Origin of the sequence: Streptomyces sp. NPDC021356, from assembly GCF_040641015.1 — a bacterium.
In the GTDB taxonomy this organism is placed as follows: domain Bacteria; phylum Actinomycetota; class Actinomycetes; order Streptomycetales; family Streptomycetaceae; genus Streptomyces.
On the sequence record NZ_JBFACU010000047.1, the window covers coordinates 1 to 49,197 of the forward strand.

The 49,197-nt window shown below is 68.8% G+C and carries 45 protein-coding genes and 10 pseudogenes; 25 read left to right on the top strand and 30 right to left on the bottom strand.

What is annotated here, in order from left to right:
* The 5 genes and pseudogenes from AB0G56_RS37430 to AB0G56_RS37450 form a co-directional block, all read right to left on the bottom strand.
* A partial coding sequence (locus AB0G56_RS37430) for a transposase (protein ID WP_360979229.1) occupies positions 1-335 on the bottom strand: 335 nt, incomplete at its 3' end.
* Positions 336-679: 344 nt separating this feature from the next.
* Positions 680-952 (bottom strand): annotated as a pseudogene (locus tag AB0G56_RS37435) (HNH endonuclease family protein); the annotation flags it as partial.
* 398 nt (positions 953-1,350) lie between these two features.
* Positions 1,351-1,497 (bottom strand): annotated as a pseudogene (locus AB0G56_RS37440) (MFS transporter); the annotation flags it as partial.
* Between the two features lie 35 nt (positions 1,498-1,532).
* A complete protein-coding gene (locus tag AB0G56_RS37445) occupies positions 1,533-2,036 on the bottom strand; it encodes a transcriptional regulator (RefSeq protein WP_360979348.1) in 504 nt (167 codons plus the stop codon).
* 229 nt (positions 2,037-2,265) lie between these two features.
* Positions 2,266-2,898, bottom strand: coding sequence for a helix-turn-helix domain-containing protein (locus AB0G56_RS37450; RefSeq protein WP_360979232.1), 633 nt, complete (start codon positions 2,896-2,898; stop codon positions 2,266-2,268).
* 143 nt (positions 2,899-3,041) lie between these two features.
* On the opposite strand from AB0G56_RS37450, the gene AB0G56_RS37455 reads away from it, so the two are divergent.
* Positions 3,042-3,776, top strand: a complete 735-nt coding sequence (locus AB0G56_RS37455; RefSeq protein ID WP_360979235.1) for an SDR family NAD(P)-dependent oxidoreductase — start codon at positions 3,042-3,044, stop codon at positions 3,774-3,776.
* Between the two features lie 524 nt (positions 3,777-4,300).
* Here AB0G56_RS37455 and AB0G56_RS37460 read toward each other — a convergent pair.
* A complete protein-coding gene (locus AB0G56_RS37460) occupies positions 4,301-5,167 on the bottom strand; it encodes a methyltransferase domain-containing protein (protein WP_360979238.1) in 867 nt (288 codons plus the stop codon).
* 127 nt (positions 5,168-5,294) lie between these two features.
* On the opposite strand from AB0G56_RS37460, the gene AB0G56_RS37465 reads away from it, so the two are divergent.
* Positions 5,295-5,879 (top strand): TetR/AcrR family transcriptional regulator, encoded by a 585-nt coding sequence (locus AB0G56_RS37465; RefSeq protein WP_360979240.1) that lies wholly within the window; start codon positions 5,295-5,297, stop codon positions 5,877-5,879.
* On the opposite strand, the gene AB0G56_RS37470 is transcribed toward AB0G56_RS37465, so the two are convergent.
* Positions 5,865-6,236, bottom strand: a complete 372-nt coding sequence (locus AB0G56_RS37470; protein WP_360979243.1) for a hypothetical protein — start codon at positions 6,234-6,236, stop codon at positions 5,865-5,867. The genes AB0G56_RS37465 and AB0G56_RS37470 overlap by 15 nt on opposite strands.
* Positions 6,237-6,558: 322 nt before the next feature.
* Positions 6,559-6,903: pseudogene (locus AB0G56_RS37475) on the bottom strand (IS630 family transposase); the annotation flags it as partial.
* Between the two features lie 161 nt (positions 6,904-7,064).
* Between AB0G56_RS37475 and AB0G56_RS37480 the strand changes: the two are divergent.
* Positions 7,065-7,208: a hypothetical protein gene (locus AB0G56_RS37480; protein WP_360979246.1), complete on the top strand. Its 144-nt coding sequence runs from the start codon at positions 7,065-7,067 to the stop codon at positions 7,206-7,208.
* Between the two features lie 165 nt (positions 7,209-7,373).
* Here AB0G56_RS37480 and AB0G56_RS37485 read toward each other — a convergent pair whose 3' ends face one another.
* Entirely contained in the window at positions 7,374-7,817 is a 444-nt protein-coding gene (locus AB0G56_RS37485; RefSeq protein WP_360979249.1) for a hypothetical protein, read from the bottom strand.
* A 284-nt stretch (positions 7,818-8,101) separates the two neighbouring features.
* On the opposite strand from AB0G56_RS37485, the gene AB0G56_RS37490 reads away from it, so the two are divergent.
* Entirely contained in the window at positions 8,102-11,977 is a 3,876-nt protein-coding gene (locus tag AB0G56_RS37490) for a DNA-binding protein (protein WP_360979252.1), read from the top strand.
* Between the two features lie 131 nt (positions 11,978-12,108).
* Here the strand turns inward: AB0G56_RS37490 and AB0G56_RS37495 are convergent, their stop codons facing one another.
* Positions 12,109-12,687, bottom strand: a complete 579-nt coding sequence (locus AB0G56_RS37495) for a phosphatase PAP2 family protein (RefSeq protein ID WP_360979255.1) — start codon at positions 12,685-12,687, stop codon at positions 12,109-12,111.
* A gap of 31 nt (positions 12,688-12,718) precedes the next feature.
* Complete coding sequence (locus AB0G56_RS37500) at positions 12,719-13,768, bottom strand: YihY/virulence factor BrkB family protein (protein WP_360979258.1); 1,050 nt, start codon at positions 13,766-13,768, stop codon at positions 12,719-12,721.
* A 191-nt stretch (positions 13,769-13,959) separates the two neighbouring features.
* Between AB0G56_RS37500 and AB0G56_RS37505 the strand changes: the two genes are divergently transcribed.
* Positions 13,960-14,304, top strand: coding sequence for a group II intron maturase-specific domain-containing protein (locus AB0G56_RS37505; RefSeq protein WP_360979351.1), 345 nt, complete (start codon positions 13,960-13,962; stop codon positions 14,302-14,304).
* 142 nt (positions 14,305-14,446) lie between these two features.
* Positions 14,447-14,704, top strand: coding sequence for a hypothetical protein (locus AB0G56_RS37510; protein ID WP_360979261.1), 258 nt, complete (start codon positions 14,447-14,449; stop codon positions 14,702-14,704).
* A 259-nt stretch (positions 14,705-14,963) separates the two neighbouring features.
* Here AB0G56_RS37510 and AB0G56_RS37515 read toward each other — a convergent pair whose 3' ends face one another.
* Entirely contained in the window at positions 14,964-15,899 is a 936-nt protein-coding gene (locus AB0G56_RS37515; RefSeq protein WP_360979264.1) for a helix-turn-helix domain-containing protein, read from the bottom strand.
* A gap of 120 nt (positions 15,900-16,019) precedes the next feature.
* Between AB0G56_RS37515 and AB0G56_RS37520 the strand changes: the two are divergent.
* Positions 16,020-16,244: pseudogene (locus AB0G56_RS37520) on the top strand (NAD(P)H-binding protein); the annotation flags it as partial.
* A 65-nt stretch (positions 16,245-16,309) separates the two neighbouring features.
* Here AB0G56_RS37520 and AB0G56_RS37525 read toward each other — a convergent pair.
* A pseudogene (locus AB0G56_RS37525) lies at positions 16,310-16,420 on the bottom strand (hypothetical protein); the annotation flags it as partial.
* A gap of 1,051 nt (positions 16,421-17,471) precedes the next feature.
* On the opposite strand from AB0G56_RS37525, the gene AB0G56_RS37530 reads away from it, so the two are divergent.
* Positions 17,472-19,712 (top strand): protein kinase, encoded by a 2,241-nt coding sequence (locus tag AB0G56_RS37530; protein WP_360979267.1) that lies wholly within the window; start codon positions 17,472-17,474, stop codon positions 19,710-19,712.
* Between the two features lie 134 nt (positions 19,713-19,846).
* Here the strand turns inward: AB0G56_RS37530 and AB0G56_RS37535 are convergent, their stop codons facing one another.
* The 4 genes and pseudogenes from AB0G56_RS37535 to AB0G56_RS37550 form a co-directional block, all read right to left on the bottom strand.
* The gene (locus AB0G56_RS37535) at positions 19,847-20,047 is read right to left on the bottom strand and encodes a transposase (RefSeq protein WP_360979270.1); all 201 of its coding nucleotides are present in this window, start codon (positions 20,045-20,047) and stop codon (positions 19,847-19,849) included.
* A gap of 22 nt (positions 20,048-20,069) precedes the next feature.
* Positions 20,070-20,207, bottom strand: a pseudogene (locus AB0G56_RS37540) (transposase family protein); the annotation flags it as partial.
* Between the two features lie 22 nt (positions 20,208-20,229).
* A pseudogene (locus AB0G56_RS37545) lies at positions 20,230-20,993 on the bottom strand (transposase); the annotation flags it as partial.
* Between the two features lie 28 nt (positions 20,994-21,021).
* Positions 21,022-22,530, bottom strand: a complete 1,509-nt coding sequence (locus AB0G56_RS37550; protein ID WP_360979273.1) for an MFS transporter — start codon at positions 22,528-22,530, stop codon at positions 21,022-21,024.
* Positions 22,531-22,569: 39 nt separating this feature from the next.
* Here AB0G56_RS37550 and AB0G56_RS37555 point away from each other — a divergent pair, with 39 nt between their 5' ends.
* On the top strand, positions 22,570-22,956 hold the full coding sequence (locus AB0G56_RS37555) for a helix-turn-helix domain-containing protein (RefSeq protein ID WP_360979276.1): 387 nt from the start codon (positions 22,570-22,572) through the stop codon (positions 22,954-22,956).
* Between the two features lie 140 nt (positions 22,957-23,096).
* Here AB0G56_RS37555 and AB0G56_RS37560 read toward each other — a convergent pair.
* The 7 genes and pseudogenes from AB0G56_RS37560 to eda form a co-directional block, all read right to left on the bottom strand.
* A pseudogene (locus tag AB0G56_RS37560) lies at positions 23,097-23,759 on the bottom strand (winged helix-turn-helix domain-containing protein); the annotation flags it as partial.
* 32 nt (positions 23,760-23,791) lie between these two features.
* Positions 23,792-24,583, bottom strand: coding sequence for an SDR family oxidoreductase (locus AB0G56_RS37565; protein ID WP_360979279.1), 792 nt, complete (start codon positions 24,581-24,583; stop codon positions 23,792-23,794).
* A gap of 92 nt (positions 24,584-24,675) precedes the next feature.
* Positions 24,676-25,488 (bottom strand): sugar phosphate isomerase/epimerase family protein, encoded by an 813-nt coding sequence (locus AB0G56_RS37570; protein WP_360979282.1) that lies wholly within the window; start codon positions 25,486-25,488, stop codon positions 24,676-24,678.
* A gap of 56 nt (positions 25,489-25,544) precedes the next feature.
* Positions 25,545-26,966, bottom strand: coding sequence for an MFS transporter (locus tag AB0G56_RS37575; protein ID WP_360979285.1), 1,422 nt, complete (start codon positions 26,964-26,966; stop codon positions 25,545-25,547).
* Between the two features lie 90 nt (positions 26,967-27,056).
* Positions 27,057-27,854, bottom strand: a complete 798-nt coding sequence (locus tag AB0G56_RS37580) for an IclR family transcriptional regulator (protein ID WP_360979288.1) — start codon at positions 27,852-27,854, stop codon at positions 27,057-27,059.
* 141 nt (positions 27,855-27,995) lie between these two features.
* Positions 27,996-28,619 carry an AAA family ATPase gene (locus AB0G56_RS37585; protein ID WP_360979291.1) on the bottom strand — a complete coding sequence of 208 codons (624 nt, stop codon included), beginning with the start codon at positions 28,617-28,619 and terminating at the stop codon, positions 27,996-27,998.
* Positions 28,616-29,263: a bifunctional 4-hydroxy-2-oxoglutarate aldolase/2-dehydro-3-deoxy-phosphogluconate aldolase gene (gene eda, locus AB0G56_RS37590; RefSeq protein WP_360979294.1), complete on the bottom strand. Its 648-nt coding sequence runs from the start codon at positions 29,261-29,263 to the stop codon at positions 28,616-28,618. Before eda ends, AB0G56_RS37585 begins: the two co-directional genes overlap by 4 nt.
* 184 nt (positions 29,264-29,447) lie before the next feature.
* Between eda and AB0G56_RS37595 the strand changes: the two genes are divergently transcribed.
* The 9 genes and pseudogenes from AB0G56_RS37595 to AB0G56_RS37635 all read left to right on the top strand — a co-directional run bounded on the left by AB0G56_RS37595 (position 29,448) and on the right by AB0G56_RS37635 (position 35,442).
* Positions 29,448-30,437 carry a Gfo/Idh/MocA family oxidoreductase gene (locus AB0G56_RS37595; RefSeq protein WP_360979297.1) on the top strand — a complete coding sequence of 330 codons (990 nt, stop codon included), beginning with the start codon at positions 29,448-29,450 and terminating at the stop codon, positions 30,435-30,437.
* Positions 30,430-31,425, top strand: coding sequence for a LacI family DNA-binding transcriptional regulator (locus AB0G56_RS37600; protein WP_360979300.1), 996 nt, complete (start codon positions 30,430-30,432; stop codon positions 31,423-31,425). Before AB0G56_RS37595 ends, AB0G56_RS37600 begins: the two co-directional genes overlap by 8 nt.
* Entirely contained in the window at positions 31,422-31,985 is a 564-nt protein-coding gene (locus tag AB0G56_RS37605) for a VOC family protein (protein ID WP_280885553.1), read from the top strand. Before AB0G56_RS37600 ends, AB0G56_RS37605 begins: the two co-directional genes overlap by 4 nt.
* The gene (locus AB0G56_RS37610) at positions 31,982-32,902 is read left to right on the top strand and encodes a sugar phosphate isomerase/epimerase (RefSeq protein ID WP_360979303.1); all 921 of its coding nucleotides are present in this window, start codon (positions 31,982-31,984) and stop codon (positions 32,900-32,902) included. Before AB0G56_RS37605 ends, AB0G56_RS37610 begins: the two co-directional genes overlap by 4 nt.
* Positions 32,899-33,879 carry a Gfo/Idh/MocA family oxidoreductase gene (locus AB0G56_RS37615; RefSeq protein ID WP_360979306.1) on the top strand — a complete coding sequence of 327 codons (981 nt, stop codon included), beginning with the start codon at positions 32,899-32,901 and terminating at the stop codon, positions 33,877-33,879. The genes AB0G56_RS37610 and AB0G56_RS37615 overlap by 4 nt, the downstream gene beginning before the upstream one ends.
* Complete coding sequence (locus tag AB0G56_RS37620; RefSeq protein ID WP_360979309.1) at positions 33,855-34,622, top strand: SDR family oxidoreductase; 768 nt, start codon at positions 33,855-33,857, stop codon at positions 34,620-34,622. Before AB0G56_RS37615 ends, AB0G56_RS37620 begins: the two co-directional genes overlap by 25 nt.
* Before the next feature lie 141 nt (positions 34,623-34,763).
* The gene (locus tag AB0G56_RS37625; RefSeq protein WP_360979354.1) at positions 34,764-34,964 is read left to right on the top strand and encodes a hypothetical protein; all 201 of its coding nucleotides are present in this window, start codon (positions 34,764-34,766) and stop codon (positions 34,962-34,964) included.
* Positions 34,948-35,096, top strand: a pseudogene (locus AB0G56_RS37630) (Ku protein); the annotation flags it as partial. The gene AB0G56_RS37625 and the pseudogene AB0G56_RS37630, both read left to right, overlap by 17 nt.
* A gap of 175 nt (positions 35,097-35,271) precedes the next feature.
* Entirely contained in the window at positions 35,272-35,442 is a 171-nt protein-coding gene (locus tag AB0G56_RS37635; RefSeq protein WP_360979312.1) for a hypothetical protein, read from the top strand.
* Positions 35,443-36,228: 786 nt separating this feature from the next.
* Here the strand turns inward: AB0G56_RS37635 and AB0G56_RS37640 are convergent.
* Both AB0G56_RS37640 and AB0G56_RS37645 read right to left on the bottom strand, forming a co-directional pair.
* Positions 36,229-36,759, bottom strand: coding sequence for a hypothetical protein (locus tag AB0G56_RS37640; protein ID WP_360979315.1), 531 nt, complete (start codon positions 36,757-36,759; stop codon positions 36,229-36,231).
* A 203-nt stretch (positions 36,760-36,962) separates the two neighbouring features.
* Positions 36,963-37,292: a hypothetical protein gene (locus tag AB0G56_RS37645; RefSeq protein ID WP_360979318.1), complete on the bottom strand. Its 330-nt coding sequence runs from the start codon at positions 37,290-37,292 to the stop codon at positions 36,963-36,965.
* Positions 37,293-37,425: 133 nt separating this feature from the next.
* Here AB0G56_RS37645 and AB0G56_RS37650 point away from each other — a divergent pair, with 133 nt between their 5' ends.
* Positions 37,426-38,631 (top strand): histidine kinase, encoded by a 1,206-nt coding sequence (locus tag AB0G56_RS37650; RefSeq protein WP_360979321.1) that lies wholly within the window; start codon positions 37,426-37,428, stop codon positions 38,629-38,631.
* Entirely contained in the window at positions 38,628-39,320 is a 693-nt protein-coding gene (locus AB0G56_RS37655) for a response regulator transcription factor (RefSeq protein ID WP_360979325.1), read from the top strand. The genes AB0G56_RS37650 and AB0G56_RS37655 overlap by 4 nt, the downstream gene beginning before the upstream one ends.
* Positions 39,321-39,415: 95 nt before the next feature.
* On the opposite strand, the pseudogene AB0G56_RS37660 reads toward AB0G56_RS37655, so the two are convergent.
* Positions 39,416-40,269, bottom strand: a pseudogene (locus AB0G56_RS37660) (IS5 family transposase).
* A 72-nt stretch (positions 40,270-40,341) separates the two neighbouring features.
* Between AB0G56_RS37660 and AB0G56_RS37665 the strand changes: the two are divergent.
* Positions 40,342-40,845, top strand: coding sequence for an SDR family NAD(P)-dependent oxidoreductase (locus tag AB0G56_RS37665; protein WP_360979358.1), 504 nt, complete (start codon positions 40,342-40,344; stop codon positions 40,843-40,845).
* 756 nt (positions 40,846-41,601) lie between these two features.
* Positions 41,602-42,609, top strand: coding sequence for a glycosyltransferase family 2 protein (locus tag AB0G56_RS37670; protein ID WP_360979328.1), 1,008 nt, complete (start codon positions 41,602-41,604; stop codon positions 42,607-42,609).
* A gap of 764 nt (positions 42,610-43,373) precedes the next feature.
* Here the strand turns inward: AB0G56_RS37670 and AB0G56_RS37675 are convergent.
* Together AB0G56_RS37675 and AB0G56_RS37680 are read right to left on the bottom strand one after the other, a co-directional pair.
* Positions 43,374-44,474, bottom strand: a complete 1,101-nt coding sequence (locus tag AB0G56_RS37675) for an NAD(P)/FAD-dependent oxidoreductase (protein WP_360979331.1) — start codon at positions 44,472-44,474, stop codon at positions 43,374-43,376.
* Between the two features lie 85 nt (positions 44,475-44,559).
* On the bottom strand, positions 44,560-45,000 hold the full coding sequence (locus AB0G56_RS37680; protein ID WP_360979334.1) for a MarR family transcriptional regulator: 441 nt from the start codon (positions 44,998-45,000) through the stop codon (positions 44,560-44,562).
* Between the two features lie 1,091 nt (positions 45,001-46,091).
* On the opposite strand from AB0G56_RS37680, the gene AB0G56_RS37685 reads away from it, so the two are divergent.
* Entirely contained in the window at positions 46,092-46,652 is a 561-nt protein-coding gene (locus tag AB0G56_RS37685) for a hypothetical protein (RefSeq protein ID WP_360979337.1), read from the top strand.
* A 1,076-nt stretch (positions 46,653-47,728) separates the two neighbouring features.
* The gene (locus AB0G56_RS37690; RefSeq protein WP_360979340.1) at positions 47,729-48,304 is read left to right on the top strand and encodes an SGNH/GDSL hydrolase family protein; all 576 of its coding nucleotides are present in this window, start codon (positions 47,729-47,731) and stop codon (positions 48,302-48,304) included.
* 138 nt (positions 48,305-48,442) lie between these two features.
* Here the strand turns inward: AB0G56_RS37690 and AB0G56_RS37695 are convergent, their stop codons facing one another.
* Complete coding sequence (locus AB0G56_RS37695; RefSeq protein WP_360979343.1) at positions 48,443-48,880, bottom strand: hypothetical protein; 438 nt, start codon at positions 48,878-48,880, stop codon at positions 48,443-48,445.
* A 70-nt stretch (positions 48,881-48,950) separates the two neighbouring features.
* Between AB0G56_RS37695 and AB0G56_RS37700 the strand changes: the two genes are divergently transcribed.
* The coding region (locus tag AB0G56_RS37700; protein ID WP_360979346.1) for a hypothetical protein at positions 48,951-49,197 on the top strand (247 nt) is incomplete at its 3' end.

Here is a 49,197-nt window from a genome sequence, read left to right on the forward strand (position 1 = left end):
GGTACCGACGCAGCTGCCTTCACCGACTGGGCATCGATGATGCCGGCCGTCGGCTCCGCATCCCGGCCCGCGACCACGCGGACCCGGTCGCGCAGCCGGTCATGGAACTCGGCGGTCAGGCCCTTGTCCCGCCAGCGCCGGAAGAAGGCGTGGACGTGGTCCCACGCAGGGAAGTCCGCCGGCATCGCCCGCCAGGTGATGCCGCCTGCGACCAGATAGCGCACCGCGTCGACCATCTGCCGGTGGCAATAGCTCTCCGGCTGCCCGCCGCGGCCCTCGAGCCACCCGGGAACCGGCATCGCGTCACGTACGACGGCCCACTCCGCGTCGCTCATGTCCGACGGGTACTTCGGTCGCCTGTGCGGCCGGTCCGCGGCGTTCCCGAACCGGTGAGCGAGACAATCACACGACAGGGATGCCGAGTTGGACGCCATCGGCGTCGGCACGGAAGACTGCAGCACCAGGGGCCTCCTGTTGCTCGTTTGGATTCGACACCCACGAGCTGTGCGGGAGGCCCCGCCTTCATGCCCCATCGGCCACGAGATCACCCGACCGAGTTGACGACCTCGAACTCAAGCTCACCAGCATCGATAGAGCAACGGCTTCATAGACCAGCGGGCGGTCGATTGCGGCCCGGCGGTCGGCGGGAGGGGGGTACCGGGCGAGGGTGACGGTGGGTGTCGGGGCACTGTTCGAGGACCTCGGCCAGCGCTGTCTGTTCGGGGGTGTCGATGGTCAGGCCCCAGCGGGTTTTGTCGGCGATCCAGTCGGTGACGTAGGTGCAGCGGTAGCCGGTGGCCGGGGGCAGCCACGTGGAGGGACCCTGGTCGGCCTTGGACCGGTTGGAGGTGGCCGAGACGGCGATCAGGTCACGGGGATCGCCGAGGTCGTTGGCGTAGGCCTCGCGCTCCGCGGGCGTCCATGTGCTGGCGCCGGGGTCCCAACTTTCTGCAGGTTGTAGAGACCGTCCAGGGGCGTCTATACCAGTCCAGTGCGGGCATGCAATTGCAGGTCAGAGCCACTTGGTCCGGGAGCGTATGCCCAGTTGGTGATGGCTGTGTGATATGCGGGTGATATGGCGAGGCTCCCCTCGGGGTTTGTCCTGGCGGCATCTCTGCGCGGATCCGTGAGACGGTGAAGCCGCACCGGAGCACTCCGGTGCGGCTTCACCGTGAGGCCGAATGCTTCGGCGCGCAGGACGCGTTCAGCTCCTCACTCAGTCAGGTTCCTGCGTCACTTGTGAGGACGACGGATTTGCGATCGCAGCCGCTGGGGACGTCCGTGTTAGCGCGAGTGCGAAGACGAGGCCCCGCCGAGTGTTTGGCGGGGCCTGCTCGTCATTGAGCCCTTTCCATCCAGCAGGTCACTCCGCGCGGTGCCGGGCCCCGGCCGCTCCGCGTCCCTCGACCCGAGGTGCCGTATCCGTACCGTCAGCAGGAGCGGCAGTGACAGTGCGAAGAACGCGCCGGCGACGGCGAAGGCGGCCGCAGGGCCGCCATGGCAGGCTCCAGTAGGTCGGGGAAACGGCCGGGTCAGGGCCGGAAGGGAAAGCCGTATAGGTGCACGGACACGTGCTCGCGGTCCTCGGTGTCACCGGCCGCCTTGGCGGCCTTGCCGCGCTCCCGCCAGCGCCGGGCCAGCTCCTCAAGTTCCTCGCCCATCTCGGAGAGTTCGGCGGGGGTGAGGTTGAGTAGCCACTCGGAGCTGAAGGCCGCGTTGGTCCACGCTTTGCCCCAGGCGGCCTTCTGGTCGAGATATGTGCGGTACTGGGCGACGCGGGTGTCAAAGATGCCGCGGGTCACCGCGCCGACTGCGGCGGCCCCCACGGGCGTGTCCGCGAAGTCCGAGTCGCGAAAGCCCCACCCCTCCTCGGATGCCACCTGCCACCACCGCTCGCGGCCGTCAGTGCCCTGACCGCTGGCCTGGGTCAGCAGCGCCTCGCGGTCCGTTCCCACATCTAGTGACACGGGGATGACGCGGGCCGGGTCGATGCCGGCTGCCGCGGAGTAGACGGCCAGCTTGCCGACCGCGACCAGGACGGCGGCCGCCGCGCCGGCTCCCTGGAAGAGGTCCGGTTCACGGACATCGCGCACCTCGAGTTCGACCTGTAGCAGGCGCGCCCCGAACAGCCCGCGAGCCCGGATGTGACTGAGCCCTTCAGTTGGCCACTGAGCGTTTCGGTTGGCCGCTCTGGTACTTAACGCCGAGCCGCTGCGGCGCTTCTGGTCGCGGTGTCGAGTGCTTCCATGGCGGCGTCCGCACCTGCTACGGCGTGCCGGCGAGCCTGCCCATCACTTCGTACATCTGCTGCGGGGCCAGCGGGGCGACGGAAAGCGGTTCCTGCGCTGGTTCCGTGCTCAGTCCGGTGAGTAGGAAGGCGACTTGGCGGCGCCAGGCATCGGGCGCGGTGTCCGCGACCGCGCGAGCGAGGAGAGCGTTGGTGCCGAAGAAGAGCAGGAGGTCCTCGGCCGTGAAGTCCGGGCGGACAGCGCCGGCCAGCTGGGCTCGCTCGATGATCCGTGTGGCGGCGTCCTTCGTCCGGCCGCAGATGGCCATCAGGCACTCGGCAGCGGGAAAGCGTCCGCTGATGACGTCGGCGACCGCGGGATCGGTGGCCTGTAGTTCACAGACCCTCTCGATGTAGTACGCGAACCCCTCCCCGGCCTTCTCGAAGGAGAGGGCTTGTTCGGCGGCTTCGCCGAGGCGGTCTGCGGCCAGCCCTGCCACGACTTCGTCGATGAGCGCCTCGCGGGTGCCGAAGAGGTTGTAGAGCGTGCCGTGGCTGACTCCGGCCCGGCGGGCGATTTCCTTGAGGGGCACCTTGAGGCCGCGCTCCTGGAAGAGTTCGGCGGCGGCTGCCCGCAGTTTCTCCGCGTTCCGTTGCGCGTCGGCCCGCATCAGGTCGTTCCTCCCGGTTCCGGCGCTGCATCCATCCTGGCCACACCCAAAGTCTAACTTGACCCCCGGGTCAAGTCGCGTGCTACCGTCGGCGAATAAGTTGACCCAAGGGTCAAGAAAGCTGTCTTGCAAGGGGTAGTCCTATGTCCAAAGTGATCGCCGTCTTCGGCGCCGGTACGGGTCTGGGGGTGTCCGTCGCCCGCCGCTTCGGACGCGAAGGCTTCCGGGTCGCCCTGGTGGCCCGCCGCAAGGACCGGCTGGACGCCCTCGTCGAGGTGCTCGCCGGTGAAGGTATCGAAGCGGTCGCGTTCCCCGCCGATCTTTCCCGGCCTGCCGGGGTGCCCGCCCTCGTCGAGGCGATCCACGACCGCTTCGGCCGGATCGACGTGGTCGAGTACGGGCCGATCAGCGGCGACCAGGGCTTCACCCCCGCAGCCGAGCTGAACGCGGCCACCCTGGAGGCCCTGACCCCGCTGCTGCTGCTCACCCCGGTCGAGGTGGTCCGGGCCGTACTGCCGGAGTGGACCGAGCGCGGCGAGGGCACCTTCCTGCTGGCTCAGGGCTACTCGGCGGCACAGCCCATGCCCCACCTCAGCGGCCTGGGCCCGGTGATGGCCGCCACTCGCAATTACCTGTACTCCCTCAACGCCGAGCTGACGGACACGGGTATCTACGTCGGCGCTCTGACCATCGCGTCCCTGATCGCCCGCAGTGAGGTGTCCGCAGCGGCCCAGGCCGCCTTCGAGTCGGCCGACGGCCCGCACTTCCCGATCGCCGACCCGGACGACCTCGCAGAGCACTACTGGGACATGCACACCAAGCGCGACCGCGTCGAGCAGTTCTACCCCGAGTCGCTGACTCCGCGGCCCCCCGCGTAGTACCCGCGACGCTGAGCAGGGCGCCCCCGGCCGAGGTCCTGCCAGGGCGGTAGGTACCCGAAGCCGATTCCGCAGCCCCAGAACAACGACCGGACCAGGCGGCCAATGCGACTCGGCCGCCTGGTCCGGTCGATTTCGAGGAACACGACCTCACCACGCCAAAGCGACCCATACTTCGAGGCCGGCCACGAAGTTCAGAGTGGCCAACTGGAGCGCTCAGTCACACCGGACCGCATCGGTCCAGGCTCGCTCGCGTATCCGCAGCGGTTGAGTGGTCGGCGGTTACCTGCCCATCAGCTCGTTGAGCAGGAAGACAACGACGACGCCGATGCCGATCGCTGCTCCGAGCGCCGCTGAGATCGACGCCAAGCAGGAGACGTGAATGACGTGCCGCACCCGCAGGACGTGCGCGAGGTCGTCATCATCGGCTCCGGCCCCGCCGGATAAACCTCCGCCCTCTACACCGGCCGCGCCCAGCTAAAACTACTGCTGCTCGGCAGTTCGGAACCGAGATTGTCCGGATTTTAGAACCTGTCCGATGGGTTGGTCGGGCGGTCCGCTGTGACCAGCCACGACGTACTGCGCAACCGCACTGTGCCGTCCGCTGCCACGTGGTTTCGCAGATGGGCAGTCAGGGTGCGGTGGGCGCGGGCTCGCGCAGTCGCGTCGGCCTGTTTCATGAGGTGGCGCCCGGGGCCCGTTGCCAGCAGGAACTCCGCCGCGTCCTCGGCTCCGTGTCCCCATACCCCTTCGGCTTGCGTCCGGTTGATGGCGATGTTGGTGAATCCGGCCGCGGTGAGGACGTCACGGATGCGGTCTGGAGCGGCAAGGGAGAACATGCCGGGCAGCCCCGGCCTTCCGAAGTCGCCGACCGGCAGGAAGTCGCGGAGCGACTCCATCGCCGCCACCCAGCCGTTGAGCCTGGCATCGGCTGGGCAGACGAACGCCAGGCGTCCGCCGGGCCGCAGCGCCCGGCCGACGTTGCCGAAGGCCGCTACGGGGTCGGCGAAGAACATCACCCCGTAGCGGCTGATCGCCGCGTCGAACGCGCCCGTCTCGAAGGGGTGCACCTGCGCGTCGCCCTGGGTGAAGGAGGCGTTGGTGATGCCCTCCTGCTCGGCGCGGGACCGCGCCTCGGTCAGCATCGGAGCGGAGAGGTCGAGGCCCAGCGCCTGCCCTCGGGGTGCGCGGTGGGCGGCGAGCCGCGTGGTCTGCCCGGAGCCGCAGCCCAGGTCGAGGATCCGGTGGTCCGGGGTGATTCCGGCGGCGTCTAGCAGCGGCTCGTTGAAGCCTTCGTTCACGGCGTTCCAGCGGTCCTGGTTGTGGGCCCAGTGGGCACCTTCGAGGCCGTTCCACGCCTTTGCCTGGTTGGTGTTGACGACGTCCGGCACGGGTGCCTCCTGCGGTGGATGACAGAGAATGGGCGTGCGCCCAAACAGTATGGGCATGTGCCCAAACTGGCAATCCCCGCTATCATCCGGGAGTTACGGCCCTCGAGGCAGAACGGGAGAGCGAGCCATGTCACCGCGCGGAGTGGCGACGCCGGACGTACGCGAGCGGCTGTTCGCGGCCGCCGAGCGCGTCGTGGACAGGGACGGGCCCGGCGCACTCACCAGCCGGTCGGTCACCGCCGAGGCGGGCTGCAGCAAGGGGCTGTTGCACGCGCACTTCGCAGGGTTCGACGAGTTCGTGGCCGAGCTCTGCCTCGACCGGTTCGCGCGGGCGGCGGCGAAGGCGCAAGGGCTGTCCGACGCCGCCGGGCAGGGTACGGTGGCGCGGAATCTCGACGCCGTCGTCCTCGCTCTGTTCGACTCCGGCGGCCCTGCCTTGTCGGGTCTCGCCGTGAGCCGCACCGCGGCCGCGCAGCACATCCGCACCGCCCTGGAAGGTGGGGCGCCGGGCTTTACCGCGATCCAGGAGGCCATCACCGGCTATCTGGAGGACGAACAGAAGCTCGGCCGGGTGGCGGAGACGATCGATCCGGACACCGTGGCCCTCGCCATCGTCGGCACCGCCCACCATCTCCTGATGACCAGCTGGCCGGGCACACCGGACCCGCGGCCCGCTATGACGCGCCTGGTGGCGGCGTTAATGGAGGGCTAGGAACTCTCCGGCGAGGTAGAGGACCGGAGCCATAGACGTACGGCAGCAACGGTCACGGTGCAGTCCTTGAGCGGGGCCCGGCGCCCGGCTGTGGCTCGCTGCCGGGGCGGAGGCGTGTCTGCGGGTGCGGCGTAGGACGGCCCAGGTGCCCCAGCCGGCTTCAGACCCGGTCGCGTGCCAGGTGCCGGGCAGGGCTGCAGCGACGGCAGTGGCGGGGAGGTACAGCGGGCCGTCGCCGCCGAGCTGGTTGACCCACAGCAGTACTCCGTCGTGCGCCAGGACGCGGGCGGTCTCGCTGGGGAACAGCAGCATGTCGATCGCGGCGATGACGGAGACGGAGGAGTCGGGCAGCGGCACAGTGCTTGCGTCGGTCTGGACGCGCGCACCGGTGAGCGGCCGTGGGCCTGCTGCAGCATGCGCAGCGACAGGTCCACACTGATCACCTGCGGGAAGACGGTGCTCAGCAGGGGGGTGAACAGCCCGGTGCCAGAGCCGAGTTCGAGCAGGGGCCCGCGGGCAGTGGTCCGCCTCGGGCGAGGGCGTCGCGCAGGCGGTCGTCGCGGCCAGTGGCGCGGGTGGCGTCCCAGTCGGCGGCCAGCTGGTCGAACTATGCGGCGATCAACTGAGCGGTCTCGGCCGTCCAGGGCCGCCGGCCGGCAGCCAGGTCACGGGCGAAGGCCCTATAAGTGGCGTAGTTGTCGCAGATCAGGTGGACGTCGAGGTGGTCGGGGACCTCCTTGTCCAGCTTGGCCGGGAACTTCTTGAACTCCACCGCGCGCTGCCGGCGGTGGAGCGAGCTGATGACCTCGCCGGTGGCCGCGTTCAGGGCGGCGAACAGGGTCGTCACGCCGCCGCGCAGGTAGTCGTGCGTGCGGGGTTCGGGCATGCCCGGCATCATCGGCAGCGCCGTCGCCGACCGGTCCAGTGCCTGGATCTGCGACTTCTCGTCCCCGCACAGGACGATGGCCCGCTCGGGCCGGTCCAGGTACGGGCCGACGACGGCGCGGCCCTTCTCGATGATCCAGGAGGAGGCCACCGTGACCGCTCAATCCGAGCACTCCGGCGTCAGCCAGTTCAGCCCGCCCATGCGCACGCTGGCCGAGCTGCACGAGGCTGTCGACGTGGGGCTTCCCCGGCGACCGGCAGGAGTTCGAGAAGGAGCTCGACGCGATCGAGCTGGACGACGTGACCGCGGTCCGAGAGATCACTCGGGCCTATCGGCACCGTGTCCTCATCCAGTACGACTCCGGCGCCATGGCAGCCCTCGCCCGGCCCGCCGACGACGTCGAGGCCGAACTGTGGTGCACGCTCGCCGAGACCGCCCGGTGACCCACGCCCTCTTCAGCGTCCCCGCCGAGAAGATCCGCTGGCCGGTCCCCTTGCGCCGGCCAGCGATCCAGACAGAACGACCAGGGCCCGGGACTGAGGACGACTGCCCGAGACTGCCCGCCCCTGCAAGTCAGTCGTAGTCGTGGACCACGGCTGCTTGTCGTTTCAGTACGCCACCTTGCAGGTGTCGGATCCCCAGTCGTCGACGCAGACGCGGAAGATCAGGTCCTTGATGGGCAGGTGCCAGTTCTTGATGTAGGAGCTCCAGCTCGCATAGCCGCCGTGGCATCCGAGGTTGTTGTAGTGCTTGGTGTTCAGCCAGACGTACCCTTGCGGGTAGGTCCCGTCCACGACTCCAGCCTGGATGTAGACGGGGTGGCCGTCACACTTGTTGTCCTTGACCGACATGTTGACGGGATTGTAGGAGTTGCTGCTCGTACGCTTGTAGGTAGCGCTGCCGCAGGCTCCCTTGAAGCAGGCGTCCACGCGTTTTGTGGCTCCGGACTGCTGCACGGGGGTTTCGGCGGCCGCGGCGGCGGGTCCCGAGACAATCGCGGCCCCGCACATCACGGCGGCGATGGTGAGCGCGAAGCGACTGCGGATGCTCATGGTGAGTGTGTTCCTTCCACTGGGTTGCGGTGGCCGAAGCCTCGGCGCTGAAAGTGCGCCGATCCCGGCCCGGCTTGTGCCTGACACCCAGTTCAGCGGCCTGTGCATTGAATGGGCAGCCGGTTCTGCCAGCCTGATCAATGGCCGAGCCGCAGGTCACTTTGCGGTTGGGGCGCTGACCAAAGAGCGTGCCTGTGGTTTGCCCTTCCGCCACAGGCGCGCGTAGTTTCGCGAGCCGCAGCATCGCATCCATGGGGGAGGCGGGACGGGGGAGGGAGCAGCTGATGGCAGGACGTCCAGAACGCGCGTTGGATCCGAGCGCGGGGCCGGTTGCCCGGTTCGCGTTCGAGTTACGCAAACTCCGTGCAGAGGCAGGAAGCCCGACGTACCGGGTGATGGCCCAGCGCACCGGACAGGGGGCGAGCACGCTGTCGCAGGCAGCTGGGGGCGAACGGCTTTCTACGCTGCCGGTGGTTCTCGCCTACGTCCGCGCTTGCGGTGGAGACCCGCAGGAGTGGGAGGAACGGTGGCATCAGGCGGGCGCCGAGGTAGCGGCCGAACCCCGGGCCGATGACCAAGACGCCGAGCCGCCCTACCGAGGCCTGGCCCGTTTCGAACCCGCCGACGCCGATCTGTTCTTCGGCCGCGACGAACTCACCGAGCGCTTGTTCCAGCAGGCCTGCTCTTCCCGCTTCTCCGCGGTCTTCGGTCCGTCGGGCAGCGGCAAGTCCTCCCTGCTGCGGGCCGGTCTCATCCCGCGCCTGCAAGACCCCGACGACGGGCTGCGGCCTGCGGCCCTGCGGGTGCTCACTCCCGGCGAGCACCCGATGCGCACGCACGCCCAGCGCCTGCTGCCCGCCGCCGGGGACGGCGATACCTGGCTGATCGTGGACCAGTTCGAAGAGCTCTACACCCTGTGCACCGACGCCGTCGAACGCGACGAGTTCATCGACCGCCTCCTGACCGCCACCGCCCCAGCCAGCCGGCTACGGGTCGTGATCGCGGTGCGCGCCGACTTCCTCGGCCGGTGTGCCGAACACCCCCGGCTGACCGCCATGCTGCAGGACGGCAGCGTCCTGGTGGGTCCCATGAGCCGCGACGAACTGCGTGAGGCAGTCGTCAAACCTGCCCAGGCCGGTGGGCTGATCGTGGAGCGTTCTTTGACCGCCCGGATTCTCGATGAGGTCGAGGGGGAGCCCGGCGCCCTGCCGCTGATGTCGCACGCCCTCCTCGAGACCTGGCACCGTCGTAAGGGCCGCGCGCTCACGGAGGCCGCCTACGAGGCAGCAGGCGGCCTGTCAGGTGCGATCGCCCGTACGGCCGAGGGCGTCTACGCAGGCATGAGCCCTGCCCAGGCCGAACTCACCCGGGCCGTGCTGCTTCGCCTGGTCACGCCCGGTAACGGCACGCCGGACACTCGCCGCCCCGTTCGTCGCGAGGAGTTCGACTTCGCCTCTGCGGCTGAGATTGCCCCAGTTCTCGACAACCTGACCCGCGCACGCCTGCTGACCTTGGACGATGACACCGTCGACCTCGCGCATGAGGCGCTCATCACGGCGTGGCCTAGGCTGCACGGCTGGATCGACAGCGAACGGTCCAGGCTCCGCCTGCACCGCCGCCTGACCGAAGACGCACAGATATGGAGCAACCTGGACCGAGACCCAGGAGCGTTGTACCGGGGTACGCGGCTGGCCGCCGCGGAGGAAGCCTTCCCCGAGCCTGGCGGCCGAGCCGACTTCACCGCCTTGGAGAGGTCCTTTCTGGCCGCCGGGCTGGAAGCCCGTGAACGTGAGCAGCGTGCCACGCTCCGTTCGGCTCGGAGGCTGCGCCGGCTGCTGGCTTCCGTCTCGGTCCTGGCCGTCTTGGCCGTGCTGGCCGCCCTGTTCGGCTGGCAGCAGAGCAGGGCGGCAGACGCCGAACGGGTACGGACCGAGGCCAGACGTCTTGCCGCGGTGGCTGACACGTTGCGGCTGTCCGACCCGGCCACGGCGATGAAACTCAGCGTGGCCGCCTGGGAGATCGCCGATCTCCCGGAGACCCGCTCGGCGTTGCTGGCAGTCGCAGCCCAGCTTCCGCGGGACGCCTTCCGCGTTCCCGGCCCCGCCTCGGCACCAGTCGATCTCAGCGAGGACGGGCGCACGCTGGTGACGCTGCGAAACGGTCGGGCCGAAGGGTGGGACGTGCGCACCCATTACCGGCAGAGCCGCTTCAGGATCCGTGCGCAGGACAATCCGGCGTTCGCTCTGTCGCCGGACGGAAAAAGGCTGGCAGTATCGACCACATCGGGTATCCAGCTGTACAGCACCGCGACGGGACTGCCGGACGGTCCGGTGTTGCGCACATCTGGACCGGCAGCGGAGGTCGCCTTCGGCGCGAGCGGCAGAACGCTGTTGGTCACCGCAAGGTCGAAGTGCAAGCAGACCGGTTCACTCGCATCCGGTGGCACACCGCTCCGCCCGGCTCGGCTGTGGGACCCGTACCGGCGGACGGTGCTGTTCGACACCTGCCCGGGTGCCGCATGGACCGACGACCCGAATCTCGCGGAAGTCTTCCAAGGGACCAGCGACCCCCGCACCTTCGTCCAGGTCAACTCCCGCAGCATCCTCGCTGTCAGCCCCGACGACCGCTTGGTGGCGGTCTGCCGCCCGGACGGCGGAGTCCAGGTCCGGCAGGTCACCGGCCGGCGACTGCGGCTGCCCGGACGATGGGAGAAAACATCCTCGGACCACGGGTGTCCCACAGCCGCCTTCACCTCGGTCGGCCACGCCCTGCTGCTCACCACCGATGACGGACTGGCCATGTGGGACGTAGCCTCCGGCCGGGCAACAGGCACCTTCGCCCACGAGGGGGTTCGGCAGATCGATTTCAGCACCGACGGCCGGCTCTTCGCCACCACCGACGACCGTGATGTCCTGGTGTGGCGGACGGATCACCCTACGGCGCCGGTGCTGGGTGTCACACTGCCGCACCAGTCATCACCGGGTACGGTGCGGTTCGACCGGGCCGACGGAGTCATCCGCTACACCAGCGGTTCCACCGCCACCACGGTCTGGTCGGTGTCCCTGGGCCATGCCGACCACAGCGGCTGGCACGCCGACTCCACAACGGCCGCTTCCTTCAGTCCTGACGGCACACGGCTGGCCACAGCGCGACAGGCCGGCGGCACGCACCGCCTGACACTGCTGGACGTACCCACGGGCCACAGCATGGTCGTCCCCCTGCCGACCGCACCCTGCCCTCCGGACCCCGATTTCGCCCAGGTCAACGACAGCGGGGCAAACTGCGGGGACGTTCTCGCCTTCGCTCCGGACAACCGGACTTTCGCGTATTCGGGCGGAGGCGGAGACACGGAGGCGGCCACGACGCTAGCCGTACTGGACAGCCGCGCCATGAACCGGCACCGCGTCCTGCGCCTGCCTGGCAGCGGCGAGGACGCGGACAGCGTCGACGGTCTCGCAATAACCCCCGACGGACACACCGTGCTCGCCTCCCTGTCCTACGATCACACGGAGTTGTGGGATTGGCGCCGCGCGGTCAGGATCGACAGGCTCCCAGGAGTCGCCGGCAGCCTGTCACTCAGTCCCGACGGCCGGCTGCTGGCCACCTCGGAGGGCGATGTGGAGCGCCTGCCGTCCAAACGTCACACCAGCCACACGCTCACCTCGGATCAAACCACCGTCGTGGCCCAGGACCCGACCGGGAGCCACCTTGCGGCCGGTGACGAGGCGGGAGAAGTCACGCTGTGGGACGGAACCGCGGCACACCGCCTGGGCGACCTCACAGCCGCCCTTGATCCGGCGGCCGAGCCCGCCGACGCGAACGGAAAAGGATCGACAGCAGCAGTGTCCGCACTCGTCTTCTCACACGACGGCACCATCCTGGCCGTGGGTGCGGAAGACGGAACCGTCCGGCTGTGGGACGTGACCTCCCGCAAACCCGTCGGAGGAACCCTGCACGTGAACGCTGGGGCCATCAAGGCCCTCGCCTTCTCCACAGACGGCCGGTCACTGCGCGTGGCGAGTGGGCACGTGCCCTTGGTGTCCTATGAGCTGGCACCCAGCCGGACGGTCACCTACTTGTGCAGGCAGGTGGGAGCCGGACTCTCCCGAACGGAGTGGTCGGCCTACATCAACGGCGTCGCATACCGTCGCAGCTGCTGAACACAGCAGGAAGCGTGGACCTTCCGAGCAAAGCTCGTCGGTGCATGGGGTGCCGGCTGCTCCGATGCCTTGCCGCTCCCTGGCATTCACGGACTCCACGCTACGAGGGGAGGGACATGCGGCCGCTCCCCTCAGCCTGGGAGCCAGTGGCGCAGGAGCAGGCGTGGGGCGTGGTGGGTGAGCCAGGCGCTGGCCAGGCCGACGGCGGCGCCGGCAGCGACGTCGCTGGGATAGTGAGCACCGCTTTGCACGCGCTCCAGTGCCACCATGGCGGCAGGTACCGCACACGCTGCTCCGGCGGCCGGCCACGGGGGTGCGACAGCGGCGGTGAACGCCACCGCGGCGGCGGTGTGCCCGGAGGGGAATGAGGAGGAGTCGGGGCGGTCGTCGACCTCGTCGTGGGGGAACCACTCCTTCGGCGGCCGGGGCCGGTCGGCCACCTGCTTGCACACGCCATTCGAGACCAGCTGCGCCACGGCCAGAGCGGCAAGGCCGCAGGCCGCCGCCCTCCGGCCGCGCCCCCCGCCCAGCCACGCCATCGCGGCGGCGGCGCCGCACCACAGCTTCGTGCTCTCCGCGGTCTCCTCCACCGCCGACAGCACCTTTCCGACGCCCGGCGGGATACGCGACGCCGCCCGCCTGGTCAGCGACCGGTCAGCGTCACGCAACCCCGCCAAAAAGCCATGAAGAGCAGATATCCCGCAGGTCATCGACCTCTTCCCCACATCATCGCGTAACCGGTCAGCCCTCACCCAGGCGGCGCCGGTCTTCCTCGTCCCACTTCCGGGTGGCACGGGGCTGGGTGTAGGGCTCGGCGTCCGGTGGCAGGCCGCCCGCGATGGCCCTCTGGCGTACGGTCTCGGCGTCGAACTCCAGGCCCAGCAGGATGGCCAGGTTGGTGATCCACAGCCAGACGAGGAACACGATGACACCGGCCATGGTGCCGTACGTCTTGTTGTAGGAGGCGAAGTCCGCCACGTAGAAGGCGAACCCAGCCGAAGCGATCATCCAGATGACGAGACCGAGGAAACTGCCCGGGGTGATCCAGCGGAACCCCTTCACCTTCGCGTTAGGGCTCGCCCAGTACAGGATCGCGATCATGACGGTGACCAGGACCACGAGGACGGGCCACTTGGCGATCGACCACACGGTCAGCGCGGTGTCCCCGATGCCCAGCGTCGTACCGACCTGACGGGCCGGGCCGCCGGTGAACACCACGATCAGCGCACTGACCACGGTCAGCACCATCAGGACGACCGTCACGCCCAGCCGTACGGGAAGGATCTTCCAGACCGGGCGGCCCTCGGGCATGTCGTAGACGGCGTTCGCCGCGCGGATGAACGCGGCCACGTAACCGGAAGCTGACCACACTGCCAGCACGATGCCGACAACGGCCATGAGGGAGCCGACGCCGGCGTTGCTCTGCAGCTGCTCCACGGCCCGGGTGATGATGTCCCGGGCCGAGCCGGGAGCGAGCTTCTTGATGTTGGCCAGCAGTGCTCCGGTCGCCGACTTGCCGGTGAGGCCCAGCAGCGACACGAGCACGAGCAGCGCCGGGAACAGCGACAGCACCCCGTAGTACGTCAGGGCTGCCGCGCGGTCAGTCAGCTCGTCGTTCTTGAACTCGTGCAGGGCGCCCTTGAGCACGCCTGCCCAGGCCCGCTTGGGCAGCTCGGTCGGTGTGTCCGGTGCCCGGCGCTCCACCTCGGGTCCAGGCCCGGCCTCCTCAGGTGCCAGCGCCTCGTCGCCGCCGTGGTGTGCGTTCCGCCCTGGAAGATGCAGCCTCGCCATACGCGTCGGGTAACCCCTCCGGGCCCGGTCTACGCCACCCAAGGTGTCGAATGAGCGCAGCGGCGGGCGTTCAGAGCGTCACGGAGGGCCAGCGGGGCTCGAGCTCGGGGAACTCCAGGACACCGATACGGGGACGCCGCGAGAGGGCATCCCGTCCCCGCTGCTAGCGGATATCGCCGATCAAGGCGAAGATCCGTTCGCTGACCCACAGAACCTCGCAGGAGGACCTGGCGGTGGTGCTGATCAACTTGCACAGAGCCATGCAGGGTTGGGCCCACTACTTCCGGCACGCCGTCGCGAAGCACGTATTCACCAAGGTGGACGACATCGTCTGGTGGCGACTCGTCCGCCTGCTGCGTGAACGGCACCACTGGAACTGGAGGGACTTCCGCCGACGATTCACCACCTCCAGCGGGCGGTGGCTTCCGATCGCGGCGGACGAGATCAAGCCGCGGAAGATCAGCGCGATCCCGGTCACTCGGTATCGCTACCGCGGCAACAAGATCCCCAGCCCCTGGGTCCCCGAGGCCACCTGACGGCGCAGACCGTGGAGAGCCCGTTGGGTCGAGAGACGCACGGCGGGTTCGGCGAGAGGTCCCGGGAAACGGACCGGGAGCAATCCCGGCACCGCACCCCGGGGCCTGCTCAGCGACGAGGCCGGGCAGTCGATGACTCAGGGTGCAGTCCCGTTGTGAGTGCGGGTGCGGCACTGCCTACTTCGAACTCGACGCCGACGCGGTGGAGCCCGCGCCGACAGGCCCAGGCAACGTCGTGGCTGCCGGCGTACAGCTGTTCACCGAAGCCGGTGAGTGCCCTGGCGAGGTCGTGGTCTTCGCGCAAGGCGGCTACCTCTCATGGCTGGAGATCTGCTCTTGGAGCGACGACGTCGAGGTGAATCTCGCTGCGGCGCGGCGCTGGTTGCGGCCACCGTCCTGAACTCGAGCCGGTAGCATCACAACAGCTCCTTCAGCGAGAGCACGATCTCTTCCACGGCCCCGAACAGTCGGCCCAAAGGCCATGTCCACAGGTCATTCCAGGCGACTTGGCGTACCACCCGGAGACGACGATCCGTCTCTCAGCGCGGCCTCGTCACAGAAGCTGAGCCAGAATCCGATTTCGGGCGGCGTTTGTTCACCACTGCGGACGGCACCTGCCTTGGCGCAGGTCGCTCGGCCGCCAGGGTCTTGGTACTCCTTCAGGGACGGAAGGTGCGGCGGTAGGTGTCGGGTGGGACGCCGACGCTGCGGTGGAAGTGGCGGCGCAGGGTGGTGGCCGTGCCCATGCCGGTCGCCGCGGCGATGGTGTCCACGGTGGCGTCGGTGGCCTCCAGCAGTTCTTGGGCGTGGCGAATGCGCTGGGTGTGGAGCCATTGCAGTGGCGTGGTGCCGGTGAGGTGCTTGAAGTGGCGGCCGAGGTGACGTGAGCTCATGCGAGCCTGGCGGGCCAGGTCCTCCACGGTCAGCGGCTGGCCCAGCCGCTCCAGCACCCAGGGGAAGAGCTCGCCCAGGGGGTGGTTGCCCGGGGCGGGGAGGGGGGTGGCGATGAACTGGGCCTGGCCGCCGTCGCGGTGGGGTGGGGCGACCAGGCGTCGGGCGATCTTGTTGGCGTTGGCCGATCCGTGGTCGAGGCGGACCAGGTGCAGGCACAGGTCCATGGCGGCGGCTTTGCCCGCGGAGGTGAGGACGTCCCCGTTGTCGACGTAGAGGACGTCCGCATCGACTGTGGCCGCCGGGTGGCGCCGGGCTAGTTCCCCCGTGTGGGCCCAGTGTGTGGTGGCGCGCCTGCCGTCGAGCAGCCCAGCCGCGCCCAGGATGAAGGCGCCCGTGCACAGTGAGGCCACGCGGGCACCGGCCGCGTGGGCCGCACGCACCGCCTCGACCAGCTCGGCGGGCGGGTCGCGGTCGGTGTCGGCCCAGCCGGGGACGATCACCGTGTCTGCCTGCGCGAGGTGATCGAGTCCGTGGTCGGGGTCCATACGGAAGCGGCCGACGTGTACCGGCCCGCTCCCGCAGAGGGAGAAGTCGTACCACGGATCCACGATGTGGGTCAGGTCGGCCCCGAAGACCTCGATGGCCACGGACAGTTCGTAGTGGAGCATGCCGTCAGTGGCGGCCAGTGCAACAGCAGGCATGTCGGAAACGAGATGTCGTTTCCGACGCTCGTGCGGGGTGCTGCCGGAGGGACAGGATGTGGACGTCAGGCCGCAGTGGAGCGGCCTCGCAGCGGGCGTTGGAGTACACAGGAGAGTGTCATGGGGTCAGGTCAGCTGGTGACGGTGTTCGGCGCCTATGGTCACACCGGGCGGTTCGTGGTCGCGGAGCTGGCCGCGCGCGGGTTCGTCGCGGTGCTGTCCGGGCGCAACGCGCAGACCTTGGAGGAGATGGCCCACCAACACGGGCTTGAGGCCCGGGCGGCGTCGGTCGAGGACCCGGCTTCGCTGGACCGGGCCCTGGCGGGCACGGCGGCGGTCATCAACTCGCGGCCGGCGGGATGGGGTTCTCCGCTGGGTTCACCGCCGCCCTCGATCCAGGCGTGAGCGCGGAAGGGCGCGGTGCGGACGCCGGTGCGCCAGGCACCGGTCATCCGGCACAGCAGGGCGATGGCCAGGGAGCGCTGGAGGAAGTGCTGGCCGGCGCAGTGGGAGCTGACCGTGACGACCGCGTCGGGCGTGCGGCCTGGGCCTGTACGGCGGTGGCGGGGCGGCCGCCGCGGCGGACCAGGTGCAGGGCGGTACGGATGCGGAGGGGCAGTTGGGTTGCCAGGAGAGGAGCCTTGCGGCGGCCACCGCGAGGCGGGCTGCCAGGCGTCGGCGCAGCCGGAGGACGTGCGGCTCCTTGAGGGCGATCGGGGTGCTCACGGGCGGACCGGTTTCCTGGTGACCAGGGCGTTGACGAGGGCGCAGACATCGGCCCGCGCTCGTTCGGTGTCGATGCCGTGGTGCCGGCAACCAGCGCACGCTCTACGCCCGGATCCTGAGCGACCTGGACACCGGCCTCGCACAAGCGGCCCGCCCGGCTCTCCTGCGCTTCGCCGACGGCTTCCTGCCCCGGCTCACCTGCCGCAAGAAACACCGCTACGACCCGCTCACGGGGCAGTGGCCGGTCGGCGACCTCGCCGACGGCGCGACCGTCACCCTCGTCCGGCCCACACGGCGACGTAACCATTTCCGCACCTGACCATATCCGTACCTGCCCAGCGGGCCGTCACCCGCCGGCCACGCTCGGTCCGGTCGGCGGTAGCCGTGACACTTTGGGGTTACCGTAGAACGGCTCCAGGTTGACGGCATCGCCGATCCAGTACAGAGGCTCGATGGTCGGCGGCCGGCCGTACGACGGTCCCGGCCAGGGCGCGCGGGCCCTTAATGGCGGAGAGCACCTGACCGAACCTGCCGACCTCAGGCGCGCACCAGCCCCCGACAGGCGTCGACGCTGCAGCACACAGGGCCGCATCAGGGGTGGCGGGCTTGGCGGGGGAAAATGTAGCGGCCACCCCTTTCGGACTCAGGCGCGCACAGGGAAACGTGCACCGGTACTTCTACCGCGCCACGGCTAACGGATGTGTCACAACTCACACGATGCGGCCCCGGGGCTCCCTGCTCCTCACCCGCGTTGCTCTGCCGTACCGTCCTGCGGCTAGTTTGTGTGCAGGACAGGTATGCAGGCCCGTGGTGGCAAGGTGCACGGGGGACAGGAGGTCGGGGAGAGTGTCGCTGCGCGCAGGCGATCCAGCCGAGATCGGCGGTTATCCGCTCGAGGCCCGGCTCGGCTCGGGCGGCATGGGCACGGTCTTTCTGGCCCGTACGAGTTCGGGGCGGTCTGTCGCGATCAAACTGATCCACCAGCAGTACGCGGCGGACGAGGAGTTCCGTGTCCGTTTCCGGCAGGAGGTGGCGGCCGCGAGGCGGGTGAGCGGCGCGTTCACCGCCGCCGTGGTCGACGCTGCCCCGGAGGCCGAGCAGCCGTGGATGGCGACGGCCTATATCGCCGGGCACACCCTCGCCCAGCACATTGCCACCAAGGGCCCGCTGAACGGAGCGGCGCTGAAAAGGCTTGCCGTCGGGCTGGCGGAGGCACTGCGCGACATCCACCGGGTGGGGGTCGTCCACCGTGACCTGAAGCCCTCGAACGTCGTGCTCTCGCCCGAGGGCCCGCGCGTCATCGACTTCGGCATCTCGCGCGCCGCGGACCAGCAGACTCTGACGATGACAGGCCGGGTCATCGGTACGCCGCCTTTCATGTCGCCGGAACAGTTGCAGGCGCCGCGTAGTGTGGGACCGCGGTCCGATGTCTTCTCCCTGGGGACGCTGCTGGTGTACGCGGCGACGGGCCATGGGCCCTTCGATGCGGACAGCCCCTACCTGACGGCTTATCAGGTCGTGCATGAGGAGCCGTCGCTGGGTGTCGTGCCGGCGGCCTTGCGCGCGGTCATCGAGCCGTGCCTGCACAAGGAGCCCGAGGGCCGCCCTTCGGCGGACGAACTCCTCGTGCTGCTGCGGGACCTGCCGGCCGACCTCGGCAGGACGGACGTGAACGGGCCCGGCGCGGGCCGCATCCGTGACATGGCCACCCAGCGTCACTTCGCGCTCCGGCCGACCCCGGCGCCGACTGCCCCGGCCACCGACCCGGCCGGTCCCCGTACAGGGAGCACCGGCACCTCCGTCGGCCGCCGTCTGCGCAGCCGATGGCGGCCTGTGCTCGCGGCCGCCATCGCGGTGGCGGCGATCGGCGGGACAGTGGCCGCGCTGCAGGCGAGCGGCGTCGGTGGCAGCGGCGGCGACAAGGGCGACAGCGTCGCGGCGCCGGATGCCGCACTGCCCGACGGCTTCGGGCCGTGGCGCAAGACCGTGCCGGGCGGTCACGAGGACATCCCCGACGAGCTGCGCTGCCTCGCGCGCGGCGATGCGCTGTTCTGCGGGGGCGGCGGTGTTGTCGCGACCCGTATCAGGGCCGCGGACGGGGCTCGGGTGTGGACGGTGAAGAGCCCGGGCGTCCCTGTCCAGGGCATGCACCTGGTGGGTGTCACCGGCGACACAGTGCTCGGTTACCGCTTCGCCGCCCAGGACGCCCCGCAGGACCCTCCCAGCGAGGTGGTGGCCATGGACGCGGACAACGGCAGAAAGCTGTGGTCCGTGCCCTCCGGCGCCCAGTCGACGGCCGTCACGGGCCGGACGCGGGACGCCGTTGTGATCGGCTCCGCCGTCGTGACGGTCAACGCCTCCAGCTCCCGCTTCGAGGCCCGCAATGCGCACAGCGGTGAGGTCACCTGGAGGACGCCGTTCCCCACGGGTACGCAGTGCGCGCCCGTCCCGGCGGGCTCACAGCTGTTCGCGATGTGCGCGACGGATGCGGAGGTGAACGCCTTGCAGGTGCGCCATCCCGTCCTGTACGCGGTCGAGGGCGCCTCGGGGGCACTGGGCAGGCCCATCGCGGTCGACGGTCCTGCCGTGCCGATGGGTGTGGCCGACGGCAAGCTCGTGCTCCTCCAGGAGCACATGGAGGGAACGGAGCTGGCCGGCTACGACGGGGTGGCGCGGGTCGACCCGGCCTTGCGGAAGGTCACGTACTCCCGGCTGGCCGGCACATATGCGGGGACGCCCGGCATGGCGGACGGCACCCTCTACGTGAGCGGGCAGGCCGGTCTCGTCACGGCGCTCGACCCCGCGACCGGCCGGAAGAAGTGGTCGCGGCAGACGGGCGTGGAGGGTGCGTCGGGTCCCGTGGCGGGAGCCGGCGCGCTGTATTTCAGCTCGGCCACCGGGCGGGTGGTGGCACTGTCGCCGCACGAGGGCAAGCCCCTGTGGACGACAGACCCCCAGGTCGATGGTTCGACGGGCGAGCAGGGCGCGAGCCCGCGCGTGACCGTTGCGGGGCGTGCGGTGATCGTGGCCGCGGCCAAGAACACTCTCTTCGCCTTCGACGCGCGCAAACCGCCGAAGGCGGGCTGACACCGGCGGCAGGCGGCAAGCGGCGGCCTGCCGTGCCGTGCGGACACGTCAGCCGCTCACTTTGGATGTCCAGGAGGCGAGTCCGGCTCCGGTGCGAGTGCGTTGCGCTCTGAGCGGCAACCTGCGGGTGCTGGTCACGGCCGTGGCGCACCGGTGTGGGCGCCGTCGCGGAAGGAGCCGGCATGATCGCGACAGACGATCCGCACCTCGGGGTGTTCACGCAGCCAGGCGCAGAAAGTCTTCGCGGTGCGGTCTGCGAGGACATCGACAGGGCGGCGGGTGTTCATGTCGGTGAGAACCGTTGCGTAGGTTCGACCGCGGCGCGCGCCGCCCACAGCTGCCGTTGCCGCACACGAGACGACGCGCCTTCAGATCGATTCGTACCTGCCGACCAGCGACGGGACGGTCCGCCAGGCACCGCTGGTGGTAGCGGTGCACGCGTGAGGTTCTCCATCCGCATCCCGGGCAGGCAGCCGACCCCACCGTGGACCGCACAGTAAGAGCGTCCGCCAGTAGGTCACGGGATGCGGGGGCTTCGTGGGCGGTTGGGCCAGCGATAGAGGGGCCACGCCCGGCGGATGAGGCTACGGATGGTGATGATCGCGGTCGCGAAGGCTATGAAGAAGTCGATGCAGACGCGGCGCCGTTCGGTGCACCGGCGGAGCTCGCCGAAGCTGTTCATCCACGAGTTCGTGCGCTCTACGACCCACCGTCCGTCGGTTTGGATCGCAGTCTGTTCGCCTCGTTGGGTGATCTTCGCTGTGGTGCCTCGTGTGTCGAGGTCGGCGTGGACCGGCCGGTAGTCGTAGCCCGCGTCCAGGCTCAGCGCCGGTTGTTCGGGAAGTGGGGCCCAGCGTCTTGGCGAGGGGGTCGTAGCGATCGAGGGTGGCGGGCAGCAGGGTGCGGTCGCGGATGTTGACTGGTGTGGACTCGGTGACCAGTGGGATGCCGTAGGCGTCGGTGAGCTGTGAGCGTTTGTCACCTTGTTTGGCCCGGTCGACAGGGCTCTTGCCCGCGCACTCGTCGCCCGACGGAGCCGTAGCCCGGTGCGCGGATTGGTTCAGGTGAGCACTCTGGCAGCCATCGGCGGCGAGTTGTTCCAGGCCGAGGCCGATCATGCGGCCGTAGGCGGAGAGCGCGGCCAGGCGCGGGGCCTCGCCAGCGCCGGCGGCTGTCCACTCGTCACCGCGCCTGCGCAAGGTGGTCGCCAAGCAATCGCGTCCGCCACTCGCTCGACTCCAGCCCGGACAGCAGCACCTCGATGAGCTTGTCGAAGATCACCTCGGCCCGGGGCGGCGTCGCCGTGTGATCAGCGAGTGGCGTTCTCGGAGATCGGCTTCTTCTCGGCCGCTGGACGTTGTGTCGTGGTGGGGGAGCGCAGCAGAGTGGCAGCGAGGAGGAGAGCAGCGGCGACGATGCACGAGCCGATGCGGAAGGCGAGTTGGAAGCCGCCCGTGAGTGCGGAGGTGGTGTTGGTCCCGTCGCCCAGCAGGGCATTGGTGTGCGAGGCGGCGAGGGTGCTGAGGGCCGCGAGGCCGAAGGCGCTGCCGATCTGCTGCATGGTGTTGAACATGCCGGAGGCGATCCCCGAGTCCTGGGGGGTGGCCGCTGACATCGCGAGCGTGGCCAGCGACGGCATCGCGAGGCCGAAGCCGATGCCGAGCGGCAGCAGTGCGGGCAGGACGTCCACGAGGTAACTTCCGTCTGCCGGTACACGGCTGAGGACGGCGAGGCCCGTCGTGATCAGGAAGAGTCCTGGAAGGAGTGCGGCACGGGGGCCGAAGCGTGAGATCAGCCTGGGTGAAAAGCCGAGCGACAGTGCGCCGATCGCGACCGAGACCGGGAAGTTGCCGAGGCCGGTGTGGACCTCGTCGAAGCCGAGCACCTTCTGCAGGTAAAGCACGCACAGGAACTGGAAGCTGAACATCCCGGCCACCATGAGGGCCTGGATACCCATCGCTCCTGAGACGTTGCGCGAGCGGAACACACGCAGCGGCAGGAGCGGGTGACTCGCCTTCGCCTGGCGGGTCACGAATGTCAGGAGCAGGGCGAGTGCCGCGACGCCGAAGCCCAGCGTGTGCGCGGACGCCCAGCCATAGCTGGTGGTCTCGACGATCGTGTAGACACCGAGCATCAGTGTGGAGGTGACCAGGAGCGCGCCCACGACATCGACTTCCTCACCGAGGCCGGTGCCGTACTCGGACGCGAGTATGCGCCCGGCCAACAGTGCGGCCACGATGCCGATCGGAACGTTGACGAAGAAGATCCAGTGCCAGCTGATGGTCTGCGTCAGGACGCCACCGGCGAGGAGGCCCAACGAGCCACCGGCTGACTGGACGAAGCTGTAGACGCCGATGGCCTTGGCCCGTTCCTTCGGCTGCGGGAACAGCGTTACGACCATGCCGAGGGTGACGGCGGAGGTCACCGCGCCGCCGGTGCCCTGGACGAACCGGGAGGCGAGCAGCATTGCCGCATCCTGCGACACACCGCACAGCAGTGAGGCGGTCGTGAAGATGCTCAAGCCGGTGATGAAGACGCGTTTGCGCCCGATCAGGTCGCCGAGCCGGCCGGAGAGCAGCAGCAGACCGCCGAAGGGGACCAGATAGATGTTGACCACCCAGGCCAGGCTCGACGAGGAGAATCCGAGGTCTTGCTGGATGGCCGGCAGCGCCACATTCACGATGGTCCCGTCGAGGATGACCATCAACTGACCGGCGCAGAGCACGGCCAAGGCCGCCCAACGCGATGTCTGCGCTGATGAGACGGTTCTGGGCACGAGGCCCCCTTCCAACGGTGCACGACTTGTTACAGCAGTCATCTTCTGTAACCATGACGCGTACGGGAAGGAGGCACTTTCGTGTCACACAGTCACACCGATGTGTCCGACCAGGTCAGCAACGAGGCGTGCCCGCTCACCGAGGTCCTCGACCATGTCGCGGGAAAGTGGAGCATCGGAATCCTTGTCGCCGCTGCGAACGGGCCGGTCCGGTTCACCGAGTTGGAGCGCGCCATCACGGGCATCAGCCGACGCATGCTCACCTTGAACCTGCGCAAGCTGGAACGCGACGGCCTGCTCCTCCGGACCGTCTACCCCACCGTGCCGCCCAAGGTGGAATACAGCCTCACGCCCATGGCCCGCGAACTCCACGCGACACTTACTGGGCTCGTCGGCTGGGCAGAACGCCACCGAACCGACATCACCACCGCCCGCGCCACCTACGACGCCGCCGCATCGGCTTCCTGACGCCTGCGGAGGGGCCCGGCAGGCGTTGAATGATCACCTACCGGCCTAGTCGTACCTCAGTGTCTTCAAGAACGACCTCTTCTACCTCCACTCCGACCCCCGGAAGAAGAAGGTCGGCGAGGTGAACCACATCCCCCACGCAGCACGAGATGGACCTTGCTCTCGAAGTGGCCGGCGAGCCGGTCCAGGAAGCGGCGCATCACCTCGGCGGTGAAGCTCTCGGTGAAGCCCATGAAGTGCATCCGGCCCTTGGCGCTGATCGCCGCCATCGCGTTCACTGAGATCCGCTTCCCGCTCCGGCGCACCACGGGCGTCTTGCCCTTCTCGCCCCGGGTGCGGCCGGTGACCTGGTCGGATCGTATGCCGACCTGATCGGCGACGAGAATCTCCCGCCGCCCCTCTTCGCCTTCGCCCGGATCGCCGGCCAGATCTCCTCGTGCCAGCGTCGCACGGCCTCCGGGTCCCGCTCGACGGCCCGCTTGTCAGGGCGCTGGAAGGACAGCCCCCACCGCTTGAGGTACTTGCCCACCCCCACCTCGGTCAGCCGCACCCAGTACAGCTTCGCGATCAGCTCGCCCACCGACCGCCGTGTCCACAGCTGCCCGGAAAGCCCACATCACAAGGCCGGCGATCGAGCACGGCCTGCCGCCCCGCCACCAACGCGGCCACCGCCCGCAACCGCAAGGGTCTCCTGCGCCGACGGCGACAGATGCCGCGCGTCCCCCACCAGATCGCTCACACACACCAACGACCCAGAACGCAAACCGGTTCGGATCATCACAGCGAGGGGCGGAGCCGCTCATGAGCGGCTCCGCCGGCCAGGTGTAGAACCCCGTCAGGACTTGGAGCTGGGTCGACCGGGAATGTGGCTGAGAATGGACTTGGAGAAGCCGCCGTCGACGCAGACATCTTGGCCAGTGACGTATCCCGCCAGCGGGCTGACAAGAAACTCGATCACGTTCGCGATATCCATCGGGTCGCCAATCTTCGACAACGGGATGATTTCTTCCCGCGCCTTCTTGACCTCGGGATCGAGGTACATCTTTTCGGTCATCTGAGTGCGAGTCATGCCCGGGGACACCACGTTCACACGGATCCCGTCAGGCGCCCATTCCAGTGCGAGCGTCTGAGCCATCATCGTGAGCGCAGCCTTGGTCGGGCTGTAGGCACCCGATCCGGCATGGGGGAGCTGGCCGGACATTGAAGAGGTGAAACAGGCGGCCCCTCGGCTGTCCTTCAGGTGCGGGTAGCTTGACTTGGCAAGTAGCCATGCTCCGCGAAGGTTGACGGAGAACATGTCGTCCCAGTCCTCGAGGGAGAGATCCTTGAGTTCGCCGGGGTTGGCGATTCCGGCATTTGCCACCAGCGCGTCCAGGCCACCGAACTCTTCGACTGCAGCGGCTACCAGCTGACCGGGCACGTCGGGGTCGCCCAGGTCTCCTGTCAACGCAATGGCTTTGCCGCCCATCGACTGGATCGACCGGACGACCTCGTCCTGCCGATCGTTCGACGTAAGGCCGGAGACCGCGACCATCGGCTTCTCGCCGCGGGCAAGCGCCGCCTCTGCGAGCCTCAGGCTTGCAGCCGCGCCGATGCCGCTGCTTCCGCCACTGACCAGTACCCTCATTGCACTCTCTCCTTGTACATTCCCAGCGGGAATTGCGGTTCCATTCGCGTCGATTCACCCTCGGAGTCGCCCTGGACCTCGAGGCGCTGAAATCATTGTCCGATATCCCAGCCCTCTTCCTTGAGGTCGCGCATTGCCTTGGCGAATACCTCGAGGGTGTCCTCCTCGCGGATGATTTCGAGCACGACGTTCTCCACCCCGATTGTGTCGTGGACCGCCTTGCCCAGGCCGTTCCAATCGATCACCCCGGTGCCGATGGGGTCGTGGCCCCACGTTTCTGTGCCCGTGTCGGAGATGTGCATGAGTGCAATCGATCCGTGGTGCGAGCGCAGGCCCGATACGGGATCCTCCCCGATGTACGCGGCGTTCGCGACGTCGTACACGATTTTCAGCGCGTCATCGTTGACCGTGTCGACGATGTCTGCCAGCTCCTCAATCGTGGGAGCAAAGCAGTAGGGCGTGTTCTCGAAGAGGAGTCGCTTTCCGGCCCGCTTGGCCAGCGGGATCAGCTCTTCCAGGCTCTCGTGCATCCATCCGTGGACGTTCCCGAGTGAGGGGGAGATCATGGGACGCCGCGTGCCGGGGGAGATGACGACTTCCGGGACATCCCAAGCCACCGCCAGGTCGATCACCGACGCGATGTGCTCGATGCTCTTCTGGCGCATGCTGGCGGCGGGACTGGCGAGATTGATGTCGTATCCGCCGGCGTTCAGGGATCGGATTTTGGCGTCGTTCTTGTTGAGGGTTGCCAGGGATTCCGCACGTTCGGAGTCGGAGAGCTCTACCGGCCAGCAATGCGGCGAGCTGATGGGGACCTCGAAGGCGTTGTACCCGTTCTGGGTCAACTCGGACATTGCATCGATGGCCGTTGTCGACCAAAGGTACGAAAAAGTATTGATGATCATAAAATTTCCGTTCCATCTTTGAGGTGTCCCCATCGCGTGTTCGGGAGCAGGGGCGGCTACGGCCGGGGCTCCTTGTGCTGTTCACGGGCTGAACCGGCGGCAGTGGACGAGTCCTCGCTCATGACGACGGCGATGGTGTCGGTCCCGGAAACGATCTTCCGCGGGGCTCGGCTGCCGGTCTCCGGGATCGTGAAGTAGACGATGAGGCACAGGGCGACGACGACGATCATGTAGATCGCCACGTACATGGGCCGTCCGGCGCCGACGAACGCGGACGCGATGAGGGGTGCGGTACCGCCGAAGACGGCGATGACGATCTGATGGGCGAATCCGATTCCGGAGACTCGGACCGAGGCGGGGAACAACTCCGCCTGGATGGTGGGGTAGACGGCTTGCCAGATTCCGAGGACCACCCATCCCGAGGCGGTGACGATGAGGTAGACACCAAAGCCGGGCACCTGCAGGAGGAGCAGCAGCGGATAGAACAGGACGATCATTCCGATGACGCCGATGATGGGGAAGATCTTCCGGCGACCGAGACGGTCGGAGAGGTAGCCGGTGACAGGAATGACGGCAACCAGCAGGGCCAGGCCGATCGTGCTGCCCGCAAGGCTGGAGGACAGGTCTCGGCCCGAGGTGAGGTTGGCGTAGGTGGGCAGGAACGTCGCCCAGGTGTAATAGGCCACGGCCGGAGCGGACAGGGCGGCAGTCTGCAGGATCGCCTTGGGGTGTTCGCGGAGCAGTTGGAGGAGCTTCGCGGGTGCGGACTTCTGCTCGCCGTGCGTGCTGGCTTCGAACTCCGGGGACTCGTCCGAGCGGGCGCGGAGGATGAGTCCGACGATGCCAACCAGACCACCGATGACGAAGGGGATCCTCCATCCGTAGGACGCCAGGGTGTCGGCGTCGAAAGCAGAGGTGACGGCGGCTGCGGCGCCCGTCGCGGCGAGGGTTGCCAGCCCGCTGGCCATGTTGGTGAAGGAGCCGAAGAGTCCGCGCCGGTTGGCTGGAGCGTGTTCCACCATGTACGCGATGGCGCTCTGGCCCTCGGTGCCGGCGGAGACGCCCTGGAGGATGCGGGCGACGACGAACAGGATCGGTGCGAAGTAGCCGATGGTCGCGTACGAGGGGGTGAACCCGATGATCAGCGCGCCGAGAGCCATCCCCGAGACCCCGAGGGACAGAACGCGTCGGCGCCCGTACCGGTCGGCAAGCGGGGAGATGATGATGCCGCTCAGGGGCCGTACGACGAACCCGATGGCGTAGGTGAGGAACGAGGCGATGAGGGACGCGAACTGGGAGCCCGACGGGAAGATCTGCGCGGAGAAGACAGAGGCGAGAAGGCCGTATGTGTACCAGTCGTACCACTCGACAAAGTGCCCGATGGTCCCGGCGACCAGGTTACTGGCCCGTCCCTTGGGCGGGACAGGCTCTGGGCTGTCGAGGGTGGATGTACTGGGCGCGCGACGTGAGGCCGTCATCGAATTCTCCTTTGAATTTGGGCGCGAGTGGGCATCCCCACGCCTGGGCCGGGGTCGCTGAACCTGTATGCAGAAGGGGTGTCTGGCCGACTAGGCGGAGAGTTCCTCGTCTGCGAGGAGGTACGTGTAGCTCGGCCAGCTACGGGAGATGTCGGCCGCGGCCGCGAGCAGGGGCGGCGAGAGCTCGGCCATGCGCGCTCGGGTCATGCGTACGGAAGGGCCCGCGATGCTGATCGTCCCGGTGGCCTCCCGGCCCGGTCCGGCTCCGCGGATGGGGGCCGCCACGGCACTGATGCCGAGGTCCATCTCCTCAATCGTCGTGGCGTACCCACGGATACGGACCTCGGCGAGCTCGGCTTCGAGCGCGGACCGGTCGAGGGCGGACCTGGGGGTGACGTCGAGATGGCTCTCGTGCGCGAGCACGGTCTCGACTCGGTCCGGGGGAAGAGTGGAGAGCCACGCTTTCCCGGACGCGGTGGCGTGGGGGACCGCGTCCTGGCCCATGACGGGGTCGATGCGGAGGGAGGAGTTCGCGCCTTGGGCCTTGGCGATCCACTTCAAGGAATCGTTGGTGACTACCGCCAGGCGAACGAGCTCCTCACACTCCGCCGCGAGCGAGTCCAGGCTTCGCTGCGCCCACGTTCCCACTCCTGACGAGGACAGCTGGCGGAGTCCCAGGGCGCCGAGGCTGTGAGTGGCGAAGTAGCTGGAGGTGCGGGGGTCCTGATTCACGTAGCCCGCGTCGGCCAGGGCGGCGAGGAGGCGATGAGCGATGGCCTTGTTGGTGCCGAGGCGCTCGGCGATGTCCGTGACGCGGCGGCCTTCGGGGTGCGGCGCCAGCAGTTCGAGCACACGCATCGCATTCACGACGCCATCGGCCAGTGCCATGTTCTCGTCTCCTCGCCATCGTGGATCCAAGTCCGCGCGGGTTTGTAACGCTGTTACGAACGCTGTCACGAAACGTCACACGCGATCGCCCCAGCTGTCAAGAGTTGCCGTCATCCTGATCGTCGGGCCCCGAACGCGGCGTCAGGCCCGCTGCACCAGCTCACGCAGACGCGTGAAGGCCGACTCGTCGTCGTTCACGACGACATCGTGCTCGCCGGTGTTCCAGCGGCACTCGAGCACACCGAATCGCTCCCAATAGGCGTCCCAGTCGGCGAGCTTGACCCGGTCCCGCTCGCTGCCGCGCTCGATCAGCCGTTGCCGCACGACCTCGGGCGCGGTGCGCACGTGGAGCACCCGGATACGAGCGGCGGGCCAGCTTGCACGCTCGGTCGAGCGACGCAGGAAATCGGGGTCTCCGAGGTACGCCACGAACGGTGCGTCGAGGACGACGGAGTGGCCGAGTTCCAGATTCCGACCGGCGGTCGCGAAGAGGGTCTCGTACTCGGCGGGCATGACCCTCTGGACGTACAGCTCGTTGGATTCCCGATCGGAGGGATCCTGTCCGAACGCCTCGAGGGCCACTCGCACGAGGGGTCCGGCGATCGTGTCCTTGTCGAGATAGGCCGCGCCCGTGAGGGAGCTGAGGTGTCTCGACAGGGTCGACTTTCCCGATCCTGCCCCACCGAGCGTGATGTAGGCAACGGGCAGGGCGTGCGCGTCGGGCAGGGCTTGCATGTCTGGCACGGCTTGGGCGTCGGACGTCATCGCTTCACTCGCGCGATCGCGGCCATGAACTCCTTCGCCGCCGCTGTGACCTTGCTCATGTCGCCGTCGGGGCGGCCGGCCTTGGTGATGGCGCTGCCCACTCCGACCGCCGCGACGCCCGCGGCGAACCAGTCGCCGACATTGGCGGTGGTGACGCCGCCCGCCGGAAGGATCGGGACGTGCGCGAGCGGCGCCAGGACCGCCTTGGCGTACGGGATGCCGCCGGCTTCGGTGGGGAAGAGCTTGACGATGTCCGCGCCGGCCTCGGCCGTTTCGAGGATCTCGGTCGGCGTGTAGGCGCCACTGATGGTGGCGATCTGGTAGCGGTTGGCGACGCGGATCATCTCGGGGTTGAGGTTCGGGCTGACGAGGAACTGCGCGCCGGCCTGAATGCTCGACCAGGCGGCGTGTCCGTCGAGGACGGTGCCCGCGCCGAAGACCACATCCTCACCGGCGAAGCGCTCGGTCAGGCGCTCGATCACGGTGAGGGCCCCGGGGATCGACAGGGTGATCTCGAGGGCGCGGATGCCTCCGGCGACGGCTGCCGAGGCGACCTCGAACGCCTCCTCGGCGCTGTCGAGGCGGACGATGAGGACGTTGCCGGAATCGCGGATCGTCTCTATGACGTGGAATTTCTGGAACATGGCCCTGATGGTTACACCACTTTCACGCGCTTCGCGAGCCCCGTCCAGAAGGCGTTGACGAATCGCGGTGACGTGTTGCAACCTGGGCTGCAATCGATCTCAGCAATCGTTCTCATCCCGAAGCGGCTGAGGCGCCGGGATCCTTGATCACGCGAACGATCAATACGAAGGAGAGTCGTCGGCGGTGGATCATTCCTCTTCGGCCCCCCGGCCCTCGGCCGTGGTGCTGGGTGCGTCCCACTGGCACGCGCCGCTGTACCGTGCCGGGCTTGCCCGACGCTTCCGTGTGACGGCGGTGCAGGACCCCGATCCCGCGGTCGCTCGGGCATTCGCCGAGCCCTTGGGGGCACCGGTCGCGGCGAGCGTCGACGAGGCCCTGGACCAGGACGGCATCGAGGTGGCGTTCGTGTTCTGCCCGCACCACGAGATGCTCGCGGTCGGCCGGAAGCTCATCGGCCGCGGCATCCCGTTCGTGATCGAGAAGCCCGCCGGTGCGAGCCTCGACGACCTTCGGGCGATCGAGCAGGAGGCGCGCTCGGCCGCCGTGCCGGCGACCGTGGCGCTCGTCCAGCGCGGTGCACCGATCGACACGTGGCTGCGACAGGCCGGCGACATCGTCTACGAACGGATGGCGTTCGTCGCCGGTCCGCCCTCGCGGTACCGGAGCAACGGCAACCCGTGGATGCTCGAACCCGACCTCTCGGGCGGCGGCAGCCTGATGAACCTCGGCCCGCACTTCGTCGACCTGGCGACCCGTCACCTCGGACACCCCGTCGACGTCGTCCAGAAGCTCTCCACCACGCTGCACGGCGAGGCGGTCGACGACCACTCCACGATGATCCTGACCACCGGCACGGGCCGCGAGGCGATCGTCGAGGTCGGCTACGCGTTCCCCGACTCGCCGCTGAAGCGGTACTGCAGCTTCACCGCGGCCGGGTCCCATGGGTTCGCCACCGTCGACACCAACGGGGACGCGACATTCACCGACCAGTCCGGTGCCACCAAGAGCGCCGTCCTGGAAGTCGACAGCGACCCGCTGTACGAGGTGTTCGTCACCGGCGTCGCCGACACGCTGACGACCGGGTTCGCGGGCATGCCGACGCTCGCCGAGCTTGTGACCACGATGGAGCTCATCTGGTCGCCGCACCCGGAAGGGACGGCGCGTCGTGGCTGAGGTGAGCATCGACGACGTCGCCAAGGCGGCCGGCGTGCACCGTTCGACCGTGTCGCGCGCGTTCTCGAAGCCGGATGCCGTGCGTGCGGCGACCCGGGAACATGTGTTGCGTGTCGCAGCCGAGCTCGGGTACGCGATGAACCCCCTCGCGCAGGCTCTCCGCCGCGGCTCGAGCAACCTCGTCCCGCTGATCGTTCCGGACCTGACGAACCCGTTCTTCGCCGAGCTGGCGCGCACGACCGCCGCCGCCGCCGAAGCACGCGGCTACCAGTTGATGCTCTGCATCACCGACGGCGACGCCGGGCAGACCGCCGACTACGTGAGCGCGATGCACTCCATGTACTCGCCCTTCGGCATCGTCGCCCCCTCGACCCGGGTCAACCTCGAGGCGCTCCGCCGGTACGCGTTCCAGAACCGGGTCGTCGTCATCGACCGGGTCGAGGACGACCCGACCGTGCCCACCGTCACCGTCGACAGCGTCCGCGGCATCGACCTCGCCTTCGACCACCTCCTTGGTCTCGGGCACTCGAACATCGCCTACGCCCCGGGCATCGTCGGCACGTACACCGCCCAGGATCGCTGGGACGCCTACCACCACGCCGCCGAGCGTCACACCGTCCCACCCGTCGTCCTCGAGGCGGCGCCCGGCGCCGAACCGGGGCCGGAGCTCGTGGACCGCTGGATGCGGGAACCGAACCGTCCGACAGCGGTGATCGCCTCCAACGACCTCATCGCGTTCGCCATGATCTCCGAGCTCGGCGCGCGCGGACTGTCCGTGCCCGCCGACCTGTCGGTGATCGGCTTCGACGGCCTCGACCTCGGCGCCCAGTTCAACCCCCGGTTGACCAGCGTCCGCCAACCCATCACCGACCTCGGACGGATCGCCATCGAACTCGGCGAGGCCCTCATCGCCGGCGGACCGCCCGAACATGTCGTGCTCGAGCCATCACTTCTCATCCGCTCCTCCACCCAGGAACAGCGCTCATGAATCCGAACCCCGGCCGCCTTCCCGGTCTGCAGTACGTGGACCACGTGGCCTTCACCGTCCCCGACCTCGACGACGCCACCCGCCTGTTCACCGTCCTTTTCGGCGCCGAGGAGCTCTATCGCTCCACCCGCGGACCCGATGCCGCGGTCATGCCGGAGCACTTCGGCGTGCCCGCGGACGCACACCTGGAGCTGCGCATGCTCCGGCTGCCGCCGAACCTGAACGTCGAGCTGTTCCAGTGGTGGAGCGAGGACCGCTCACCCGTGTTCCCGCGCGCCAGCGACGCGGGCGGGCACCACCTCTGCTTCGTCGTCGACGACGTGGACGACGTCGTCGACGCGATCGCCGACCTCCGGGGCATCGAGATCCTCGGTGCGCGCAAGGAGGTCGCCGGCGACAGCCCCGCTGTCGCCGGGAACCGGTGGGTGTACGCCCGCACCTCCTGGGGGCTCATCCTCGAGTTCGTCGACCGCTCGCGCGTCGTCGACCCGCCACGTCTCGTCGGCCCCCACGACTGGCACACCCACTCGATCTCGAAGACCTCGGAGACACCCTCGTGAAGATCGCCGGCCACACACTCGGCACTCCCGACCACACCGTTCCCGAAGCGCTCGAACTCTTCGCCCGAGCCTGCCTGGATGCCGCCGAGGTGATCTACCAGGACGACTACAAGAGCGGTCTGCCCATCGGCGATGCCGCGGCAGCGGCGGAAGCGGCACGCGTCGCCGACGGCGAAGGCATCTCCATCATCGGGCTCACCCCATACACGACCGCGATCAACGCGACCGACGAGCACATACGCGCAGCAGCCGTCGACGAACTGCGATCGGCCATCGACATCGCCCACGTCGTCGGCGCGAACCGCATCCGCGTCTACTCCGGCGCGTGGCAGCCGGACGGGAAGGACCACGCCGCGCACTGGGCACAGCTCGTCCGCTCGTTCCAGGAGCTCTCCGCCCTGGCGGCGGACGCAGGCGTCGTGCTCTGCGCCGAGAACCACTTCGGCACCATGACGCAGACCGCGCGCGACACCGCCGAGCTCATCCGCGCGGTCGACTCGCCCGCCGTCCGCGTCCTCTACGACCAGGCGAACCTCACCTTCACCCACGACGAGGACTTCGAGGACGCCTTCGCCGTCCAGGGCGATCTCATCGGCCACGTGCACGTCAAGGACCTCGTCTTCAAGGACCCGAACGCCCCGTTCGTCGCGTCCGAGACGGCGCGCGTGCACGCCGAGGAACGCGCCGTCATGTCGCGCGTCGTCGGCGACGGCATCCTCGCCTGGTCGAGCATCCTCCGGCGCCTGCGTGAAGTCGGCTACGACGACGTGCTCTCGCTCGAATACGAGTACCGGTGGCATCCGCAGGATCTGGAAGCCCCGGAGATCGGATTCCGTCGCGGCGCCGAGCACCTCCGTACGTTGCTGCGGCAGCTCGATGTCGAGGCGGCCGGCCAGAAGGCCGAGGTCCGCTCGTGACCGCGCTCCGAGTCGGCGTGGTGGGCGCCGGTAACATCGCCAGCATCGCGCAGCTGCCCACCCTTGTTCAGCGCGACGACGTCGAGCTGCGCGCCCTGGTGTCACGGCGCGAAGACCCGAGCCTGCTGCAGCGTCGGTGGGGGTTCGCGCACGTGTACCGCACGGTCGACGCGATGCTCGACGCCGAAGAGCTCGACGCCGTCTTCGTGCTCACTCCCCGCTCCGAGCACGTCGCGGCCGTCGAGATGGCCCTCCGTGCCGGCGTCGACGTGTTCTGCGAGAAGCCCCTCGCCACCTCGACCTCCGACTCGGTCCGCCTCGCGGAACTCGCCGACGAGCACGGCCGCATCCTGATGGTCGGCCTGAACCGGCGGTTCGCGCCCGTGTACGTCGCCGCGCGGGAGACGTTCGGCGCGGCCGGAGCGTCGTTCTGCGTCGCGCAGAAGAACCGCGCCGGCTCCGAGTACCGGGCCACGTTCGAGAACGCCATCCACATGGTGGACCTCCTCCGCTGGTTCTGCGGCGGGGATGTCGTCGAGGTCACCAGCGCGGCCGCCGGAGCCGACCCCTGGGAAGAGGACGGCGCAGCCGCCCTCATCCGGTTCTCGACCGGGAACACGGGCCTGCTGGTCGCGGCCCGAACTGCCGGCGCGTGGGGCGAAAAGCTCGACGCGTACGGGCAGATGCGCTCGGCGGAGGTCATCGCCCCCGACACCGTCGCGGTGACGGCGGACGGCGCCCGCACCGTCCGGTCGATGAGCCCGGAGGCGTTCGGCTGGGCGACCGCGACCGAGACCTTCGGCTTCGCCGACGCGGTCCGCCACTTCCTCGACCGCGTCAAGGACCGGCAGCAGCCGCTGACCTCCGGATGGGAAGCGGTCAAGACCCAGCAGCTACTCGACAAGATCCTCGCGGTGGCGGGCCTGCCCACCGAGGAGCAGGAGGGACGCACGTGGTCCAGCAAAGCAGTGCAGTAGCGCCGCAGCCCCAGGTAGCCCTGGTCACCGGCTCCAGCGGCGGCATCGGCGCGGCCGTCGTCGACGCGCTGCGGGCGCGCGGGGACATCGTCGTCGGGGCCGACCTCGCACCGCTCGACGGACAGGACATCGCCGCCTTCGCCGAGCTCGACGTCACCGACGAGCAGCAGACCACCGAAGTGCTGCGCCGCACCGTCGCCGAGCACGGCCGCATCGACGTCCTCGTCCACGCCGCGGGGGTGCTGGGCGGCACCCCCGCTCCGCTGGAGACCACGACCGAGGAGTTCGAGCGCACCATGCGCATCAACGCCACGGGCACGTTCACCATCACGCGCGAGGTCGCGAACCTCATGCGGGACAGCGGCACGAAGGGCACGATTCTGCTGCTGTCGTCGGTCGCGGCCAAGGAAGCACGGGTCGACTACCTGCCGTACAACGCCAGCAAGATCGCCGTGCTGCACATCATGTGGTCGATGGCGAAGATCCTCGGACCGGACGGGATCTCGGTCAACGCCGTCAACCCCGGACCGGTGAACACACCGATGTGGTCACAGCTCGCCGACCAGTCCGGCTCCGCGCAGGCAGCACGCGCCGCACGCGCCGCACAACTCCCCATGCGACGCTTCGCCGAACCGACCGAGGTCGCCAACACGATCGGCTTCCTCACGGACCCGGTCAACCGGTACATCACCGGCGTCTCACTCGACGTCGCCGGTGGAGCGCATCTCGGTATGGGGTCCTGATCCAAAACCGTTCCGGTTCCGGGGCGTTGGTGGTGTGTGAGGAATCTGGTGAGGGACGCGCGGCATCTGTCGCCGCCGGTGCAGGAAGCCTTGCGGTTGCGGGCGGTGGCCGCATCGGTGACAGGGCGGAACCGTGAGGATGTGGCGGCGGTCTGCGGGGTGTCGCTGAAGGGGGTCGAGAAGTGGTGGGCGAAGTGGCAGGCCGGCGGGCGGAAGATTCCTCCGGTGCGGTCTGGGTGTTTCGCGCGGCATGTCGGCGGCAGATCGCTCGCGATGATACACAAGGCCCTGCGGTCAACGGTCAACCGCCAACCTTGGCCACAACCGTATCGGCGAGGGTGATTACCTTGCTCCCGACGGGCAGGTCGCTGCCAAGCCCTACAAGCTCTCCTGCAGGCCCTGGGCCGCTCGTCGAGGGTGGCGGTGGTGAAGTGGGCGTGGCAGGGACGCGAGCGTCTGGGCATCCCGCGGGTCGGTCACGGAGGTCGCCGATCACGTCGAACGGTTCGCGGGCGTCTACCGGCACGCCCTGGACGAGCCGGCGGACCGTGGCGTCTACGACGCGCTGGTCCGTCACTTCACCAGCTACGCGCTCGACTACCTGGCCCGGGCCTCCCACGCCAACGTCCCCAGCGCCGACCGCCAGGTGATGGCCCAGTTCCTCGCCCACGGCTTCGCCGGGGCGATCAGGGCATGGGTCGGTGATCCGGCCACCACCAAGGACGACCTGATTGCCGCCGTCGTGGCGTGCGCTCCAGCCTGGTGGGCGGGCGCGGACCTCATCACACGGCCGACCGGCCGGGAGGCTGCGGGCGAGTAAGGCCGCCCCGCCCGCCCCGAAGGCTCACGCGCTCGGGGCCGCGCTCGCTGCGGTGCCGCGGCGGTGCCTCAGTGACCAGATGGACGAGGTGTTCCGCGAGCATGTGCCCGGCTGGCGACCAGCGGATCGACGCCCTCCTGCTCGCACAAGCTCAGATACTCCGCCAGCCCCGCCCGTACAGGGTTCGCGGCACACGCCCGAGGTCCTCCCACGCCTGTAACCAAGTCGCTGCATGCTCATGCCCTGCCAGTACCGGCCACCTTGCCATGAGTACCGATGTGCTGCTCAAGCTGTTCCCCAGGTCCGCGGATGAAGCCGGGCTACATGATCACCAGGCAGATTCCACACCGCCGGAGCTGGGCCACCCGCGAGGAACTGCGGATCGCGATCGTGTCCTGGATCGAGCGGACCTATCACCGGCGCCGCCGACACGGGCTTGCCCTACGGAACGTTCCAGGCCGCAATGAAGGGCTGCCCGTCCTCGGGGGCCAGAAAGCCGAGGGTGCCCGGATGCGGGCCGTCCGCATGGCACGGCTCAGCGGGCTGCTGAACACGGCGACTTGCCAGCCTCGGTGCCATAGCCCGTTCCAGCCTGTGTCACCGCTGCCCGCCCCGCATGTCTCCGGCTACCGAATCACCGAACGAGATGGGCTCTCAGCCGCCACAGGGCCAACGCGGAGACGGCGAGGACCCCCGGTGAGAGGAAGGGCACCAAGGCCTCTCCGGAACACACCGGGGGTTCTCTTTCGCGGGCGGTTCGTGCCAGGCGAAGGTCAGCCCGGCCCGTCAAGTCAGCATGCGTGCCCGTTTCTTGCCGGCCCGGTGGATGCCCAGACCGGTGAAGCCGACCCAGACGAGAGTGATCAGACCGACGAGGGCATCCGCACCCCACCCGTTGACGGCGTAGAAGTGGGTGGCGTCCATGCCGAAGTAGAGCGACGGGATGGCCAGCAGGTTGATGACTCCGACGACGATGGAACCGCGCAGGGTCCACCGTGGCACCACCGGCGACGCGGCTGCCGTGAACCGCTGCGCGGCACGGGCGAACCCGAGGAAGAACATCGCGATCCACAGGTGTGCGATCGGACCATGAGCCAGTGCCATGGCGGCCGCCAGAGGGCCGTCCGTGGTCGGGTCCATCCCCCGATCCGGGAAGGCCAAGGGAGTACCGGCCTCCAGCGAGGTGGCTAAGAGGATCACCGCGGCGTAGATGAGCAGCGACACGATGGTGAGCTGACCGACGATGGCGCGCCGGCCCGTGTCGTCCCTGGGAAGCAGACGCGCCAGAGCGACCCCGAACGCCGTCAGCACAGCCATGATCACCAGCGTCAGCAGGCTACGCGTCAGGACGTTCCACTCCGGAGGTGGTCCCGAGTAGACGAAGTACAAGGCCACCATCGGCACCGAGAGGGCACCCACTGCCATCCCCGCCCGGCCGGCGAAGGTGGTGGTGGACAGGTCCGATGCGTCGGCTGCGTGAGGAGACGAGGCAGACAGGTTCTGCGTAGGCGATGGCGTGGTCACAGTGACTCCCGGGTGACGTCGTCGGTACGGAGGTATCCGGTCTGGAGGCGGTGCGATGAACCGGTGCGTAGCCACTGGTCGCGGACGTGGTCCACGGACAGCAGTGCAGCGTTGATGAGAAGGGCGCTGCCGGGCGTCCACAGCCACCACGGACCGTCGAGGTCAGTGCGGAAGATGCCCATCAGCAACCAAACGATGATCTGGACGGCGGTCGCGAAGGCGGCCACCGTGGTGACGGCGAAGCGGATCCGGGTCGTGGAGCGCTGATCGGTCGGGTCGAGCCCGAGCAGCGTCATCAGGTGTCGGCGAGGACGTGTGGTGTTCATGTCCTCAACCATGTCGGCCGGCCGATGTGCCGGACGTCTGCCGATCGGACCGATCCCGTCCACGAACGGCCGACAGTTTCTACGACTTTCGTTGACTGCGTCGTCCAGGCCGCCGGTCTAGGGTGGTTCGGTGATGTCTCCTCCCCTCGCCGTCGTCGGCGGTCGCAACGACGAGATACCGGTGCGTCGAGGGCCGTGGATCGAGCGCGGCCGGTCGGCGTTGCTTGTTCTCTCCTCGTTCGCCGGTGGACTCGCCATGCTGTTCCTGGTTCTCGAGCAACGCCCGGGAGGCGGGTGGCGCGTCCTCGACATCTCCGTGGGCGCCGTCGCGAGTCCCGTCCTGCTGGTCCGTTACCGTGCTCCGGTCGTGGTCGGCCTGGTGCTGGCGGTCGCTGGGGCGTTCTGCGCCACCGCCGGCGTGGCCAACTACGTGGCCCTGTTCGCCGTGGCACGCAGCCGGGGCATCGAGCAGGCGTTCTTGGTGGCGTTGGCCGATATCGCCGGCGCCCTGGTCTTCTGGCTGCTGTATCCGGCCAACTCCGCGCTGAGCCTCACCGTGGTGGTCAACACCGCGATCGCACTCGCCGTCGTGGCCTGGGGCGCACTGCAGCAGAAGCAGCAGGACCTGGTCGCGGTCTACCGGGACAGAGCGGCCCGTATCGAGCGCGAGCGGGAGCAGCGTGCGGAACAGATCCAGATGGCCGAGCGCGCCAGAATCGCCCGGGACATGCACGACTCGGTCGCGCACTACATCTCGCTGATCGCGCTGTATGCCGGCGGGCTCGCGGTCGCCGGGGACAACGCCAAGAATGTCGGCACGACAGCCGCGACGATTCGCACGACCGCGATCAGTGCGCTCGACGAGTTGCGCACGGTGATCGGGATGCTCCGCGACGGCACCGTCGTGACACCGCAAACTGCCGAGCACGAGCGCACCGTTGCGGGACTGATCGACGAAGCCAGACAAGCCGGTCAGTTGATCGTCGCGCACCTTGATCTGCCCGACAACAGCGGCAGCACCGGCAGCACAGCCGCGCTGCGGGAACTTCCGAGCGCCGAGCTCGTGTACCGCGTCGTGCAAGAGGGGCTGACCAACGCGCGCAAGCACGCCCCCGGCGCACTGGTGACGGTGAATGTCCGCCGCGAGGGCAGCGATGCCCTCGTCACGATCACCAACCCGATCGAAGAAACCGAGTCAGCGTTGCCCGGAACCGGCGCCGGCCTGAGCGGTCTCGTCGAACGGATCGCCGCCGTGGGAGGCGTAGTCGAACACGAGGTCGTCGACCGCGGTGAGAACACCCACGAGTTCCGACTGACTGCGCGAGTGCCCCTGCGATGACCAGCTCTCCACGTTCCAGCAGCGCACCCGGCGCACCCACGTCGGTGCTCATCGTCGACGACGACGCGATGGTCCGCGCCGGGCTGTCGATGGTCCTGTCGGTGGACCCCACCATCACGATCGTCGCTGAGGCATCCGGCGGAGCCGAGGCCGTCGTCGCGGCCACGCGGCACGGTCCCGATGTCGTGCTGATGGACCTGCAGATGCCGGAGATGAACGGCGTCGAGGCCACCCGCCGTGTCCGAGCGGCGGTGCCGTCGGTCGCGGTGCTGATGCTGACCACCTTCCACCTGGACACACACGTCCTCGACGCGTTGCAGGCCGGCGCGAGCGGATATCTGCTCAAGGATGTCGCGCCACAAGAGCTCTGCCACGCGATTCACCTTGCCGCATCAGGCGAATCCGCGTTCTCGGCAACGATCACTCGCCAACTCGTGGCACGCCACACTCGCACAGCCGAGGACTCCACCAGCGCCAAAGCTCGGCAGGCACTGGAGGCGCTCACCGATCGGGAGCGCGCCGTCGCCGAGGCTGTCGCTGAAGGCGCTTCCAACGCGACCATCGCGAAGGCACTCTTCATGAGCGAAGGCACAGTCAAGACGCACATCTCCCGCGCACTCACCAAGACCGGCTTGGACAACCGCGTCCAGCTGGCACTCATGGTCTTCCGAGCGCAGCAGAACTCCTGAGTGAACGTCAAGTCCGATCTGGTTGCGTAATTCTTCGGCCCGGGCCGTGGTTTTGTCGTGCTGTTCCTGGAGGTCTGTGAGGAGCTCTCTGATGTTCACGCGGCCAGCTTGAGGGTGTCGCGCCAGGTGGAGCGGGTGTGGTGAGGCGGCGGGCCATGTGGGCGATGGAAGCCCAGTAGACGCGCGAGGCGGAGGTGTCGGGGCGGTGGTCGTACTCGCGGGCCAGGCGGCGGTGCAGCATCAACGTGCCGTTGACCTGCTCCTCGATCCGCCTCTTCGGTTGCGGGACCAAGCCTTTGCCTGGTCTGCGGGGTTGCGGCGGACGACCTCGACCTCGATGTCCAGCAGGGCGCCGTGGCGGAGAACCTCGTCCTTGAAGCCCTGGTCCACCAGGGCCTTCTCCAGACGCATCCCGCACCGCTCGGCCGCCTGATCGAGCAAGGCAGTGCCGACTGCGTTGTCATGGGCGGAGGCGGCCGGCACCACGACACCGGTGATCAGCCACAGAACATCAACGGCCAGTCCCCGCTCGCGCCCCGACACCTTCTTGTTGGCGTCCAGTCCCGTCGTGGTCTTCGGGACACCCGCGGCCGCGCGGACGGACCGGGTATCGATGATCAGCAGGGACGGGGCCTCTAATCGCCGGGCTCTCTCCCGTACCTGGCAGCGCAGGACTTCGGAGATCCGCTGGTCGAGCCCGTCCTGGCGCCACAGGCCGAAGTAGTGGAACACCGCCGACCAGGAGGGCAGATCATGCGGGAAGTAGCGCCCTTGGCAGCCCGTCCGGTTCTGGTAGAAGATCGCGTTCACGATCTCCCCGCAGATCGCAGGACCCGGGATCTTCGGTCGCTGACCGCGCCACCCTCTCCCGCTTCCAGGCCGTGACCATCGGCTCGATTGACGCCCACTGCTCGTCCGATAAGCCGCTGGGATAGGGCTCTCGCTCCATGCCCACATCTCAGCATGCCCATGCCCATGGCCAGCAGATGACCTGCGTGACGATCAGTACCTCGATCGAGCGATCACGAACCAGGGAAGATCGGACCTAACGTCCACTCATGACCACGCGCGCCGATACGACGGCAAGACCGTCGTCGTCACCGGCGCCAGCGGACTGATCGGCGGCGCCATCGCCCGCCGCGTCAGCGCCGAGGGTGTCAACGTCGTCGTAACGGCACGGCGCCGCGACCGCCTCGACGCGCTCGTCGACGAGCTCGGACTGGAGCGCGCCCTCGCCGTGACGGCCGACGTCACCCGCCGCGAGGGCCTCGACGCCCTGCTGCGGGCGGCCGCCGACCGCTTCGGCGGCATCGACGTCCTCGTCTCGAACGCCGGCAACGCCTTCCCCCGCGCCTTCGAGGAGCTCACGAGCGACGACTGGCGCCACTTCATGGCCACCACCGTGGACAGTGCTTTCCTCGGTGCCCAGGCCGCCCCGCCCCGCCTCAAGCGCAGCCGCGGCAGCATCGTGAACATCGCCGCACTGTGGGAGCCGAAGTGGTACATGCCCACCACGTTCGGATGATTCAGGCACGCCGCGATCTGGGCTTCTCTGCGGCAACGTGCGGTGTGCGTCCTCTCCGCCGCGCGCAGCAGCTTGACGGCCACCGGGCGGTCCAGCAGCTGATCGGCGGCACGCCACTCCTCGCCCATCGCGCTACGGCCCAGCAGTTCCTCAAGCTCGTAGCGGTCCGTCAGCAGCACGCGGACACCCACCCCGCATCCCCCCGACACCCCACACTCGGCCAGCCCGAAAACGCCCGGTGATCACTGATTTGGACTGTATTCGGCTCAGCGTACCGGGGCCCGCCGGATGACGGACCACGGTCCCGGCCAGGCCCGCGGCGGGCAGGCAGACGCCGGCGAAAAGGCATCTGCCTGCCCCCGTGGCGCAGGAGCCCGCACCGGAGGGCGGCAGGCACCTGCGGGAGGAGGGCCCCACGCTTACAGCGCACCGAGGGGCCCGGGTGTCACACAACCAGCCGGTCACCCGCGAGCACCGGGCGCGCGACGTCACCCCGGCACAGCGACGCACCATCCGACCGGGACCGGCCATGGCAGCACGCGCCACTACAGCAGCAGGAGACCGAGCACAAGCTTGGCGATCTTGTAACAATGGGCCGCCACCTGTGACACGCAGGACCTGGGACGCGCTGAACACAGTGACCCCGGTCGGGGTCACGCCGCCTGCTCTCCGGGGGGAGGTACGCGGGTGGCATCAAGACAGGGGGCGGGCCCGCCCCCTGTTCATCTCGCAGCGTTTCGAGCGGAGTTCACGCCGATGATCAGCGTCATAGTCGCCGCGTACGACCTTCACGGACAACTGGGGGTCTGCCTGAATTCGATACTGAACCAATCCTTCCGGGACGTGGAGGTTGTCGCGGTCCTGGACCAGTCTGCTGAATGTCCTGCGGGCTTGGTGGATGGCTATGCTCGGCGCGATGGGCGGGTCTCGGTCGTGCGGTTGACGGGCGTCGCCGGCATCGGCCGAATACGCAACGCGGGGGCGGAGCGCGCCGCCGGTGACTACCTGCTGTTCCTGGACAGCGATCACATCGTCGGGGGTGAAACGCTTCAGGCGATGGCCGATCGGCTGCAAGCGACAGGCGAGCCGGATGTTCTTCTCTTCGGGCACACTCGCCTCCATCGTGGCCGCTCATGGCCCGGTGCCGCCGCCGATCTGCTCGCCCGGCAAGGACGTGAGCGTTTCGCCCCGCTCGATCAGCCCGAGTTGTTCGGTGCTCCCGCCTACTCCTGGGACCGTTTGGTCCGCCGCGACTTGTGGATCCGGCAGGAACTCGCGTTCCCTGACGGTCTCCACGAGGAGGTCACAGTCGTCCACCGCGCCATGCTCGCCGCTGACCGGGTTGCCGTCCTGAAATGGAACTGCGTCCAGATCCGCCGTCGGCACACTCAACATCCCGCAGGCTCACCGGACGGCACCCACTTCGACGTCTTCGGCCGGTACGAAGAGAGCTTCGACTTGCTCGAGGAGCGCGAGGCCCTGGACGTTGTAGCTCCCTTTCTCTTCACTCGTATGATCCGTCACTACCTTTTCCTCCTCAATCTGGAGGGATGTCTCTCCCGCTCCGAGCGCCCTCAGTTCTTCCAACGCGCCAGCGAGCACTACCGGCGGTTCCTTCCCGATGGCTACGAGCACCCCGAAGGTCGGGAGGGTGTCAAGTTCCAACTCGTGGCGAGCGGGAGATACGGTGCGCTGGAGGCCGCCAGTCTCCCTCAGCGCGCGCGGGGTTTCGTCTCCCGGGGCGCCGCCGTCCGCGGACGGTAGCCCCAGGCTGGGCGACTTCGACCGTTACTGCCGCCGACAGAGCGGCATTGATGGCTGCCATCGACGCCGGGGGCGAGGCGTACACGGCCCTGCTGGAGGGGCGCCCGCATCCCTGGCCCAGGTCCCGCTGCCCGGAGTGCGAAGCCACCTGGTACGCCAGTGACACCCCGATGGGGACCCGTAAGCGGTCGGACAGCCGCTACTGCTCGCCACGGTGCCGTACCCGCGCCTGGCGCCGGCGGCAGCGTTCGCGTTCAGCAGGCGTCACCGGGTGACGCCTGCACGTGACGCTATCCACCCTCCCTCACCTACCAGCGCATGCCGAGGGTGTCCCATCGCGCGCCTGTTCCTAGGTGAGTTTGTCGGCCCGACGGCGGGTGTTGTCGACGACGGCACCCCCGCTTGATCTCGGTCCCCTCCGGCAGCACCTCCACCGCCTGGCGCGGTACCCGCAGGTGTTCCTCCCGATCGCTGTACTGCCGCGCGGCCGCGAGGTTCACAGCCCGGGCTGCCTCCCGCCGTCCCACCGGCCGCACCGCCTCGGCCCGGCGGCGGGGGCAGGCTCCAGCCCCAGCGACTCCAAGAGGTACTGCTGGGCGGGCATCAGCCGCTCCTACTCCCAACGCTCCCCGCCGCCCACGCCCCGCGATCCTCCCCCTGCGCGATCACTCGCCGCCACGGCTCCCGCCATCGGTTCGCTGCCCGGTACCTGTTCGATGGTGGTGTCGCTCATCCGGCGTCTCCTTGATCAATGGATCCGCCGATCATTGAACACTCCCGTTCAGGGGTTTGAAGTCGGGGTAGTAGGCTGCGGCGGCGGTTGCGGTGTCGATGTTGCGTGGGAAGAGCGCGGCTTCGTAGGCGCGGATGGCTGCGTCGATGTCCTTGGGCTGTTCGGCGATGGCGTTGCCGAGCTGGCCTGCGTCGAAGAGCGCCCAGTTCGCTCCTTCGCCGTCCGGCGGTGCCAGGTGGGCGGCGTCTCCGATGAGTGTGACTCCAGGCACATGTTCCCAGCGGTGCCCGATCGGTAGCCCGTACAAGGGACGGAAAATCGGTGGGATGTCGCTGTCCGCGACCAGGGCGGCGAGCTCCGGCGCCCACCCCTTGAACATCGCCGCGACGGTGCGGGCGGCCGCAGGGCCGTCTTTGAAGTCGATGCCGTCGAACCAGTCGAGCGGCTGGTCGAACATGGCGTAGGAGTGCAGGGTGTCCGCGCGCTCGCGTTGCACGCCAAGACCGATGCGGGTGGTTTCGTCGTAGGCGGTCATCGACCCGCCGCCGACCAGCGCCAGGGTGGCAGGGTGCCGGGTGTCGCTCTCATACAGGTACGTCTCGACCATCGAGCGTCCGGCATAGGTGGGCGTGGCATCGGAGAGCAGCGGTCGGACCTTCGACCAGGCACCGTCGGCACCGACGAGGATGTCGGTGACAATTGTGGATCCGTTGGCGAAGGTCACTTCGTGACGGCCGTCAGCGAGGGTCCGAACGCTGCGAGTCCTGTGGCCCCAGACGACCCTGGCGGCAGACAGGGATTCCAGCAGCAACTGTCGCAGCTCGCCACGCTGCACCTCGGGGCGGCCTCCGGCGGGGTCATCGGGCTGGTCCGCCAGGACGGTGCCGTCAGGTGCCACGTCGCGGGACGCCTGGCGGCCTTCGAGGACGAGGGATCGGAAGCCGTCCATCAGGCCGGCGGCACGGACACCGTGCTGTCCGTTGTAGTCGTGGATGTCGAGCATGCCGCCTTGGCCCCGGGCGTGAGCGGACGCCTCCGCTTCGTACACCGTGGACGGGATTCCATGAACCGCCAGGGTTCGTGCCAGTGTCAGTCCCGCAAGACCGGCACCGATGATCGTGATCTGAGTCATACAGGCGTTCCTTGCTGCTGGTGGGATCAACCGGCGCGCCTGCCCGCGAGGGTCCCGGCCGCCGCGCAGAGTGGGCAGAGCCGGGTCAGGGTGAGCGGGGTGGCTCGATCCGGGAGGCGAGCTGTTCCAGGAATTCGTGGAGCCGCGCCTGTCCTGCGGCGTCCAACGGCGCGAGGATCGACTCCTCGACACGGTCCATGGCTTCTTCGAAACCCTGGATCAGTTCGGAGCCCGCTGGGGTGACATGCACTCGGCGGCTGCGCGTGTCATTCTCCTGCGTCTGCCGTTCCACGAGTCCGCGCCGTTCGAGTCCGGCCAGGAGCCGGGAGACGCTCGGCGCACTGGTGCGCATGGCCCGCGCGACGTCACGCTGAATGGCGTTCGGGTTCTTCGACAGGTACGCCAGCACGGCGCTCTGCTCGTGCGTGAGGCCGCGTTCCCGTATCCAGTCTTCAGCGATGCGTCGCTGCCCCCACACAATCCACCGCATCAGCTCCAACGTGCTCTCCCGCTGCACACCATTCATAGTTAACAAGCTAACCGTTGCATAGTTAATAATCAAGTCCCCCTGGGCTTGCGGTTCCTTTCGAGCGAAGGGGGGCAAGCAGTGGCACCGGCACCTCAACCTCACGGTCCCGGTGGCCAAGATGCTCGACTGGTACATCCGCCTCTTCCCCCCGCCAACGCGTACTCCAGCATCGGGGGCATCCAGCGCGAGGCACACGAGAGGTGGGGCATGGCCAAGACGGACGCTCTGAGCGCGCTCCGCTCCGCGTTCTCGCTCGACGGTGAGCTGACCGAGCAGCAGCGCGAGACGTACTTCGCCCTGCTGAAGCCGCACGAGGACACCGACTGACCCGCCCCCGCCATGCAGCACCGGAGCTTGGGGCACTGGCTCCGGCCCCTGCGACGTGACTGTGACCAGACCGGCGCCTGGGCCGGGCGTCCCGGTTACCGGGGCGTACCCGACGGGCGCGCCCACCGCTACCTCCCTGGAGGCACCCGTCGTGATCGCTACCGTCATCGCCATCGCCGGAACGCTCGCCGGTGCGCTGCTGTCCGGCAGGCAGGCCCGCACCGCGTTACGCGACTCCGCGGCCGGCGCCCGCCGCCGGGACGCGGTGGACGCCGTAGTCGCCCTGGTGGCCGCCGTCGCCGCGAGATGCGTCCTTGTGATCGCCATCGACCCCGTGGTCTCGAGGCGCGCCCTGGCCGAAGCACTCGGCGCGAGAGTCACGCTGGACCCGACAGCGACCGGGTCTCGCGGTCCTGGCCCCCGCCCTCCGCCCCGCCGCAGATGCCGCCGCCCGCGCCTGCTACGCCCTGCGCGACGCCGACAGCGCCGACACTCTGACCACGGCGAGGGAGGCCTCCCTCGCCGCCGACGAGCATCTGATCGCCCAAGCCGGGCGCCTGCTCGGCCTCTGACCCGCCGCGCCGCGACGGAGGGGCGGCCCCGGCCACCAGATGGTGACCCGGGCCGCCCCTTCGGCATACCCGTCCCGCCCAAACCAGCCCAGGGCAGGGCGTATTGACATATCTCCTGACGTTCTGTCAGGGTACGTGCCGTTCTCGCCGGATTGGCAGGGTCCGGCGCACGAGAGGGGAAGTCGTTCCATGCTGGAGTCGCCGCGCAGCAGGGCCGAGGCCGCCAGGCACCGCCGGGATGCGGCCGGGGAAGTGGACGCACTGCTCGGCGGGCACGGCGCCCTGACCGGCGCGCCGTGGTATCCGGCACGGGCCGGTGACCGCCTGGTGGTCACCTACGAGGCCACCGACCGCGGCCCCCGGTGGACGGAGACGTACGAGGTCGAGGACGGCGCCGGCGGCCGGGCGCTGCGCCTGGTCGGCCATACCTCCCCGGACGATGCGCTGGCCGGATGGTTCGCCGGCCCGCCCGCCCTGTATGCCGGCGACCCGTTCGCCACCCCCTGGGTGGAGGCCGGCCCCGACCGCCTCGCCGTCCTGCGCGGCGGCCGGATCGTCCACCGGGGCCGCCACGCCCTGACCCGCCCGGACACCGCCGGGCCGCGCATGACCATGACGGCGGGAGCGGACGGCACCATGGGCCTGGCCGTGGTCCAGGAACGCCGCTGCACACCAGCGGAAGCCGAGGGCCTGCTTGCCAAGGTCGTCAGCCGGGCGCAGGAGTACGTCCGGGACCACCCGCGCCCCTAGGCACCCAGCACGGAAGAGGGGCGGCCCCGGCCACCAGGTGGTGACCGCGGGCCGCCCCTTCGGGGTACCGGCCATGGCCCCGGTCACCTGCGTTACGTTTCCCGTACGTTGCGTGTCTGCCGAATCGCCCAGCGCAGTCGGCGCGGTCCGGCGGCAGACGTGACAGGAGACCCGGCCATGGACGTTCCGCCTACCCTCACCGCTGCCGGTGAGCAGTACATCGCCAACCTGCGTGCCGCGCTCCAGTGCGCGCTGCCGCTGCTCGGCTTCTACGCCGGACGGGAGGCCAAGAGGGTCGACTGCCACCAGGTGGTGACCGACCCTCTGTCTGCTGTGCCTTGGTCGGGTCGGCTCACCTTCAACGGCACCGTCATGGAGAGCGGCACCAGCTCCTGCCGTCTGGGGCCGGGCCCGACGGTGATCGAGAACAAGTCAGTCACCGGTAACGGGCATGTCAGGCCAGAGGCGCCCAGTCGGTCAGGGGCCTGTCCGTATCGGGCGGGTGTCGCATCCAGGCGGTCCGGAAGACGGCGTGCCCGATCGGCAAGTGGAACCCAAGTCCCCCACACGGGCGCGTACTTCTGCAGCTCGCTACTGACTGTATTGGATCTAGTGCTCTATGTGATGACCTCTTCAGGGCCCAAAGCGACGCCAACACCGCATCCCTGGAGGATCCGTGGCACGCTTCCGCACCCGTCTGGCCCTGCTGGGCTCCGCCGCAGCTCTCGCCGCCTGCGCTCTTGTCCCCACGCAGTTCGCCGGGAGCCAACCTGCTGCCGCGGCCGAGGAACATCAGTGGGTCGCACTGGGTGACTCCTACACCGCCGGGGTGATCCGGGCGGCGGGCAACACCTTCGAAGTCCCGCGCGACGGCTGCGAGCGCACCGACCGTTCCTACCCCCAAGTCATCGACCGGGACCTCGGTGGTTTCTTCGAGCTGACCAACGTCAGCTGCGGTGCCGCCACCATCGAGAACGTCACCGACACACCGCAGCACCCGATCGGCCGCCACCTGCCGCCCCTCTCCGAGGACCCGGACTACCCCTTCCCTGCCGTGCCCCCCCCAATCCGAGGCAGTGGGCCCCGGCACCGACGTCATCACCGTCGGCGTGGGCGGAAACACCCTCGGCTTCGCCGACCTCCTCATGAAATGCCCCCAGCTGGGCGGCGAAAGCGACGGCAAGGGAACCCCCTGCAAGGACGCCCTGGGCGCCGGCATCCCGGCCCGGCTGAAGAAGGTACGCCAGGAATACGACTGGATGCTCACCGTGCTCCACGAGCGCGCCCCGCACGCCAAGATCCTGGCCGTCGGCTACCCCACGGTCATCCCCACGGACACCTCCCAGTGCAACTTCGGCGACCTGACACAGTTCGGCACGATCACCCAGGGCGACCTGGACTGGCTGCGCCATGACGTCCTGGAATCCCTCAACAAGGCCATCGACAACTCGACCGGCACTCAGGAAGCCGCCAGCTACGTCGACCTCTATACCTCTTCCCGCAACCACAGCGTCTGCGACGACTCCAAGTGGGTCGAAGGCTTCGTCACCCTCCCCGACCAGCTGTCCTTCGTTCACCCCAACGCCCTCGGCCACCGCAACGCCGCCGACCACGTCGAAGAAGCGATGCTGAACGCCATTGACGTGAGCTGACCTCGCCCGGCACCTCGCCGACGACCCGCAGTGAACCGGCCTCTGGCACCAGCCGGAGGCCGGTCCCGTGCGGCCGAGCACGTCCATCCGGTCAAGGGCGGGGTGACCGGCCTCCCCCTTTTCGTGTGCGGTGGGGGTCTACAGCAGGTCCACGGGCGGCACGCGCCGGGCGGAGGTCATCCACCCGGCGCGTGCGTTCAGCGCGGCTTCCATCTCGGGGCCGGTGGGGTGGCGCAGGTGGGGGAACCAGACCACCGTCACCTGCGCGCGCTGCCGTGCGAGGTCCCACCACAGGGCCGGGGGCTCGGCCAGCTCCATGACGACGTGGACGGCGCCGTCGCCGCCGGGCTTGTTGAGCGCCAGGACCACGGCGCCGGCCTGGTCCTGCCAGAAGTGCCACGGCCCCCCGTCCGCAGGAGTCTGCCCGGTGAGCGGGGCCAGGGAGGCGTACTGCGGGAAGGCGTCGATCTCGGCCTGCCCGGCGCCGCCGTAGGGGGAGAGGGCGACCTCCGCCATCAAGGCGCCGGCGACCGGGAACGCGGTCGGCTGAGCGATCAACTGCGGTACCCTCACCATACGTTGCGTGTCTGCCGGATCACCCAGCGCAATTGCACGGTCCGGCAGCGGACGGACAGGAGACCCGATCATGGACGTTCCACCCGCCCCCACCGCTGCCGGTGAGCAGCACATCGCACACCTGCGCGCCGCCCTCCAGCGCGTGCTGCCCCTGCTCAGCTTCTACGCCGGCCGGGAAGCCGCCGGCTCCCACCCCGAACAGACCGCCCTGCTGCTCCGCGCCGCCGATGACGTGGCGACCGTCCTGGCGCGCACCGCCCTCATGACCGGCCGGGGACACGAGAGAGAGGGTCGGTCACCACCAGGTGGTGTGCGTC

Bases quoted from the DNA above. Each gene is read 5' to 3' on its own strand.
- AB0G56_RS37465 (WP_360979240.1), top strand. From the start codon at position 5,295: ATGTCACCGCGCGGAGTGGCGACGCCGGACGTACGCGAGCGGCTGTTC.
- AB0G56_RS37455 (WP_360979235.1), top strand. From the start codon at position 3,042: ATGTCCAAAGTGATCGCCGTCTTCGGCGCCGGTACGGGTCTGGGGGTG.
- AB0G56_RS37640 (WP_360979315.1), bottom strand. From the start codon at position 36,759: ATGGCTGTGCTGACGGCGTTCGGGGTCGCTCTGGCGCGTCTGCTTCCC.
- AB0G56_RS37675 (WP_360979331.1), bottom strand. From the start codon at position 44,474: ATGACTCAGATCACGATCATCGGTGCCGGTCTTGCGGGACTGACACTG.
- AB0G56_RS37585 (WP_360979291.1), bottom strand. From the start codon at position 28,619: ATGACGTCCGACGCCCAAGCCGTGCCAGACATGCAAGCCCTGCCCGAC.
- AB0G56_RS37650 (WP_360979321.1), top strand. From the start codon at position 37,426: ATGTCTCCTCCCCTCGCCGTCGTCGGCGGTCGCAACGACGAGATACCG.
- AB0G56_RS37605 (WP_280885553.1), top strand. From the start codon at position 31,422: ATGAATCCGAACCCCGGCCGCCTTCCCGGTCTGCAGTACGTGGACCAC.
- AB0G56_RS37490 (WP_360979252.1), top strand. From the start codon at position 8,102: ATGGCAGGACGTCCAGAACGCGCGTTGGATCCGAGCGCGGGGCCGGTT.
- AB0G56_RS37450 (WP_360979232.1), bottom strand. From the start codon at position 2,898: ATGCGGGCCGACGCGCAACGGAACGCGGAGAAACTGCGGGCAGCCGCC.
- AB0G56_RS37575 (WP_360979285.1), bottom strand. From the start codon at position 26,966: ATGACGGCCTCACGTCGCGCGCCCAGTACATCCACCCTCGACAGCCCA.
- AB0G56_RS37570 (WP_360979282.1), bottom strand. From the start codon at position 25,488: ATGATCATCAATACTTTTTCGTACCTTTGGTCGACAACGGCCATCGAT.
- AB0G56_RS37550 (WP_360979273.1), bottom strand. From the start codon at position 22,530: ATGACTGCTGTAACAAGTCGTGCACCGTTGGAAGGGGGCCTCGTGCCC.
- AB0G56_RS37685 (WP_360979337.1), top strand. From the start codon at position 46,092: ATGCTGGAGTCGCCGCGCAGCAGGGCCGAGGCCGCCAGGCACCGCCGG.
- AB0G56_RS37695 (WP_360979343.1), bottom strand. From the start codon at position 48,880: ATGGTGAGGGTACCGCAGTTGATCGCTCAGCCGACCGCGTTCCCGGTC.
- eda (WP_360979294.1), bottom strand. From the start codon at position 29,263: ATGTTCCAGAAATTCCACGTCATAGAGACGATCCGCGATTCCGGCAAC.
- AB0G56_RS37680 (WP_360979334.1), bottom strand. From the start codon at position 45,000: ATGAATGGTGTGCAGCGGGAGAGCACGTTGGAGCTGATGCGGTGGATT.
- AB0G56_RS37485 (WP_360979249.1), bottom strand. From the start codon at position 7,817: ATGAGCATCCGCAGTCGCTTCGCGCTCACCATCGCCGCCGTGATGTGC.
- AB0G56_RS37580 (WP_360979288.1), bottom strand. From the start codon at position 27,854: ATGGCACTGGCCGATGGCGTCGTGAATGCGATGCGTGTGCTCGAACTG.
- AB0G56_RS37645 (WP_360979318.1), bottom strand. From the start codon at position 37,292: ATGAACACCACACGTCCTCGCCGACACCTGATGACGCTGCTCGGGCTC.
- AB0G56_RS37495 (WP_360979255.1), bottom strand. From the start codon at position 12,687: ATGACCTGCGGGATATCTGCTCTTCATGGCTTTTTGGCGGGGTTGCGT.
- AB0G56_RS37635 (WP_360979312.1), top strand. From the start codon at position 35,272: ATGGCCCAGTTCCTCGCCCACGGCTTCGCCGGGGCGATCAGGGCATGG.
- AB0G56_RS37565 (WP_360979279.1), bottom strand. From the start codon at position 24,583: ATGAGGGTACTGGTCAGTGGCGGAAGCAGCGGCATCGGCGCGGCTGCA.
- AB0G56_RS37515 (WP_360979264.1), bottom strand. From the start codon at position 15,899: ATGCCTGCTGTTGCACTGGCCGCCACTGACGGCATGCTCCACTACGAA.
- AB0G56_RS37500 (WP_360979258.1), bottom strand. From the start codon at position 13,768: ATGGCGAGGCTGCATCTTCCAGGGCGGAACGCACACCACGGCGGCGAC.
- AB0G56_RS37670 (WP_360979328.1), top strand. From the start codon at position 41,602: ATGATCAGCGTCATAGTCGCCGCGTACGACCTTCACGGACAACTGGGG.
- AB0G56_RS37655 (WP_360979325.1), top strand. From the start codon at position 38,628: ATGACCAGCTCTCCACGTTCCAGCAGCGCACCCGGCGCACCCACGTCG.